General features: G+C 64.6%; 51 protein-coding genes and 1 tRNA gene (2 of these 52 cut by a window edge). 19 read left to right on the forward strand and 33 right to left on the reverse strand.

Annotated elements, in window-relative coordinates; translation table 11 throughout:
• The 3 genes in view from clpS to JCM7686_RS05485 are tightly spaced (at most 8 nt apart) and all read left to right on the forward strand, a layout consistent with a single transcriptional unit that may run on beyond the window.
• Positions 1-86, forward strand: partial view of an ATP-dependent Clp protease adapter ClpS gene (gene clpS, locus JCM7686_RS05475; RefSeq protein ID WP_020949864.1) — the end only. It extends 232 nt beyond the left edge of the window; 86 of the gene's 318 nt are visible here — the last part of the coding sequence; the start codon falls outside the window, past its left edge; it ends in the stop codon at positions 84-86.
• Between the two features lie 8 nt (positions 87-94).
• The gene (locus JCM7686_RS05480) at positions 95-1105 is read left to right on the forward strand and encodes a class I SAM-dependent methyltransferase (protein WP_020949865.1); all 1011 of its coding nucleotides are present in this window, start codon (positions 95-97) and stop codon (positions 1103-1105) included.
• Positions 1102-1908 carry an SDR family NAD(P)-dependent oxidoreductase gene (locus JCM7686_RS05485; protein ID WP_020949866.1) on the forward strand — a complete coding sequence of 269 codons (807 nt, stop codon included), beginning with the start codon at positions 1102-1104 and terminating at the stop codon, positions 1906-1908. Before JCM7686_RS05480 ends, JCM7686_RS05485 begins: the two co-directional genes overlap by 4 nt.
• Positions 1909-1966: 58 nt before the next feature.
• Here the strand turns inward: JCM7686_RS05485 and JCM7686_RS05490 are convergent, their stop codons facing one another.
• Positions 1967-2380, reverse strand: a complete 414-nt coding sequence (locus JCM7686_RS05490) for a hypothetical protein (protein ID WP_020949868.1) — start codon at positions 2378-2380, stop codon at positions 1967-1969.
• 79 nt (positions 2381-2459) lie between these two features.
• On the opposite strand from JCM7686_RS05490, the gene hemF reads away from it, so the two are divergent.
• The 6 genes from hemF to JCM7686_RS05520 all read left to right on the forward strand — a co-directional run bounded on the left by hemF (position 2460) and on the right by JCM7686_RS05520 (position 13296).
• Positions 2460-3320: an oxygen-dependent coproporphyrinogen oxidase gene (gene hemF, locus JCM7686_RS05495; protein ID WP_041527149.1), complete on the forward strand. Its 861-nt coding sequence runs from the start codon at positions 2460-2462 to the stop codon at positions 3318-3320.
• A 195-nt stretch (positions 3321-3515) separates the two neighbouring features.
• On the forward strand, positions 3516-4409 hold the full coding sequence (locus JCM7686_RS05500) for an alpha/beta hydrolase (protein WP_051201518.1): 894 nt from the start codon (positions 3516-3518) through the stop codon (positions 4407-4409).
• 820 nt (positions 4410-5229) lie between these two features.
• Positions 5230-6909 (forward strand): transposase, encoded by a 1680-nt coding sequence (locus JCM7686_RS23335; RefSeq protein ID WP_051201519.1) that lies wholly within the window; start codon positions 5230-5232, stop codon positions 6907-6909.
• A 72-nt stretch (positions 6910-6981) separates the two neighbouring features.
• The gene (locus JCM7686_RS05510) at positions 6982-8694 is read left to right on the forward strand and encodes a type I secretion system permease/ATPase (protein WP_084621030.1); all 1713 of its coding nucleotides are present in this window, start codon (positions 6982-6984) and stop codon (positions 8692-8694) included.
• Positions 8691-10139 carry an HlyD family type I secretion periplasmic adaptor subunit gene (locus JCM7686_RS05515; RefSeq protein ID WP_020949872.1) on the forward strand — a complete coding sequence of 483 codons (1449 nt, stop codon included), beginning with the start codon at positions 8691-8693 and terminating at the stop codon, positions 10137-10139. The genes JCM7686_RS05510 and JCM7686_RS05515 overlap by 4 nt, the downstream gene beginning before the upstream one ends.
• 34 nt (positions 10140-10173) lie before the next feature.
• Positions 10174-13296 carry a CapA family protein gene (locus JCM7686_RS05520; RefSeq protein ID WP_020949873.1) on the forward strand — a complete coding sequence of 1041 codons (3123 nt, stop codon included), beginning with the start codon at positions 10174-10176 and terminating at the stop codon, positions 13294-13296.
• A gap of 184 nt (positions 13297-13480) precedes the next feature.
• Here JCM7686_RS05520 and JCM7686_RS05525 read toward each other — a convergent pair.
• The 8 genes from JCM7686_RS05525 to JCM7686_RS05560 form a co-directional block, all read right to left on the reverse strand.
• Positions 13481-13556, reverse strand: a tRNA-Phe gene (locus tag JCM7686_RS05525).
• Positions 13557-13630: 74 nt separating this feature from the next.
• A complete protein-coding gene (locus tag JCM7686_RS05530) occupies positions 13631-13789 on the reverse strand; it encodes a DNA gyrase inhibitor YacG (protein ID WP_020949874.1) in 159 nt (52 codons plus the stop codon).
• Positions 13786-14841, reverse strand: a complete 1056-nt coding sequence (locus tag JCM7686_RS05535; protein WP_020949875.1) for a ribonuclease E/G — start codon at positions 14839-14841, stop codon at positions 13786-13788. The genes JCM7686_RS05530 and JCM7686_RS05535 overlap by 4 nt, the downstream gene beginning before the upstream one ends.
• Complete coding sequence (locus tag JCM7686_RS05540) at positions 14838-15449, reverse strand: Maf family protein (RefSeq protein WP_020949876.1); 612 nt, start codon at positions 15447-15449, stop codon at positions 14838-14840. Before JCM7686_RS05540 ends, JCM7686_RS05535 begins: the two co-directional genes overlap by 4 nt.
• 22 nt (positions 15450-15471) lie before the next feature.
• Positions 15472-15690: a translation initiation factor IF-1 gene (gene infA / locus JCM7686_RS05545; protein WP_020949877.1), complete on the reverse strand. Its 219-nt coding sequence runs from the start codon at positions 15688-15690 to the stop codon at positions 15472-15474.
• A 174-nt stretch (positions 15691-15864) separates the two neighbouring features.
• Positions 15865-17145, reverse strand: a complete 1281-nt coding sequence (locus JCM7686_RS23340; protein ID WP_051201520.1) for a flagellar motor switch protein FliM — start codon at positions 17143-17145, stop codon at positions 15865-15867.
• A 166-nt stretch (positions 17146-17311) separates the two neighbouring features.
• On the reverse strand, positions 17312-17977 hold the full coding sequence (locus JCM7686_RS05555) for a response regulator transcription factor (RefSeq protein WP_020949879.1): 666 nt from the start codon (positions 17975-17977) through the stop codon (positions 17312-17314).
• Positions 17974-19407, reverse strand: a complete 1434-nt coding sequence (locus JCM7686_RS05560) for a sensor histidine kinase (RefSeq protein ID WP_020949880.1) — start codon at positions 19405-19407, stop codon at positions 17974-17976. The genes JCM7686_RS05555 and JCM7686_RS05560 overlap by 4 nt, the downstream gene beginning before the upstream one ends.
• 201 nt (positions 19408-19608) lie before the next feature.
• Between JCM7686_RS05560 and JCM7686_RS05565 the strand changes: the two genes are divergently transcribed.
• Positions 19609-20475: an MBL fold metallo-hydrolase gene (locus JCM7686_RS05565; RefSeq protein ID WP_236635871.1), complete on the forward strand. Its 867-nt coding sequence runs from the start codon at positions 19609-19611 to the stop codon at positions 20473-20475.
• Positions 20476-20612: 137 nt separating this feature from the next.
• On the opposite strand, the gene JCM7686_RS05570 is transcribed toward JCM7686_RS05565, so the two are convergent.
• From JCM7686_RS05570 to paaN, 7 genes are all read right to left on the reverse strand, one after another.
• A complete protein-coding gene (locus tag JCM7686_RS05570) occupies positions 20613-22583 on the reverse strand; it encodes a 3-hydroxyacyl-CoA dehydrogenase NAD-binding domain-containing protein (protein WP_020949882.1) in 1971 nt (656 codons plus the stop codon).
• Positions 22584-22600: 17 nt separating this feature from the next.
• Positions 22601-23302 carry an ABC transporter ATP-binding protein gene (locus tag JCM7686_RS05575; protein WP_020949883.1) on the reverse strand — a complete coding sequence of 234 codons (702 nt, stop codon included), beginning with the start codon at positions 23300-23302 and terminating at the stop codon, positions 22601-22603.
• Positions 23289-24077 carry an ABC transporter ATP-binding protein gene (locus JCM7686_RS05580; protein WP_020949884.1) on the reverse strand — a complete coding sequence of 263 codons (789 nt, stop codon included), beginning with the start codon at positions 24075-24077 and terminating at the stop codon, positions 23289-23291. The genes JCM7686_RS05575 and JCM7686_RS05580 overlap by 14 nt, the downstream gene beginning before the upstream one ends.
• Positions 24074-25033 carry a branched-chain amino acid ABC transporter permease gene (locus JCM7686_RS05585; RefSeq protein ID WP_020949885.1) on the reverse strand — a complete coding sequence of 320 codons (960 nt, stop codon included), beginning with the start codon at positions 25031-25033 and terminating at the stop codon, positions 24074-24076. Before JCM7686_RS05585 ends, JCM7686_RS05580 begins: the two co-directional genes overlap by 4 nt.
• Positions 25034-25035: 2 nt before the next feature.
• Positions 25036-25908, reverse strand: coding sequence for a branched-chain amino acid ABC transporter permease (locus JCM7686_RS05590; RefSeq protein WP_020949886.1), 873 nt, complete (start codon positions 25906-25908; stop codon positions 25036-25038).
• An 85-nt stretch (positions 25909-25993) separates the two neighbouring features.
• On the reverse strand, positions 25994-27133 hold the full coding sequence (locus JCM7686_RS05595) for an ABC transporter substrate-binding protein (RefSeq protein ID WP_020949887.1): 1140 nt from the start codon (positions 27131-27133) through the stop codon (positions 25994-25996).
• A gap of 26 nt (positions 27134-27159) precedes the next feature.
• Positions 27160-28836 carry a phenylacetic acid degradation protein PaaN gene (gene paaN, locus JCM7686_RS05600; protein ID WP_020949888.1) on the reverse strand — a complete coding sequence of 559 codons (1677 nt, stop codon included), beginning with the start codon at positions 28834-28836 and terminating at the stop codon, positions 27160-27162.
• 101 nt (positions 28837-28937) lie between these two features.
• Here paaN and paaG point away from each other — a divergent pair, with 101 nt between their 5' ends.
• From paaG to JCM7686_RS05625, 5 genes are all read left to right on the forward strand, one after another.
• Positions 28938-29732: a 2-(1,2-epoxy-1,2-dihydrophenyl)acetyl-CoA isomerase PaaG gene (gene paaG / locus JCM7686_RS05605; RefSeq protein ID WP_020949889.1), complete on the forward strand. Its 795-nt coding sequence runs from the start codon at positions 28938-28940 to the stop codon at positions 29730-29732.
• A 5-nt stretch (positions 29733-29737) separates the two neighbouring features.
• Positions 29738-30169 (forward strand): hydroxyphenylacetyl-CoA thioesterase PaaI, encoded by a 432-nt coding sequence (gene paaI, locus JCM7686_RS05610; RefSeq protein WP_020949890.1) that lies wholly within the window; start codon positions 29738-29740, stop codon positions 30167-30169.
• Positions 30170-30196: 27 nt separating this feature from the next.
• A complete protein-coding gene (paaK, locus tag JCM7686_RS05615) occupies positions 30197-31507 on the forward strand; it encodes a phenylacetate--CoA ligase PaaK (RefSeq protein ID WP_020949891.1) in 1311 nt (436 codons plus the stop codon).
• A 150-nt stretch (positions 31508-31657) separates the two neighbouring features.
• On the forward strand, positions 31658-32257 hold the full coding sequence (locus JCM7686_RS05620) for a TetR/AcrR family transcriptional regulator (protein ID WP_020949892.1): 600 nt from the start codon (positions 31658-31660) through the stop codon (positions 32255-32257).
• Positions 32258-32347: 90 nt separating this feature from the next.
• Positions 32348-33424, forward strand: a complete 1077-nt coding sequence (locus tag JCM7686_RS05625; RefSeq protein WP_020949893.1) for an AI-2E family transporter — start codon at positions 32348-32350, stop codon at positions 33422-33424.
• A 48-nt stretch (positions 33425-33472) separates the two neighbouring features.
• Here JCM7686_RS05625 and paaZ read toward each other — a convergent pair whose 3' ends face one another.
• From paaZ to JCM7686_RS05680, 11 genes are all read right to left on the reverse strand, one after another.
• Positions 33473-35536, reverse strand: a complete 2064-nt coding sequence (paaZ, locus tag JCM7686_RS05630) for a phenylacetic acid degradation bifunctional protein PaaZ (protein ID WP_020949894.1) — start codon at positions 35534-35536, stop codon at positions 33473-33475.
• A gap of 11 nt (positions 35537-35547) precedes the next feature.
• A complete protein-coding gene (locus JCM7686_RS05635) occupies positions 35548-36303 on the reverse strand; it encodes a Phenylacetic acid catabolic protein (protein WP_020949895.1) in 756 nt (251 codons plus the stop codon).
• 12 nt (positions 36304-36315) lie between these two features.
• Entirely contained in the window at positions 36316-37392 is a 1077-nt protein-coding gene (gene paaE / locus JCM7686_RS05640; RefSeq protein ID WP_020949896.1) for a 1,2-phenylacetyl-CoA epoxidase subunit PaaE, read from the reverse strand.
• 33 nt (positions 37393-37425) lie between these two features.
• Positions 37426-37950, reverse strand: coding sequence for a 1,2-phenylacetyl-CoA epoxidase subunit PaaD (gene paaD / locus JCM7686_RS05645; protein ID WP_020949897.1), 525 nt, complete (start codon positions 37948-37950; stop codon positions 37426-37428).
• A 5-nt stretch (positions 37951-37955) separates the two neighbouring features.
• The gene (gene paaC / locus JCM7686_RS05650) at positions 37956-38732 is read right to left on the reverse strand and encodes a 1,2-phenylacetyl-CoA epoxidase subunit PaaC (RefSeq protein WP_020949898.1); all 777 of its coding nucleotides are present in this window, start codon (positions 38730-38732) and stop codon (positions 37956-37958) included.
• Positions 38732-39016, reverse strand: coding sequence for a 1,2-phenylacetyl-CoA epoxidase subunit PaaB (gene paaB, locus JCM7686_RS05655; RefSeq protein ID WP_020949899.1), 285 nt, complete (start codon positions 39014-39016; stop codon positions 38732-38734). Before paaB ends, paaC begins: the two co-directional genes overlap by 1 nt.
• Positions 39017-39107: 91 nt before the next feature.
• Positions 39108-40100, reverse strand: a complete 993-nt coding sequence (paaA, locus tag JCM7686_RS05660) for a 1,2-phenylacetyl-CoA epoxidase subunit PaaA (RefSeq protein WP_020949900.1) — start codon at positions 40098-40100, stop codon at positions 39108-39110.
• Positions 40101-40119: 19 nt separating this feature from the next.
• Positions 40120-41325, reverse strand: coding sequence for a 3-oxoadipyl-CoA thiolase (pcaF, locus tag JCM7686_RS05665; protein WP_020949901.1), 1206 nt, complete (start codon positions 41323-41325; stop codon positions 40120-40122).
• Between the two features lie 189 nt (positions 41326-41514).
• Complete coding sequence (locus JCM7686_RS05670; RefSeq protein ID WP_020949902.1) at positions 41515-42351, reverse strand: PaaX family transcriptional regulator C-terminal domain-containing protein; 837 nt, start codon at positions 42349-42351, stop codon at positions 41515-41517.
• Positions 42352-42468: 117 nt separating this feature from the next.
• Complete coding sequence (locus JCM7686_RS23345; RefSeq protein WP_158442339.1) at positions 42469-43371, reverse strand: ABC transporter substrate-binding protein; 903 nt, start codon at positions 43369-43371, stop codon at positions 42469-42471.
• A gap of 15 nt (positions 43372-43386) precedes the next feature.
• Positions 43387-45552, reverse strand: coding sequence for a TonB-dependent siderophore receptor (locus JCM7686_RS05680; protein WP_020949904.1), 2166 nt, complete (start codon positions 45550-45552; stop codon positions 43387-43389).
• Positions 45553-45917: 365 nt separating this feature from the next.
• Here JCM7686_RS05680 and JCM7686_RS05685 point away from each other — a divergent pair, with 365 nt between their 5' ends.
• Genes JCM7686_RS05685 through fhuF form a run of 4 tightly spaced genes read left to right on the forward strand, consistent with a single transcriptional unit; the run spans position 45918 to position 50214 of the window.
• The gene (locus tag JCM7686_RS05685; protein ID WP_020949905.1) at positions 45918-46700 is read left to right on the forward strand and encodes an AraC family transcriptional regulator; all 783 of its coding nucleotides are present in this window, start codon (positions 45918-45920) and stop codon (positions 46698-46700) included.
• Positions 46697-47500, forward strand: coding sequence for an ABC transporter ATP-binding protein (locus tag JCM7686_RS05690; RefSeq protein ID WP_020949906.1), 804 nt, complete (start codon positions 46697-46699; stop codon positions 47498-47500). The genes JCM7686_RS05685 and JCM7686_RS05690 overlap by 4 nt, the downstream gene beginning before the upstream one ends.
• On the forward strand, positions 47497-49440 hold the full coding sequence (locus JCM7686_RS05695; protein ID WP_020949907.1) for an iron chelate uptake ABC transporter family permease subunit: 1944 nt from the start codon (positions 47497-47499) through the stop codon (positions 49438-49440). The genes JCM7686_RS05690 and JCM7686_RS05695 overlap by 4 nt, the downstream gene beginning before the upstream one ends.
• Positions 49441-50214: a siderophore-iron reductase FhuF gene (gene fhuF, locus JCM7686_RS05700; protein ID WP_020949908.1), complete on the forward strand. Its 774-nt coding sequence runs from the start codon at positions 49441-49443 to the stop codon at positions 50212-50214.
• On the opposite strand, the gene JCM7686_RS05705 is transcribed toward fhuF, so the two are convergent.
• The 6 genes from JCM7686_RS05705 to JCM7686_RS05730 all read right to left on the reverse strand — a co-directional run.
• Positions 50211-51137: a LysR substrate-binding domain-containing protein gene (locus JCM7686_RS05705; RefSeq protein ID WP_020949909.1), complete on the reverse strand. Its 927-nt coding sequence runs from the start codon at positions 51135-51137 to the stop codon at positions 50211-50213. The genes fhuF and JCM7686_RS05705 overlap by 4 nt on opposite strands.
• 4 nt (positions 51138-51141) lie before the next feature.
• A complete protein-coding gene (gene ahpF / locus JCM7686_RS05710; protein WP_041527153.1) occupies positions 51142-52710 on the reverse strand; it encodes an alkyl hydroperoxide reductase subunit F in 1569 nt (522 codons plus the stop codon).
• Between the two features lie 91 nt (positions 52711-52801).
• Positions 52802-53365, reverse strand: a complete 564-nt coding sequence (ahpC, locus tag JCM7686_RS05715) for an alkyl hydroperoxide reductase subunit C (protein ID WP_020949911.1) — start codon at positions 53363-53365, stop codon at positions 52802-52804.
• Positions 53366-53861: 496 nt separating this feature from the next.
• Complete coding sequence (locus JCM7686_RS05720; protein ID WP_020949912.1) at positions 53862-55232, reverse strand: F390 synthetase-related protein; 1371 nt, start codon at positions 55230-55232, stop codon at positions 53862-53864.
• Between the two features lie 11 nt (positions 55233-55243).
• Entirely contained in the window at positions 55244-56095 is an 852-nt protein-coding gene (locus JCM7686_RS05725) for an MBL fold metallo-hydrolase (RefSeq protein WP_020949913.1), read from the reverse strand.
• Positions 56088-56352 carry the 3' portion of an NAD-dependent epimerase/dehydratase family protein gene (locus tag JCM7686_RS05730; RefSeq protein WP_020949914.1) on the reverse strand. Its footprint extends 722 nt past the window's final position, so 265 of the gene's 987 nt are visible here — the last part of the coding sequence; its start codon lies beyond the right edge, outside the window; its stop codon occupies positions 56088-56090. The genes JCM7686_RS05725 and JCM7686_RS05730 overlap by 8 nt, the downstream gene beginning before the upstream one ends.

The following is a 56352-nucleotide window of genomic DNA, read 5'->3' on the forward strand; positions in this document are numbered from 1 at the left end:
AGGTCGCAGAGACCAAGGTGGCCCAAGTGATGGAACTTGCGCGCCGCCAGCAGCATCCGCTGCAATGCACCATGGAAAAAGAATAGGGAAATTCGTGTCCGGATCTCGTATCGAGCTTGCCTTCGGCGATCAGGCGCCGCAGGGCAGAATCCTTCTTTTGGGCGCGGGCCGAGAGGTCGATCTTTCACCTTTCGATCCGGCTCAAACCCAGATCGTTCAGGGATTTTTTCCTGATGTCAGGGCGTTGGAGGCGCGCGGCTTTCGCGTCGTGACCGAGGCCGAGGGCGAATTCGCCGAAGCTGTCGTCTTTATCCCGCGCGCACGCGCTTTGGCTCGCGCTCGGATTGCTGACGCGGCTGCGCGTCTGCCTGCGGGCGCGCCTTTGTGGATTGATGGCCAGAAAACCGACGGAATCGACTCGGTTCTGCGCGAGATCCGCAGCCTCGTGCCGGTCGATGAGGTCCATTCCCGCGCGCATGGCAAGATCTTCCGCCTGACCCAGCCCGAGGCGCAGTGGTGGCCCGAGGATTGGCACGCGCGTGAGACCGTGGCCGCCCCCGGCATGATCACTGTTCCGGGCGTCTTTTCTGCCGATGCGCCCGATCCGGCCTCTGCCGCGCTGGCCGCGCATCTGCCCGAGAAACTACCGACCCGAATCGTCGATCTCGGTGCAGGATGGGGCTGGCTTTCGGCGCAGATCCTGACCCATCCGGGCGTCGAGGTCCTGCATCTGGTCGAGGCCGATGCCGCCGCTCTGGCCTGCGCACAGCGCAATGTCACCGATCCGCGCGCGCGGTTCCATTGGGCCGATGCACTGCATTTCAGCCTGCCCGAACCGGTCAATGCGGTGATCATGAACCCGCCCTTCCACGACGGGCGCGCGGCTGATCCCGCGCTTGGCGTCGGCTTCATTCAGGCGGCGGCGCGCCTTCTGACCGGGGCGGGACGGCTTTGGATGGTCGCGAACCGCCATCTGCCCTATGAAACCGCGCTGCGCGCCTCTTTCGCCGATGTCTCGGAGCTGGGTGGCGATAACCGCTTCAAGATCCTGACCGCGACCGGGGCTGGGCGCGGCACCGATCAGGCACGAGGACGGCGCCGATGAGCTCTTCGATCCAGGGCAAGACCGCGATTGTCACTGGCGCGGGCAAAGGCATCGGGCTGGCGATTGCGCGCCATTTCCGTCAGGCTGGCGCCAATGTCGTCTTTGCCGATAATGACGAACGCGCGCTGGAGGATGAGCTCGGCGCCGAGATGAACGGGCAGGGCAGCGTGCGCGGCTTTGCCGGAGATCTTGGCCAGAAGCTGACCCAAGCCAATCTTGTTTCTGCGACGATCGACGCTTTCGAGCGGGTCGATATTCTGGTGAATGCCCATCGCGCGGTGCAGGCCTGCGATCCGATGTCCACCGATGAGGATCTTCTGAGCGAGATGATGCGCCAGAACATGACCTCGGCGCTGAAGCTTTCGCAGCTCGTCGCCAAGCGCATGACGACGCAGGCACGCGAGGAAGAGCCCGAGATTCAGGCGGGCTCGATCATCAATGTGATTTCGCTTGCGGCGGATCGGCCCCAGCCTTTGATGCTGGCCTATTCGATCGCGAGCGCGGCGCAGGCGCAGGCCTCGCGCTCGATGGCGATGGCCTTGGCCGGGCAGAAGATCCGGGTGAACGGCATCGCCTTTGCCAGCATCATGTCGAATGTGATGCAATCGAGCCTCAAATCCGACCCGGCGCTGCGCGAGCGGCTGGTTGCGGCGACGCCGCTTGCCCGGATTGCGGGCGCCGAAGAGTTGGGCCCGGTCGCGGAATTTCTGGCAAGCGAGGCCTCGGGCTTTATCACCGGCCAGATTCTGCGGGTCGATGGCGGGCGCAGCCTCGCCGATTCTCTGACGCCGCCGGTCTTCTGACGCCACCGGCGCTCGAATTGGGCTGGATGCGAAAGGGCGGCCGCTTGGGCCGCCCGTCTTATTTCTTGGTCTCGGGATAGGCGGTTTTGCACGCGGCAATCGCGGCATTGGCCGTCGGCGCCAAAGCGGCGCGGCGCGCGATTAGATTGTCGCGTTTGCGCGCCTCGGCCGCCGGATCGATCGGCACGCGGTAACGCTGGGTGTCGGCGACATTGCGCAGGCAGGGCCGCGACACCATCACCGGCTCGCCCTTGCGATTGCGCACCACGGCGCGGCAATCGTCCCATTCGGTCCGGGTCACCTCGCGCTCTTCCCAAGCATAGCCGCGCGCGAGATTGCCCTCGACCTCGGCCAGCAGGTTCGAGACGACGCGATATTCGCTGGTATTGCGCGAAATGCATTGTTCCTGCGGGGTTCCGCAGGCTGCCAGCGCCAGAACCGGCAGAAGGGCAAGGGTGATGTTGCGGGGCATGGCAGGGGCCTGTAGTGGTGAACTCGCTTCTAATTTCGAGCAGACCGACCAGCAATTCAAGAGACAGGAGAGCGCAACCATGCAGATGACCGAGGAACGCACAGAGGCGGCCGCATGGTTCCATCTTCTGCGCGACCGCATCGTCGCCGCATTCGAGGCGCTCGAGGACCGCGCGGGGGGCGATCATGCGCCGGGTCGTTTCACCGTGACGCCGACGGTCCGGCCGAATAATGGCGGCGGCGGGCTCATGTCGGTGATGCGTGGCGGTCGGGTCTTTGAAAAGGTCGGCGTCAACTGGTCCGAGGTCCACGGCGAGCTTGCTCCGGCGGCGCAGGCGGCGATGACCGCGCGCGGTGTGCCGGGCGTGGCTGACGATCCGCGCTTCTGGGCCAGCGGCATCAGCCTTGTCGCCCATATGCAAAACCCCCATGCCCCGGCGGTCCATATGAACACGCGCATGTTCTGGACGCCGTCGGTCTGGTGGTTCGGCGGCGGCAGCGACCTCAATCCCTGCCTCGAATATCCCGAGGATACCGCGCATTTCCACGAGACGATGAAATCCGCCTGCGATCCTTTCGATGCGGGCTATTACCCGCGCTTCAAGGCCTGGGCGGATGAGTATTTCTTCATTCCCCATCGCGGTCGTGCCCGCGGCGTTGGCGGGATTTTCTATGACGATCTGAACACGGGCGACTGGGCGCGCGATTTCGCTTTCACGAAATCGGTGGGCGAGGCCTTTCTGCCCGCCTTCCTGCCGCTCGCCGAAAAGCGCCATCCCCAACCTTGGGGCGATGCCGAGAAAGACGCCCAGCTCGTGCATCGTGGGCTCTATGCCGAATATAATCTGGTCTATGACCGGGGCACGAAATTCGGGCTCGCCACCGGCCATGATGCCGATGCGGTCTTGATGAGCCTGCCGCCGATCGCCAAGTGGGTCTGAGCGCAAGCTGATCTGAGCAAAAACACGAGGGCGGCCCGCTGTTGAGCCGCGCCTTCGGGCCTTAGGCTTCGGGGCTCAGCTTTGGGCCTCGCAAAGATGTTCCCGGCGGTGATGGCACCATTCGCCCGCTGCCGCATTATCCGGGCAAGGCACGCGCCCGAAGACCAAGCCGCGCCTGTGTCTGTGACGAGTGGGATGAACATGCGTTTCTCGTGGAAGTCGGTTTCCTCCAATCTGCATCATCTGGCCGCTTTGGCCGGGCTGGCGCTTCTGCCGATCCCGGCGACGGCGCGAGATAGCAGTGATGAGGGCATTACCCATCAGATCGCGCGGATCGACGCGCAAAACCTTGAAATCTTTAGTTTCCATCCGCAGAACTGTCCGTCTCCGGCGATTCTCTTGGTCTTTCACGGCGATGGGCGCGCGGCGAAGTCCTATCTGAAATCGGCGCGTCAGCTGGCCGAGCGCGGCTGTTTCAGCGTCTATGCGCCGCTTTTCGATTCGGCGCGCTTCCCGGGTTGGTCCTATCATCGCGGCGGTCTGGTCGAGGATGGCGCGCTGCGCCCCGAATCCGAATGGACGGTCGAGATGGTGCGCGATCTTCTGGTCTGGGCCCGCGCGCAAGAGGGCCGCCCCGATGCCGATGTCTATCTCTTCGGCCATTCCGCCGGGGCTCAGTTCCTGTCTCGCGTCGCGGCCTATGCTTTGCCCGAAGGCGTCGACCGCATCGTGATTGCCAATCCCTCGACCTATGTCCTGCCGACCGAAGGCGAGGCGGTGCCCTATGGCTTCGGCGGCCTGCCCAAGAGTGAGGCCGAGCATTGGATGAAGGATTATCTCGCCGCGCCGATCACGATCTTTCTGGGCTCGGAAGACACCGGCTCGAAGGATCTAACAATGACGCCCGAGGCGATCAAACAAGGCAGCAACCGGCTCGATCGCGGGCAGCAGACCTATGAGGAGGCCAAAGAGATTGCCGCCGCGCATGGCTGGCCGTTTAACTGGGAGCTCGTGTATGCCGAGGGGGTCGGTCATAGCGGCAAGGGCATGCTCGAATCCAAGGAAGCGACGCAGGCGCTTGGGTTTTGATCTGAACCTTTTTGTTTGATTTTCCACTCTTCGGCAGTAAGTCAAGCTGATCGATCACATGAAAATATTGCCGTTTTCGAGAGCTGGACGATTGCAGATGAAAAGCGGAATATTAAGAAAAGAGGCCCGTAAGAGCGATGCGCGACTTTAGCGCAGACCTCCGATCCGGTCGCCGCGCAAGAGCCTAACCCGGGTTAAATCACCATCGGCGGCATTGGGCGCAAATCTTTCGGGGCGCTGTGGGCAAGGGCAAAGCGAAGTCTCGCCTGAATCGCGCATATGTTGCAGCAGGAACTGGCCGAGCTCATCTGTTGCGTCATTCTGCGCGTTGCGGGACTGCTGATTTATAGCCAGACTCGCCGGATCGGTTTAAGTGATCCTCTTTGGATGTAACTTACAAAACCAATCGGTTTTGTTTTCTCTTTTATTATTATATATCAGATGGTTTCTTGCGTTACCTGAGCGAGTTTCTTTGCGGATTCCACGCTAAATCCTGCGTGATCTGCGTCATCTCGCAATTTCGTCTCAAGTCAATCTCGATCTGGTTGCCCTAAGGGAATTCTCCTTTTGGCAGAACAACCTTCGCTTGAAAGCTCGTCCCGCAAGAGACGAGGATGATTTTCGATCTCCTTTGGCGTGAGCGAATGCCATTTTCTCAAATTCGGGGAATTTGCGCCAAAAGTGGTGCCGCGTTAGCGTGACGCGAAGCTCGCGAATTTTAGCAAAAGGGGCTGGTTAGATGGCCACGTCTACCATTGGCAAGAAAAGAATATATACGGCCAAAAGAGCATTCAGCACCCGCAGGGTTCCGCGCAATGCCATGAAAACCCTGATTACGGGCGACCATCGTCCCGAGCCGGGCGATCTGGTGCTGGCGCGTATTGATGAAATCGGAAAACAGGCCAAGCTGGAATTAACCGATGGGCGGCGGGCCCATCTTTTCCCCGGCGATGAAATCGTTGTCTGCTATGGCAACCGCTATGCGCCCGACCAATATGAGGCCAAGATCGGCCCGGATTTGGCGCCTTGCGATCTGGTGGCGGCGGGCGGGCTTGCCTCGATCGAGCTGACCCGGCATCTGCGCATCCGCCCGCCGACCCAGATCACGCCGCTTGGTCTGATCGGCGATGCCCACGGGCATCGTCTCAATGTCATGCAATTCTCGCTCAAGGCTTCGGATGCACCGCCGCAGATCCCGGCGATCCTGTCGCTTGGCACCTCGATGAATGCGGGAAAGACGCTGACGGCGACCTCGATGGTGCGCGGCTTCAAGCGGCTGGGCTTCAAGGTCGCGGCGCTGAAGATCACCGGGACCGGCGCGGGCGGCGACATGTGGATCGTCAGTGATGCCGGAGCCGATGTCTCGCTTGATTTCACCGATGCGGGCTATGCGAGCACCTATCTCGTCTCGATCCCGGATATCTTGCTGGCCACAAACCGGCTGATGAACCATGCCGCCGATCTCGGCTGCGACATTGCCGTGATCGAGATCGCTGACGGGTTGCAGCAACTCGAAACCGCGCAGCTGATCCGCCATCCCGCCATTCTCGATATGGCGGTCGGCACAGTTTTTGCTGCCTATGATGCGATGGGGGCGAAATACGGCGTCGATGTGCTGCGCGAGGCCGGGCATAGCGTGCTTGCGCTGAGCGGGCGGCTGGGGCTGTCGCCTCTGGGCGTGCGCGAGGCCGAGGCGGCTTCGGGGCTGCGGGTCTATTCGCCCTTCGAGCTGCAGGAGGGCATGTTGATCCCGGTCATCCGCGATCAGGCCTCGCGCCGGATTGCCGCCCATCCCCGTCACCAGCATTTCCACGAAAGGCTGGCGCAGGCGGTGCTGCCCTCGGATATCGCGCTTGGGAACCTCATTCCCAGCGCCGAGACCGAGGGCGCGCGTCCCGATGCCTTGACCACGGCATTGGCGCGCGATCTGCTGAGCCGCGCGGCCGAGCATCTGATGGGGCGCGAGGCGGATGCTTTGTGCGGCGTGCCCTATGGCGAGCGGCGGCGCAATCGCAAGGACTGGCGCAACGGCTTTGCTGCGACGACCTGGACGACGGATCTGGGCGAGATCGAGCTGATGGTGCCGCGCCTCAAGCGCAATGGCTATGCGCCGGGCTTTCTCGCCCGTCCCGAAACGCCCCGGGCCGAGCTGCGCGCGCTTTTGAGCGCCGCGCCGGATGGCTTTGCCGAGGCCGCACGCGCGCTTTTGGTCGCGCTTGGGGCAAACGAGGCCAGTTGCGAAAGCCTGGCTGGGCTTTGTGACGCGCTCAAGCAGCTCCTTCAGCCGGCCTTGCCGCAAAGAGCTGCCTTGCGCGCCATGCCTTTGCCCGGCGCCGAGCGGTTCGTCGGCCAAAGCGACGGCGACCCGCAGGAAGAAGAGGCCGAACAACTGGCTGCGGCTCTGGCCTTCTCGCGGCGCAGCGAGGCCTTTTTCGAGGTCGATGCCGAGCTCTATGGCTATGGCCCGCGGGGCGTGCTGCCCGCGACCGCTGCAGAGTAACGCAGCTTCTGCTGGCGCGGCGCCCTGCGGGGGGCCGCGTCCGCGCGCAGGATCATAAGGCGATTGAACGACATGGCGAGACGCAGAAAAGCGGGCAGGGTGACTGCTCTGGAAATGGCGTGGCGGGCTTCGCGACCGGGGCTGGTGACCGTGATGGTGTTCACCACGATCTTCAACCTGTTGAAATTCGCGATGCCGCTTTATCTGGTGCAGGTGCTGGACCGGGTCCCGGCGAGCCGAAGCATCGAGACGCTGGTGATGCTGACCGTGCTGGTGGTCATCGCGATCCTGTGCGGGCTCGCGCTTGATGTCGTGCGCCGCCGCCTGCTCGTCAATTGGGGCATGTGGGTCGAGCGCCAGTTCGGCCCCCGGATGCTGCATCGCGGCCTCTCCGAGACCCGCGCCGCGCGCCAAGCCAGCGAGATTTCCCGCGCGCTGACCGATGTCACACGGCTACGCAGCTTCATCTGCGGGCCGATGGCCTCATGGCTCGATGTCATCTTCGCGCCTTTGTTCTTTCTGGGCGTCTGGATGGTCCATCCGGTGCTTGGGCTGATCGGCCTGATCGCACTGGCGCTTTTGATTGCGGTCGGCGTCGCCTCGGATCTGCTGACCCGAGAGCCGCGCCGGGTTTCAGGCGATGCACAGCGCGAGGCAAGCTCGCTTGTGACCGCCGCAGAGCAGAACAAGGAAAGCGTCGGCGCGCTTGCCATGGCGCCGATCCTGACCGAGCGCTGGCGGCGCACCGCCTCGTCGCGACTTGACGAACGCGAGCGCATCGAGGGCCGCCAGATCCTCTTTCGCACGATGATCCGCGGGCTCAACCAGTTTTTGCGCATTGCCATGATCGCCGCCGGTGTCTGGCTGGTCGTGCATGGCGCGATGACGCTTGGCGGGATCTTCGCGGCGCGGATCATGGCGGGCTTTGGCTTCTCGCTGGCCGAAAAGGCGCTGCGCAACTACCGCAATCTGCGCGAGGCGATGACCTCTTATGGCGCGCTAAAAGAGCGGCTGACCGATGAGGATGTCGCGCGCACCTCGGTTTTGCCGGGCACCGAAAGTGCGCCGGTGGTGATCGACAAGCTGACCTTTCGCCATGCGGGGGCGCGCGATGATCTGTTCCGCCGCCTCTCGGTCACCTTGGCCTGCGGCGAGGTCCTGATCATCAGCGGCACGGCGGGCATGGGCAAAACCTCGCTTTCGCGCCTGCTGGTTGGCATTCTGGAGCCGCGCCACGGCCAGATCCGGCTGGGCGATGTCGAACTCGCGCGACTGCCCTCGGATCTGCGCGCGACGCTGGTCGGCTACATGCCCCAGCATACCGAGCTTTTCGCAGGCACGGTACGCGAAAACATTGCCCGGATGGGCGAGGGCAGCTTCGCCGATGTCGTCGCGGCGGCCAAGCTTGTCGGCATCCATGAGCTGATCGTCGGCCTTGTCGATGGCTATGACACCGAAATCACTGGCGACACCTTTGGGCTCTCGGGCAGCGAGCGCAAACGGATCGCTTTGGCCCGCGCCTTCTATCAGATGCCGCGCCTGATCGTGCTTGATGAGCCGACGGCCAATCTCGATGCGCCCTCGCGGCGCATCGTCGAGGGCGCGATCCGGGCGGCGACGGCGGCGGGCTCGTCGATCATCATCACCCAGTCGATCCATTCGGCGCGGCTGGCGCGGCTGGCCGACCGCTTCCTGATCCTTGGCGCGAAATCGCCCGAGATCGCCGAGAACAGCGACCGGCAGGCCGAAGAACGCGCCCGCAATGGTCTGAGGAGTGTGCAATGACCGAGATCGACCGCGATCCGCAGGCGCAAAACGTCGCCGCCGCTAGCACGCCCGATACCCCTTCGGCCCAAACGCCCGCGCCGACCGACGAGCGCGCCGAGCGCCGGTTTGGCGATCCGCGCCGCGAAACTCCGGTCTGGGCGCAGGCCGAGACCAGTGGCGACCGCCCCTTCAGCCGCGGGCTGATCGCGGCCGGTTTCGCCATTATCGCGGTCTTTGGCGGCACTTTTTATGTCTGGGCTGCCAGCGCGCCGATCGAGGGCGCGGTGATTGCCCAGGGCGTCGTCAGCGTCGACAGCAATGTCCGCACGATCCAGCATCTCGAGGGCGGGATCATTGACGCCATTCTGGTGCGCGACGGCGACCGCGTGGCGACCGGGCAGGTGCTGATCCGGTTGCAGAACACGCTGTCCTCCTCGACCCGAAACGAGTTACAGGCGCAATATTTCGAGATGCGTGCGACCGAGGCGCGCCTTGTCGCCGAACAAGAGGGCAAGGCCGAGATCGCCTTTCCCGCCGAGCTGACCGACAAGATCGGCGACGGGGCCGCGCGTGCCTCGATCTCGGGGCAGGAGAGCCTCTTCCAAAGCCGTCGCAAGCTTTTGGCCGACCGTTTGACCATTCTCGACCGCACAAAGGCCGGGCTTGAAAGCGAAATCACCGGGCTCGAGGGCCAGATCGCCTCGTCCGACAAGCGTTTGGGGCTGATCGCCGAAGAGCTGCGCGATGTCGAAGAGCTTTACGCCAAGAACCTGACCAACAAGCCCCGGCTCTTGCAATTGCAGCGCCAACAGGCCGAGTTGCAGGGCGAGGTCTCCAGCTATCAGGCGGGCATTGGCACGGCGCGGCAAAAGATCGACGAATCCGATCTGCGCATGGTCGAGATGCAGGCCGCGCAAGCCGCCGAGGTCGCCGATGGGCTGCGCGATACCCGCGCGAAGCTTTACGAGCTGCACCAGCGTTTGACCGCCGCCGAAGATATCGTCGGGCGCACCGAGATCCGCTCTCCGGTCGACGGGATCGTCAAAGGGCTCACTGTCCATACGATCGGCGGCGTGATCGCGGCGGGCCAGCCGCTGATGGATGTGGTCCCGGTCAGCGACAAGCTGGTCATTCAGGCGACGCTCGATCCCCTCGACATCGATCAGGTGGCCGAGGGGCAGCCCGCGCAGGTCTGGCTTTCGGCGGTCAACCGGCGCAGCCAGACGCCGCTTGATGGGATCGTGACCACCGTTTCGGCGGATCGCATGACCGATGCGGCCAGCGGCGCGCCCTATTATCAGGCGCGGGTCGAACTGGACCGCGCCGAGGTCGCGCGCAGCTCTGTGCCGATGCAGCCCGGCATGAGCGCCGAGGTGATGATCCGCACCGGCGCCCGCACCACTTGGGACTATTTGTCCTCGCCAATTTCTCAATTCCTCTCGCGCGCGATGCGGGAGGGCTGATTTTCCATTGATCTCTTTGAGTGAGGATTTGCCCATGAAAATGACGACCTCAGCCGTATATCTTCCCGGAAATATCTATACCCGCAGGCTTGCGCTGGAGTTGAGCCTTGAGGGCGCGGCCGGGGTCGAGCTGCCCCCGCAGCGCCTGCGCGATGTGGCCAAGGCCTTTGGCTTCATCCGCCATTCGGTTCTCGATTTCCCGGCGTGGCGCCGGGTGACGCGCGCGAAAGAGCCGGTGCCGGTCGCGGCATTGGTCGAATTGCTGGCGGTGCTCGTCCAGCGCTATGCCTATTGGCCGGTGAAGTTTTGCGGCTGGCGGGCACAGCCCGAGGATCTGAGCGCGCCGACCGCTGCCGCGAAAGGGGCGCAGGCCAAGGGCTATGCGATCTTTGAAATCAGCAGCGAGGGGCCGGGCCGCGAGGCGGCGCGGGTCGCGCTGACGCTGGCCGAGGCGGTTGTCGAAGGGCGTGACGGCGCGGCTCTGGAAGAGCTGTTCCTGTCGGAAATGGCGGGCTTCCTGAAGAAGACCCTGCGCGAGACGCCCTCGGCCGATGCGTTGCTGATTGCGCGGGCGGCGCAGGCGCGCGGGATTCCGTGGTCCGTGCTGTCACGCTCGCAATATCTGCGGCTCGGCATCGGGCGCGATTCCCATACGCTTTATGGCACGGAATCGACCAATACGACCTCGATCGCCCGGGCGATTTCGCGCGACAAGGCTTTGTCGAACGATCTGCTGCGCCGCGCCGGTCTGCCAGCCGCGCGCCAACGCACCGCGCGGACCGAGGATGAGGCCGTGGCCCATGCCCGCACCCTTGGCTTCCCGCTGGTGGTCAAGCCGCTGACCGGCAATATGGGGCAGGGCGTGACGGTTGGCGCGAGCGATGAGGCGCAGATCCTGCGCGCCTTCCACCGCGCACGCGAGGTCTCGCGCGATGTCGTTCTGGAAACCATGATCGAGGGCGACGAGACTCGGCTTTTGGTGGTCAATGGCCGGATGATCTCGGCGGTGCGCCGCCATCCGGCGCAGGTGCGCGGCGATGGCACCAGCACGGTGCGCGCGCTGGTCGAGGCCTCGAACCGGCAGCCCGAACGTGAGCAGGTCCTGACCGGGCGCATGGCGGTGATGAAGCCGATCCAGCTAGACGGTGAGGCGCTCGAACTGCTCGCGGCGCAGAAGCTGACGCTCGAGGCCGTCCCGCAAGGGGGGCAGGTGGTGCTCTTGCGCCAGGAATCGAATATTTCGCGCGGGGGGCATCCCGAGGATGTGACCCGGCTTGTCCATCCCTCGATCCGCCGTGTTGCCGAACGCGCGGCGGCGGCGGTGGGGCTTGATGTCTGCGGCGTCGATTTCATCACTACCGATCTCTCGGCGCATTGGAACACGACCGGCGGCGCGATCTGCGAGGTCAACAGCCGGCCCGGCATCAATATGCATCTCTTTGTTTCGGGCAAGGGCGCGGGCCGGATCACCGATGCCTTCCTCGATATGCTTTTCCCCGACGACAGCCGCCCGCGTCTGCCGGTGGTCGCGCTTCTGGGCGAGCCCGAGGAAACCCTGCCGCTGCGCCGCGCGATCGAGGCCACGGCGGCGCGCGCCAATCGTCCGCTCGCGGTGGTGACCACCGAAGAGCGGCGCACGACCGTGCTCAGCTCGTCGCGGTGGGCGGCCACTGCGGCGGGGCTCATCTGGGACGATCTGGCCGAGGCGGCGGTGATCGAGATCACGCCAAAGCAGCTCGTGCGCGACGGCTTGGGCTTTGACCGCGTCGATCTGGCGGTTCTCCCGCCCAAATCGGTCACCGCGACGCAAGAGCTCGCGGCGCAGGTCCTGCGCCATCTCGCCGGGCCGCGCGTCGTGATCCGGGGCGAGGCCGAGGCGCCCGCGCAGGCGCTCGCGGCGCTTGGCCTGCCGGTGACCGCCCTTGACGACCAGCTTGTCCAAGGCCCGTCGGCCAATCCGGCTGCCGCCCCTCGGCACGAGACCAGCGCCGACGAATTCACCGCGCTTTTTGTCGGAGATGTCGGCTTTGGCGAATCCTATATGCACCACCCGCGCGTCGCGGGTCTGCAGCAGCTTCTGTCCACGCAGGGGCATGGCTATTCGCTGGCCGGGCTTCAGGGCCTTCTGGGCGGCGCCGATCTGACGGTGGCCAATCTTGAGGTGCCGCTGGCGGGCCGGCCCGATCTCGCGCTGCAAGGCCGCAAGAAATACCTCGGCTGGAGCGATCCGAGCCGCAGCCTTGCCGCCTTGCGCGACGCCGGGATCGACGCGGTGACGCTGGCCAACAACCATGCGCTCGATTGCGGCACGGAGGGGCTGTCCGAAACGCTTTTGCGGCTGCGTGAGGGCGGGATTGCGAGCTTTGGTGCCGGGGCGGATGCCGAGGCCGCCGGTCTGCCCTTCATCCACCGCTTCACCGTGGGCGGGGTCGAGCGCTCGCTGGTCGTCTATGGCGGCTTCGAGACGCGCGCCCGCTATGAAGAGCGCTATCGCTGGTATGCCGATCGCGGCTTTGCCGGGGTCTCGAAGATCGATCCCGACCGCATCGCCCGCTCGGTTGCGGCGCTGCGTCAGGTTCTGCCCAATCCGCTCTTCATCGCTTTCCCGCATTGGGGCACCGACTACGAGCCGATCACGGCGGGCCAGCGCGAGACTGCGGCGGCTTTGGCGAAGGCCGGGCTTGATCTGGTGATCGGCCATGGCGCGCATTTCTCGCAAGGGGCCGAGATCGTCGAGGCCTGCCCGGTGCTCTTCAATATCGGGAATTTCGTCTGGAACACCCCGGGACGGTTCAACAAGCGTGATGTCGCGCCCTATGGCACGGCGGTGGCGCTGATCTTCCGGCGCGGACAGCGCGGCGGGCCGACCCTGCGGCTCTATCCGCTGATGGTCGACAATGCGCAGACGAACTTCCAGAACCGCCCCGTCACGCCAGAGGAGTTCCCGGCAGCGGCACAGGTGATCACCGCGGGCTGGCCCGGTCGTCCGCGCCGTCTGCGCAATGCTGATGCGCCTTATCTTGAGATGAAACTGCCGCTGCGTGAGGGGGCACAGCCCGCCGCCGCGACGGCTTCTGCGCGGGCGCGTCCGACGAAACGCAAGACGGCAACCTCGGTCGCGCCCCGGCCGAATGGCGGTGAGCAGCCCCATCTGTAACGGGGAAGCGCAACGCCGGGTCACCGCAACAAGACCAACCGCGCCGCCCTGTCAAAGGGGCGGCGTCGGCATCTCGAAGGGTTCGAGATATCGGCGCGAGCTCTTTGGAATGAAACGGTTTTCAGAAATGGAAACGCGACCACAGGGTCGGGTGTTTCGGGTTCAAATCTGAAGGGGGGGGAGATGGTGCCCGGAGACGGATTTGAACCGCCGACACGCGGATTTTCAATCCGCTGCTCTACCAACTGAGCTATCCGGGCCAGCAGTCTCTGCTGTCGTGAGGCGGTTACTAAGGCAGGTTCGTGACGCTGTCCAGACCCGAAAAGAAGAAAAATCACTCCTCGCTGTCGAAATCTGAAACCGGCTCTGCCGGGATGCGATAGTCGCCGCGCAACCAGCGCGCCAGATCGACATCTGCACAGCGTTTCGAACAGAAAGGCGTATATTCCTCGACGGCAGGTTTGCCGCAGATCGGGCAGGCGGCGCTGCTCACGCAGCACCCCCGGCCAGCCGCGACAGCAGCACGCGGTCGCGTTTGCGGTTGATCTCGAAAAGACCCATCGCGGTCCAACCGATCAGCACGGTTTCCGAAGATTCCGATTTGAAGGCCGCGCGCAACACCTGTTCCAGCGTGCCGCGATCACGTTTCGGGATCGGCGCAAAATCGATCACGATCTGGCCGCCGATGCCGCGCAAGCGCAGCTGACGCGGCAGATCGCGCGCCAGCGCGATATTGGCCTTGAGCCCGGCGGCGGGCGAGGTGTCCGCGCCGGTGTTCACATCGACCGCGCTCAGCGCGCGCAGGGATTCAACCGAAGCCCAGGCGCCATTGCCCAGATCGACCCGCGGCGAGAGGAGCGCGAGCACGGCATCCTCGGCCCCGGTATCGGCAAAAGCCTCTTCGCCTTCCTCGATCGCATCGGGCTCGGGGAAACCCCAATCGCGCCAGGCGGATTCGGCAGGCGTCGGCGCATCCAGCAGCAGCTCGGGCGCGCCGCTCAGATCTTCGCCAATCTCGCGCGCCAAGGCTGCAAGCTGGGCAATCTCGTCGCGGATGTCCTCGTCATCGGCCAGCACTGCGGCGCTGCGGATGATCAGCCCCGGCGCATCTTCCGCCGGGCCAAGCACCTCGGCGGCGATCGCGGTCAGGCCCTCACGCTCATCACTGTCGCGGATCTGGCGCGAGACATTCACGCCGGGCGCGCCGGGGGTGACGATGACATGACGCCCGCGCAACAGCAGCCGGCTCGACACCGGGATGGCCTTGCCCTCTTCGGCGACGCCAGTGATCTGGACGATCAGGTTCTGTCCTTCGCCCAGACCATTGCGGTCGCGCAGATAGCCGCGCGCGCCGTCGGGCAGGCGCAGGAAAACCCCGCCCTGCCCCTTGACCAGCCGATCGACCTTGGCGCGGCAAATCGCGCCGGGGGCAAGAGGGGTGATGTCGCTGGGATCGATCAGCAGATCCTCAAGCTGACCGTCGTGCATAAGCGCCGCGGCCTCTTGCCCGAGGACGCGGCCGATGATGACCTGACGGCCTTTCATGGATGATCTCCGTAAATTCCAATGCTGGCGAGCAGCGTCGCCGTCTCGGCGAGCGGCAGGCCGACAACGGCTGTGAATGAGCCCTGAAGCCAGGGCGCGAAGGCGGCGGCGCGACCCTGAATGGCATAGCCGCCCGCTTTGCCTTGCCATTCGCCCGAAGCGACATAGGCCGCGATATCCGCCGCCGTGAGCGGCCGAAAGCGAACGGTGGTTTCCACCATCCGCTCGCGCAAACGCCCGTCGTGCAGAAGCGCGACCGCGGTCATGACGGCATGACGACGCCCCGACATCAGGCGCAGGAAGGCGCCCGCCTCGGCAGCATTTTCAGGTTTTCCCAGAATGCGCGGACCGACCGCGACCACCGTATCGGCGGACAGGATCGCGCCCTCGGCCGTGCCCTGCAGGGCCTCGGCCTTTTCACGAGCCATGCGGCGGACATAGATCCGCGGCAACTCGCCCTTTGCAGGGGTCTCGTCGATATCGGCGGGCAGAACGAGGTCGGGACGGATGCCGAGCTGGCCAAGCAGCTCCAGCCGGCGCGGGCTCGCGGATCCGAGCGTCAGTTTGGGACGCGGCGCGATGTCACGCGCCAGAGCGGGCGTGGCCATGGCAGCCGCGCGCAGCCCCGTATCACTTGAAGCGGTAATTGATCCGCCCCTTGGTCAGGTCGTAGGTGTTCATTTCGACTTGAACGCGGTCGCCAGCAAGAACCCGGATGCGGTTCTTACGCATCTTGCCTGCCATATGCGCGATGATCTCATGGCCGTTTTCCAGCTCGACCTTGAACGTCGCATTCGGCAAGAGTTCCTTCACGACGCCGGGGAATTCGAGCAGTTCTTCCTTGGCCATGATCTCTCCTGATTAAATAACCCGCATTTCGCGCGGGCGCGAGCTACATGCGACCACCCGGCCCATATTACAAGCGGAATTTGCCCTTCTTCCCGTCAAAGCGCCTGAAAAGACACATTTGCCGGGAATGACGCGGCGATTCCGGCAAAGCCGGAGAGGTCGGTCATGCCTCGCTCAGCTGTATGTAGGGCGGGGCGAGAGATCAGACAAGCCCGGAGTGAAGCTATCGTCTTCGTCGATCGAGAAAGCGTCGCTTTGCGCATTATCCTGTTCTTGATCATTGCTTCGGAAGCTGTCGGGCTCGTCGAAATCGATGGTCGGAAGCGCCTCTGGATCCGCGTCAGGACGCGCGAATTCCTCGCCGCCAAAGGCCGCAGCCGCGCCGTCCGAAAGCTGGGGCGGCGCGAAGGCCGGCACTGTCGTATGGGCAGCGCCGTGAAGGCGGATGGCGTGAAACCCCTCCGCCTCGCCCAACCGTCCGGTGGCCAGAACCTGCCCGCTCTCGGTTTCCAACTGCGCGGTGTCGAGGCTGCCGTTCGTCAGCGGGATGACATCGCCCGGCCCCAATCCCCGCAACGCCTTGAGTGACATCTTGCGCCGACAGAGCACCCCGACAAGCGAGACCGGCGCATTGCGCATCTGAGCGGCCAGATCCTCGGGGTCGGAGAAAATCGGCTCATCTGTGCCGATCTCCGCATGGGACAGCAGATCGGGCTCGGGAAGCGCAAGCGAGCCGCTCTCCCAGACCGGCGCCGCCGGAGTTTGCGGCAGGGCGATCAGAATGGTGCCGTCACGCTGGCCGCCTTGACCGATCCGGAACCGCAAGGTCAGCCGCGTGAATGGCACCTCTTCCAGCATCAGCATCAGCGGGCGCGGATCGTCGAGATAGCTCGCATAGGAAAAGCCACCATAATCGGGCCCCTCCACCCCCCTGATCTCCTTGCCCAGCTCGGCCAGCAAAGCGGTCACGAAATCGGCCGAAATCGAGGCATCGGTGCGGGTCGGACGACGCGGGCGCAGCTGGCGAGAGGACACGCGCCCGATTGCCTGCACTTCGATCAGCGAGGCGATCAGCGAGGGGCAAAGCGCCACAACCCCCAAACTGTCCGAGCCACCATGAACCACGGCAAGCAGCGAGCGGTCGGGGAACAGCTCGGCAAGTTCGGGAACGCTCGTGCTATCCTCTTCGACGCTTTCGACAAAGATCGCGAGCCCGTAAAGCTTGTCGGCCACCCGCCCCAAAGCCACCGCCGCCCCGCGCGCCGGAGAGACCGGCTCGATCGGCAGATCCATCAGCGGCGCAGGCGCGTCAGCGAAAAACGTCTCGCTTGGCCGCTCGACCAGCAAACGGCGCAGGATCTCGGCATGGCTCGGCCCCCGAGAGGGTTGGATCGCATCCGCCCCGGTTTCCTCGGTCCCGCTCTCGGTCGTGGCATCTGCATCAGTCATGGTCATCTGGCCGGCATTCTCTGGTTCGTCTGTCCGACCGTCGCAGCAATTGATTGCGAAACCATTGACCCGGCCACGCCTGCCGGGTCTTTCATGCAAAAATATCCCGGGGGAGGCCCGTCAGGGCCGGGGGCAGCGCCCCCAACCAAGGCTCTCCCGGGGCCAGAGACCGCTAAAGCTCGTCGAAGTAACGAATCGCTTTCCCGACCATATCGGCAAAGGTCGTGGCGCCCAGCTTGTCCTTGAGCGTCATCGAGACATTCGAGACGGTCTTGTAGCTGATCCCCGCGCGCTCGGCGATCTCGCGATAGGACAATCCTTCGGCGACGCCGCGCAGGATATGCTCCTCGCGCGGGGTCAGCCGCGGGCGTGCGGAAAAGGTCCCGGGCTGGTTCATCAAGGCAATCTTGCGGGCCATCTCGGTCGAGACATAGCTGCCGCCACGCACGACCTCGATAAAGGCATCGGCAATTTCCGAGGACGGAGAATCCTTATTGATCAATCCATTACATCCAGCCTGCAAGGCGCGGCGTGCGATGATCGGGCTGCGGTGCATGGTAAAGACAAGGATCGGCAGCCTTGCCCCCACCTGGCGCAGACGCGCGATCAGACGGATCCCCGCGATCTTCTGCTCGCCGATGGTCAGATCGACGACCATGGCATCGGGCGCCTCATGCCGCCAGGCGCGAAAGGCGGCCAGCGGGCTTGCGACCGGGATGACCTCGCAGTCCATCCGGTCGCGGATGATGCGCCCCCAGCCTTCAGCGACCACCGGATGATCGTCCAGCACGACGACGCGGCAGGGGCTGGGCGCGGGGATCGAGGCAGGCAGGGTCATAGAGGCATCCGCAATTCGGTCAGAGTCAGGTCATTTCGGCGATAGGGCGCAGTATAGACCGCGCCGAGGATCAAGGCACGATCTTCCATGCCCGATCTGCCAAGCCCCGCGCGATTGCCCTTGGGGCCGCTGCCATTGTCGCTGACCACGGTCACAATCTCGCCGGGCGCCAGCTCCATGCGGACATGGATCCGGCTTGGATTGGCGTGGCGGATCGCATTGAGCACGCTTTCGCGCACGAAACGGAAGATCGCGATCTCGGCGGCCTCACCGGCGGCAGCTCGGGGATCGGCATCGAGCGTGATCTCGATGTCGGGCGCCATTTCCGAGAAATTGAAGGCGAGTTCGTGCAGTAATTCCTCGAGATTGGCGTCATCGAGCGTCATCGGCCGCAGGTCCTCGATTGCCGCGCGCGCGGTCTTCTGGACTTCGCCGGCATGGCGGGCAATCGCGGCGAGCGCCTCGGCAAGCTGCGCCGACTCGGCGGGCGGCAGCTTGCCCGCCGCCGCCTCGGCTTGGCCGACCGCCGCGCGCAAGGCGAAAAGCTGCGGGCCCATTTCGTCATGGAGATCGCTTGCGATCAAAGCGCGCTCGGATTCGGCCAAGGTCAGCATCCGCTCTTGCAGGTGCCGGTTCTCGGCCCGGCCCGCGACCAGATGGCTGGCCAGCGCATTGACCCCTTCGGACAGCGCGGCCAGCTCGCGCAGACCGGAATCGGGCGCGCGCACCGCAAGGTCATTGTCGCGCATCCGCGCCATCGCGCCCTCGACCAGCCGAAGCCTGCGGCTGATGAACAGCGAGACCATCATCGTCACCGCGACCATGACCGTGATCGCAAGCGCCAGCAATGGCAGCGCGATGCGCAGGGTTTCCCAGGTCTTGGCGATCTCATCCGACGGATCGGTGGTGATCGTCAGAATACCGATGACGTTAGGGTATTTGCGGATCGGAAAGATGTCACTTTGCGGCGGCGGCGTCAAAAGCGCGGTCAGCCAAGCGGGCGGGCTTGGTCCGTCGGGCTTGGCGGTATCCTCGGGCGCGATCCGGCGCCCACGGGTGTCATCGACCCAGGCCGAGACATGGCGCAGCGCGTCGATTTCGGTGGCGAGGCGGCTGGCTTGGGCCAGCATATCCTCGCGCTGAAAGGCGGTCGGCAGGCGGAAGGTCGCGGCGGCGGTGGCCAGATGAAAGGCCGAATCCGTCTCGGTCCGCACCGAGCTTCTCGCATTCACGATCACGATCGCGCCGACGATGGCGCAGACGATCATCCCGGCCAGAAGCGAGCCGAGAAAGGCAATGAGGGTCAGCGAGGCCTTGTGATTGGCCGCCGGACGCGGCGCATGGTCGGCCGTGGTGCCGGGCTTTTGCCACGGCGCGGGCGCGCGCGCCGCTTCTGCGCCGGTTGCTGTCTCTGCCGCGCCGCTTTGCATGGGGTGTCGAAGACCTCCGTCCTGTCGCCGCAGACTATGAGGAGATCGCCCGCGTCCGGCAAGAGCGCGCGCAAACGCGGGGGCAAGATGCGTGGCCAGACAAAAGATGCTAGAGTTCTTGCGATTTGACAGAGGAGGGAGAGGATGAAAAACACGCATATCACGAGGCGCAGCGCGCTTCTGACAGGAGCAGGCCTTTCCATGACAACGATGCTTCCCGCCGCAGCGCCCGCTCAGACGGCCCGCCCGGCGACCCCGGGCCCGGCTGTGACCGAGAGCCTGGCCTTGGGCGATTTCGCCGTTACGCCCTTGCTCGCGGGCAAGGTGATTTCAGACAATCCGATTGCGACCTATGCACTCAATGTCGATCCGGCCGAATTTGCCCGGGTCTGCACCGATAACTTTCTGCCAAGCGCCAAATCCGGCAATTCCTTCACGCCGAGCCTTGTGAAAGCAGGCGATGCGCTGGTGCTGTTCGACACCGGGCTCAACCCCGAGGGCATTCTGGCCGCTTTGGCGCAGGCCGGTGTCGCGCCCGAGGCGATCACCCATGTCGTCCTGACCCATATGCACGGCGATCACATCGGCGGGCTGATGGGCGAGGGGCCGACCTTCCCGAATGCCGAGCTGATCGTGCCGCGCGCCGAGAATGATTATTGGGCCGCGCAGGACAATGACGCCTATAAGGCCAAGGTCCTTCCCCTGATCGGCAAGGCGCGCCAGATCGGCGATAGCGACGAGATCCTGCCCGGCATCCGCGCCGAGGCGGCGCATGGCCATACGCCGGGACATACGACCTATCTGCTCACCTCGGGCGAGAAGCAGCTTTTGCTCAGCGGCGACAGTTTCAACCATTACGTTTTCTCGGTCGCCCATCCCGAATGGCAGGTCCGTTTCGATGCCGACAAGGAGGCCGCGATCCAGACCCGCAAGAAGGTGCTCGAGCGGCTTGCAGTGGATCGCATCCCCTTTATCGGCTATCATATGCCCTATCCCGCCGTGGGCTTTATTTCGCGTCGGGGGGAGGGCTACCGTTTCGTGCCCGCGACCTATCAATTCGCGGTCTGAGGATCGCCGATTGAGGGCCAAAATTTGAAGGCCGAAGTCCGACCGGGGAGGCACCGCCGGGAACAGGCGGTTGATCGGACCAGAATGAAGCGGGCGGCGGGATCATCCGCCGCCCGTTTTCGTCCATGAAATCCGTCTCAGACCTTGCCAAGTTTGCGATCGCGCGCATGCATCGGCCCGCCGCGCCAGCGCGGGAAGCCGTAGCCGTGGATTTCCACCAGATCGATGTCCGAGGCCTGATGGGCGATGCCTTCGGCGAGGATCTGATCGCCCTCTGCCGCCATTTCTCCGACCAGCGTTTCGGCAATCGCCTCCCGGCTGAGGGGTGTGCTTAGGGCGGGCGTCCGCGCGGCGGTGATCTCTGCGGCGAGCAGGCGCGCGACCTCCTCTGAGGCTTGGGGTTTGCGCTCGCCGGGGATGTAGTCATACCAGCCCCCGCCGGTTTTCTGGCCCTTGCGCCCGGCGCGCACCAAAATGTCGCCAAGCGTCTCGGCGACCGCCTGACCCGAGGCCCGCGCCCCTTCGCGCTGCAGATAGGCGATATCAAGCCCGCCCATATCCTGCGCCTCGAACGGCCCCATGGCGAAACCATAGCCCCGCATCGCGGCATCAACCTCGGCAATCGCCACGCCCTGACGCAGAAGCGCCTCGGCGGCGGCGCGGTAGCGCTTGAGGATGCGGTTGCCGATGAAGCCCTCGCAGATCCCGGCGGCGACCGGCACCTTGCCCAGCTGTTTCGCCAGAGCGAACGCCGTGGCCAAGGTCGCGGGCGAGGTCGCGGGCGTCGGCACGATTTCCAAGAGCTTCATCACATTCGCCGGGCTGAAGAAATGCAACCCGATGAAGCGCGCGGGATTGGGGATCTCGGCCTCAAGCGCGCGCGGATCGAGATAGGAGGTGTTGGTCGCGAGCACCGCATCGGCGCGGCAGGCCACGCCCAGTTGGGCAAAGACCGCGCGCTTGACCTCGATATCTTCAAAGACCGCCTCGATGACCAGATCGGTCTTGGCAAGGCTTGCGTAATCGGTCGAGCCGGTGACGCCCGCCAGCCGGTCGGCGAACTGCGCCTCGCTCAGCTTGCCGCGTTTGACGCCGCCTTCGAAGATCGCGCGGATATTGGCGATGCCGCGCGCCAGAGCCTCGGCGTCGCGCTCGATCAGCGTGACCGGCAGGCCCGCGTCGCGCAGCGCCGCCGCAATTCCCGCGCCCATCGTGCCGCCGCCAATCACCGCCATGCGCGCAATCGCCACCGGCTTGGCCTCGCCCAGATGGGCGGGGCGGGTCGCGCCGCGTTCGGCGAAAAAGACCGCGCGCAAGGCCGCCGCCTGATCCGAGCCGCGCAGGTCGAGGAAGGTCTGGCGCTCGAAGGCCATCGCCTCGTCAAAGCTGCTTTCGGTGGCCTTGCGGATCGCCTCCAGCGCGCGCAAAGGCCCGTGATTGCCCTTGGCGGCTTTGGTGACGGCGGCGGTCTGGCTTTCCCAGAACGCGTCAGGCTCGGGCGGCAGGGGGCGGGTCGAGAGCGGCTCGGGCAGGGGATTGGCCAGCGCGGCCGTGGCGAAGGCCACGGCACCGGCGGTCAGATCGCCCGCGATCACCGCATCGATCAGGCCAAGCGTCAGGGCCTTTTCGGCGCGGAGGGGCTTGCCCGAGGTGATCAGATCGACCGCCGCCGGAACGCCGATCAGGCGCGGCGTGCGCACCGTGCCGCTGGCGCCGGGGATGATGCCAAGCGTGACCTCGGGCAGGCCGAGGCTCGCCGAGGCGACCGCGACGCGGAAGCGGCAGCCAAGCGCGACTTCCAGCCCACCGCCAAGCGCCGAACCGTGGATCGCGGCGATCCAAGGCGCGCGCGCGGCCTCGATCCGGGCGACGAGGTCGGGCAGATGCGGTGGCTCGGGCGTGCGGCCAAACTCGCGCACATCCGCGCCCGCGATGAAGGTCCGCCCGGCGCAGGTCAGCACCACCGCCGAGACCTCGGGATCGGCGTCAAGCGCCTCGACCGCGTCCCACAGCCCCTGACGCAAAGCCTGCGACAACGCGTTCACCGGAGGATTGTCCACGGTGACGATGGCGATCTGGCCCTCGCGGGCGATGGTGACAATGGACATGTCTTGCTCCTGACTTCTCAAATCCCGAGATAGGCTTCGCGGATGCGGGGATCGGCGATCAGCTCGGCGGCGGGGCCCTCGATGGTGACGCGCCCGGTTTCCATGACATAGCCCCGATCCGCGATCTTGAGCGCGCCGAAGGCGTTTTGCTCGACCAGCAGCACGGTGACATTGAGCGCCTTGAGCCCTTTGACCACATCGAAGATCTGTTGAACGATGATCGGCGCCAGCCCCATCGAGGGCTCGTCGAGCAAGAGGCAGCTCGGCCGCCCCATCAGCGCGCGCGCCATGGCCAGCATCTGCTGCTGACCACCCGAGAGGCCTCCTGCGGCGAGATTGCGCTTTTCCTTGAGGATCGGGAACATCTGGAAAGCGTCTTCCATGTCCTTCTCGACACGGTCGTCGCTGTAAAGAAATGCCCCAAGCCTCAGGTTTTCCTCGACCGAGAGATTGGTGAAAATCTGGCGCCCCTCGGGCGATTGGGCAAGGCCCCGCCCGATCCGCTTATAGGCGGGCACCGCCGTCAGCGGCTCGCCCCGGAAGGTGATCGTGCCGCCAGAGACCGGCTGGACGCCCGAGAGACAGCGCAAGAGCGTCGTCTTGCCCGCGCCATTCGCGCCAACCACGGTGACGATCTCGCCCGAATCGACGCGCAGGTCGATGCCGTGCAGCACTTCGATGCGCCCATAACGCGAGCGCAGCCCTTCAACCGTCAGCATGTGCCGCCTCCGCTTCTGCTTCCGTGCCGAGATAGGCGGCAATCACCGCCGGATCGCGGCTGACCGTGGCCGGATCGTCCTCGGCGATCTTTTCGCCGTGATCGAGCACGACGATATGGTTCGAGATGCGCATGACCATCTTCATGTCATGCTCCACGAGCAGGATCGCCACGCCCGAGGCCGCGACTTCGGCGATCAGATGGTCGATTTCCTCGGTCTCGACAGCATTGCAGCCGGCGGCGGGCTCGTCGAGCAAAAGCACGGTCGGATCAAGCGCCAGCGCGCGGGCGATCTCGAGCCGTTTCAGCGCGCCATAGGACAGGTTCCCGGCCTCGCGCTCGGCCGCGCGGTCCAGACCGACGCGCTCGAGAAGCCGCATCGCGCCCTCATGCGCCGCCCGGACGCGCTTGCGCGACGAGGGCAGGCCAAGCAGATCGGCGAGAACCGGGCCGCGCTCTTTGAGGTGAAACCCCGAGGCCGCATTTTCGAGAACCGTCATGTTCTGAAAGATCTGGAGGTTCTGGAAGGTGCGCGACATGCCGCGTTCGGCCAGACGGTTCGGCTCCATCCCGGTCACATCGGTGCCGTTCAAGATGACCTGACCCGCGCCGGGCTGATAGACCCCCGAGATCATGTTGAAAAGCGTGGTCTTGCCCGCGCCATTCGGCCCGATCACCGAAACGATCTGGCCGGGTTCGACCGAGAAGCTCACGTCATGGACCGCGCGCAGACCGCCGAAGGTGATGCCAAGGCCCTTGATGTCGAGAAGGCTCATTCGCGTTTTCCTCCCCGGAATTTACGCAGGATCGAGGGCAAAAGCCCCTGCGGCATGAAGATCATCACAAGGATCATCACAAGGCCGAGCATGAGCTGCTCATATTCGGCAAAGACGGTCAGGGCTTGGGGCAGCAGCGTCAGGATCCCCGCGCCGAAGATCGCGCCAAGGACAGAGCCCGCGCCGCCCAGAACCGCCATGGTGACCATCTCGATCGAATGCATATAGCCCGCGATATCGGGGCTGACGAATTTGTTCTGGAGCGCCAGCAGCGAACCCGAGACCGAGGCGAAGACCGCCGAGATCACGAAAGCCTGCAGCTTCGCACGGGCGACGTCGATGCCGACGGTGCGCGCCGCGATCTCCGAGCCATGGAGCGCGCGCAAGGCCCGCCCGGTCGGGCTGGTGTAGAGGTTCAGCGCCAGCCAAGCCGCGATGATCAGGCAGATCCCGCTGAAGGCATACCAGAACTCGCCATTGGTGAGGTTGAGGCCCATGTCCTTCAACAGAGCGCGCAGGCCAAGCTCGGGGACCTCGATCCCGTCCGGGCCCTTGGTCAGCCAGCGCTCATTGGTCAGGACCATCGAAATCAGGATGCCCATGCCAAGGCTCGCGACGCCAAGATAATAGCCCTTGAGCCGCAGGATCGGGCGCCCGACCAGATAGGCCAAAAGCGCCGAGATCGCCGCGCCCAGAAAGATCGCGAGGCCCGGATGGATGCCCCAATGGACCGGGGCGAGCGCGCAGGCATAGCCGCCGATCCCGGCGAAACCGGCATGGCCGAGGCTGATCTGACCGGCATAGCCGGTCAGGATGACAATGCCGGTTACTGCGATCCCGTTGACGAAGATCAGCGCGCCGATGCGGTAGTAATAGCCCGAGGGAAAAAAGAAGGGCGACAGCGCGATCAGCACGGTCAGGATCAGGAGGGTGATCTGTTTGGAGCTGAGTTTCATGGTCACACCCGCTCTGTCGATTTCTTGCCGAAGAGACCCTGCGGCATGAAGAAGAGCACCGCGAGGATCACGATGAAGGCGGTCGCATCCTTGTATTGCGAGCTCAGATAGCCCGCGGTCAGCGCCTCGAGAAGGCCAAGGATCAGCCCGCCAAAGAGCGCGCCCTTGGGATTGCCCATGCCGCCGAGCATCGCCGCGGCAAAGCCCTTGAGCGCCAGCGCGATGCCGACATCATAGGAAACCAGCGTGATCGGCGTGACCAAAACGCCCGCGAGCGCGCCGATGGCGGCGGAAAGCGCGAACGAGAAGGTCATCACGAGGTTGGTGTTGATGCCGACAAGCTGCGCCGCGATGCGGTTGTTCGAGGTCGCAAGGATCGCCTTGCCCATCAGCGTCTTCGAGAAGAAGATCCACAGCGCAATAAAGACCAGAAGCGCGCCCGCGATCACCCAGAGGCTCTGCGGCAGGATGGTCGCGCCCAGCACATGGATCGGATCATCGCCCGAAAAGGCGGGATAGCTGTGGATCTGCTTGTCGAAAACCAATTGCGTCACGCCCCGGATCAGGATCGAGGCGCCGATGGTGATGATGATCAGCGACACGACCGGGGCACCGCGCGCGGGCTCGATCGCGAGCTTATTGAGCGCGATCCCGACCAGTGAGGTGACCGCAATCGCAATCAGTGCCGCCAGCGGCAGCGGCAGCCCGGCCTGATGCGCGAAGAAAGTGATCATGCCGCCCAGCATGACGAATTCGCCTTGCGCGAAATTCACCACATCCGAGGCGTTGTAAATGATCGTGAAACCAAGGGCGACCAGCGCATAGACCGCGCCGACCGTGACCCCGGACAGAAGAAATTGCATGAGTTCCGACATGGGAGGCGCCCTTGGTGGGCCGTGCCGGATCGGGTGCGAGGCGGCTTGCGCAGGCGCCCCGCACCTTCGGCGCGGCCGGTTCAGATCAGTCGATCAAGGTCCATTTGCCGTCCTTGATCTCCAGCATCTTGAAGGCGCTGAGATCGAGGCCGAGGTGATCTTCCGGGGTCATGGTGACAATGCCGGTGGTGCCGACGAGGCCCGAAGTCTTCTCGATCGCGTCGCGGATCGCCTTGGGCTCGGCGCTGCCAGCACGGGTGATCGAATCGCTCAGGATGTTAAAAGCGTCATGGGCATAGCCGCCGAAGGTGCCGACCGGGGTCTTGGTCTTGGCTTCAAAGGCGGTCTTGTAGGCGGTGACGACCGGCTTTTGCGGATCGCTGTCGGGCAGGATATCGGCGACCAGAAGCGCCGTGCCCGGGATGCGCACGCCCTCGGCCGCCTCTTTGCCCGCAAGCGTGATGAACCCGTCCGAGGCAACGCCATGGGATTGGTAAAGCGGCACGGTGATCGCAAGCTGCTTATAGTTGCGCGTCACGATCGCCGGGCCCTGACCAAAGCCCGGGTTCAGCACGGCTTGCAGCCCGGCCTTGCCCTTGATGTTCGTCAGCTGCGGCGTCATGTCGGCGTCTTGCGGGCCGTAGGTCTCATCCGCGACGATCTCGATGCCGTAAGTGCCGATCACGTCCTTGCATTGTGCATGCATCGAGGCGCCGAAGCCGTCGGTGCCCGAGATCATGCCGATCTTGGTGATGCCCTGCGCCTTCATATCCTCGAAGATCTTTTCGCAGGCCATGCGGTCGGTGTGCGGCGTCTTGAACGTATAGGGGCGGACCGGCTTGATGATCTCGATCGCGCCCGCCAGCGAGATGAAGGGCACCTCATTGTCCTCGGCCACGGCGGCGATGGATTGCGAAGTGCCGGTGGTCGAGCCGCCGATGATCGCGACAACCTCGTCATCCTCGATCAGGCGGGTCGCGAAGGTGCGCGCCTTATTCGGGTCCGAGCCGTCGTCGTAAAGCACCAGCTTGACCTGCTCGCCATTGATGCCGCCCTTGGCATTGGCCTCTTCGACCATCATCTCCAGCGTCTTCGCCTCGGGATCGCCCAGAAACGAGGCCGGGCCGGTCGAGGACACCGAGGCGCCGATCTTGATCTCGGCTTGCGCGATGGTGGCGAAACCAAGGGCGACCATGGTCGCCAGAAGGCTTGTCGTCATTTTCATTGTCATTCCTCCCTGGAAGTAACGGATCAGCAGCCGCCGGGCGATTGGCCGCGGTCGGAGATCGGACGGCGCCACATCACGCGGGTGAAGCGCGGCGCGACAAAGGCGGTGTCGGTCAGGCTGGCCGAGCCGGCGGGATTGGCGCCGGTCACATGGAAATCGCTGAAGGCCGCCGACTGGTTCACGAAGATATTGCCGGTCAGGTTGATCGAGAGGTTGACCCCGGCCTGCGCGAAACGGGCGATGGCGCGGGAAATCCGCTCTTCCTTTGTATCATAGATCGCCGCTGTGATCGCGCCCTTGCGACGGGCGAGATCGGCGGCGCGCGCGATACCCTCATCGGCATCCGCCACGCGGATCAGGAAGGCGACCGGGCCAAAGACCTCATCCTCATGGGCGGTCGAGCTTGCTGCATCGACCACCAGCAAAAGCGGGGTCGCGCTGCGTCCGAAGGGCAGGGCGGTGCTCTCGCGCAGGACCGTGCCGAGATCGCGGGCCGCCGCCGCGCGTGCGAGCGTCGCCGGATTGGCAATCGTTCCCGCCACCGCCGCGCCCTGCGCCGGATCGGTCAGCAATGCGCCGATGGCCTCTTTCAGCCCAGCCGCCACCTCGTCGAAGCTTTTATGCCCCTCGTCGGTCTCGATCCCTTGCGCGGGGATATAGATATTCTGCGGCGCGGTGCACATCTGGCCGGAATAGAGCGTCAGCGAAAACGCCAGATTGGCGCACATCCCCTTGAAATCACGGGTTCCCGCCAGAGTGACGGTGTTGACGCCGGTCTCCTCGGTAAAAAGATGCGCCTGACCCGCATGGGCGCGCAGCCAATCGCCGAACTGCGCCGAACCGGTGTAATCAATCAGCGCAACCGCGGCGTCGCTCGCCAGATCCTTGGTGATCTCGGCCCCGGGCTGATCGACCGCGAGCAGGATGACATCGGCCGGAAGCCCGGCCTCGACCAGCACCTCGCGCGCGATTTTGACCGTCAGCGCCAAGGGCAGGATCGCCGCCGGATGGGGCTTCACGATCACCGGATTGCCAGTGACGAGGCTTGCGAAAATCCCGGAATAGGAATTCCAGGTCGGGAAGGTATTGCAGCCGATCGCCAGAGAAATCCCGCGCGGCACGATGGTCCAATGCTTCTCGATCTCAAGCGCAGCGGCCTTGCCCTGCGGCTTGATCCAGTCGGCGCGCGGTGCGAAACGGGTCATCTCGGCATGGGCCAGCGCCACGGCTTCAAGACCGCGATCCTGCGCATGGGGGCCGCCCGCCTGAAAGGCCATGGCGAAAGCCTGCCCGGTCGTGTGCATGGTGGCGTGACCGAGCAGGAAACTCTGGGCGTTCAGCCGCGTCAGGATTTCAAGGCAGATCCCGGTCCGGGTCTCAACCGAGCTTGCCGCCCATGCACCCGCCGCTGCCGCACTGGCCGCGATCAGCGCCTCGGCGGAAGCCGCCGGATAGGTGATGCCAAGCGCGGGGCCCCAGGGCGAGACCTCTGCGCCAAGGCGCGTGGTCTCGGGATGGCCGGGCAGGTCGAAGGGTTTTCCTTGCAAGGCTGCAAAGGCCGCCTCAGCATCGGCTTTGGCGGTTTCGCCATAGATCTTGCCGCTCGGAATCTCGGGGAAGGGTGTCCAGAAGCCACGGTCGCTCAGCGCGGTTTGCGCAGACACGAGCATCGGCCGGTGACGGTCGAACAGGGCTGACATGGTGGTCTCCTCCGGGAACACGCTTAATCATTGACCGTCCGGTCGGTTTATGCAACACCTAATTCGAGGCCCGGCCGATTTGCCGGGAACGGGAGACCATCATGAGCCAGTCCGAGACTGTTCTTGCGACGCTGCAGGCGGGTGTTTTGCATCTGACCCTGAACCGGCCCGACAAGCTGAATTCCTTCAACGAAGAGATGCATCTCGCGCTGCGCGAGCAGATCGAGCGCGCCCATCATGCGCGCGATGTGCGCGCGGTTTTGCTGACGGGGGCAGGGCGCGGCTTTTGCGCCGGGCAGGATCTGGGCGACCGCGATCCGCGCAAGGGCGGCCCGAAGCCCGATCTCGGCCGCACGCTTGAGGCCTTCTACAACCCGACCCTGCGGTTGATTCGAAACCTCGAAAAGCCGGTGATCTGCGCGGTGAACGGGGTTGCGGCCGGTGCGGGCGCGAATATCGCCTTTGCCTGCGACATCGTTCTGGCGGCGAAATCGGCGAAGTTCATTCAGGCTTTCTCGAAGATCGGCCTTGTTCCGGATGCGGGCGGCAGCTGGTCTCTGGCCCGCATTCTCGGCGAGCCGCGCGCCAAGGCGCTTGCGCTGACGGCTGAACCCTTGATGGCCGAAAAGGCCGCCGATTGGGGGCTGATCTGGAAAGCGGTCGAGGATGAGGCGCTGATGGCCGAGGCCGAGGCGCTGGCCGCGCGTTTGGCCAATGGGCCGACGCTTGGCCTTGGCCTGACCAAACGGCTGATCCAGAGTGCGGCAACGAACACGCTTGACGAGCAATTGGATCTGGAACGCGACTGCCAGCAGATTGCGGGTCACAGCGACGATTACGCCGAGGGCGTCACGGCCTTTCTCGAAAAGCGCCAGCCGGTTTTCAAGGGAGAGTAAGCGCGATGACCGATCAGGAAATTGCCGAAGCCTGCGCGAAAGCGATGTGGAACGACGACAGCGCCAGCCAGCGGCTTGGCATGAGCCTCGACCATATCGCGCCGGGCGAGGCGACGCTCTCGATGGAGATCACCGGCGATATGTCGAACGGCCATGGCAATTGCCACGGCGGCTATATCTTCACGCTCGCCGACAGTGCCTTTGCCTTTGCCTGCAACAGCCGCAACCATCTGGCCGTCGCCCAGCAGAACTCGATCACCTATATCAACCCGGGCCGAATCGGGGATCGCCTGACCGCCGCCGCGCGCGAGGTCTCGCTGCGCGGGCGCTCGGGGATCTATGACGTGCAGATCACCAATCAGCACGGCGCCCATATTGCCGAATTCCGTGGCCATTCACGCACCGTGAAGGGGCTGCATCTGCCTGAGCTTGCCTGACGCCTTGCCGTCATCTGGGAGGAACGCATGGAAAATCTGACACCGAACCCGAAAGACCTCGACCCGATCGAGCTTGCCTCGCGCGATGAGATCGAGGCGCTGCAATTCCACCGCATGAAGCGCTCGCTGAAACATGCCTATGAGAATTCGCCCTTCTTCCGCAAACGCTTCATCGAGGCCGATGTCCATCCTGAGGAGCTGAAAACGCTCAAGGATATCGCGAAATTCCCCTTCACCTATAAGCAGGATCTGCGCGACACCTATCCTTTCGGAATGTTCGCCGTGCCGCAGAACCAGCTCTCGCGCATCCATGGCTCGTCGGGCACGACCGGCAAGCCGACGGTGGTGGGCTATACGAAAAACGACATCGACACTTGGGCCAATCTGATCGCGCGCTCGATCCGGGCAGGCGGCGGGCGTCCGGGCGACATTCTGCACAATGCTTACGGCTACGGGCTCTTCACCGGCGGTCTTGGCGCGCATTACGGCGCGGAACGTCTGGGCTGCACCGTCGTGCCGATCTCGGGCGGCGGCACCGAGCGTCAGGTGACGCTGATCAACGATTTCAAGCCGCGCGTCATCATGGTGACGCCGTCCTACATGCTCTCGATCCTCGACGAGTTCCGCCGTCAGGGTCTCGACCCGCGCAAATCCTCGCTCGCCGTCGGCATTTTCGGGGCCGAGCCCTGGACCAATGCGATGCGCGAGGAGATCGAGGACGCCTTCGACATGCATGCCGTCGATATCTATGGCCTCTCGGAAATCATGGGGCCGGGCGTTGCGATGGAATGCGTCGAGACCAAGGACGGGCTGCATTTCTGGGAGGACCATTTCTACCCCGAGATCATCGACCCGGCGACCGGCGAGGTTCTGCCCGATGGCGAGATGGGCGAGCTGGTGATCACCACGCTGACCAAGGAAGCCCTGCCGATGGTGCGCTACCGCACCCGCGACCTGACCCGGCTTTTGCCCGGCACGGCGCGCTCGATGCGCCGGATCGAGAAGATCACCGGGCGCTCGGATGACATGATCATCCTGCGCGGCGTGAACGTCTTCCCGACCCAGATCGAGGAACAGATCCTGAAATGCGAATTCCTCGCGCCGCATTTCCATATCGAACTGTGCCGAGAAGGCCGCATGGATGGGATGATCGTCCATGTCGAATGCGCGCCCGAAGGCACCGATCAGGATGCGCGGGCGAAATCGGCCAAGGATCTGGCCCATCGCATCAAGGGCGTGGTCGGCGTCTCGAGCAAGGTCGTCGTGCATGACCCCCATGCGCTTCAGCGTTCGGAAGGCAAGGCCAAACGGGTCGTGGACAACCGCCCCAAGGAATGAAGCGCGGCGCTGAGCGGGACAGCGATTGAGGCTAGCCATCCGCCCCGGCGCTGACCTAAACGAAGACGGGCGCGGCGCGCCCGTCTTCGCGCGCCCCCTTTGAGCGCCCCCTGTTAAGCGGCCAAGGCGCCGAGATGAAAGTGAGTAAAGATGGCTCGGACCAGAGCAGCGGATTTCGAGGAAAAGCAGCGCGGTCTCTTGAATGACGCGGCTGCCGTCTTTGCCGAACAGGGCATGGAAAAGGCGTCGATGAGCCAGATTGCGGCGCAGGCCAAGGTCTCTAAGGCGCTGCTTTACCATTACTATCCCAGCAAGGACGCGCTGATCTTTGCCATCATCATGACCCATCTCGAAGAGCTCGATGCGGCCATCGAGGCGGCCTATGATCCCGCGCTGCCGCCGCCGGAACTGCTGCGCAAGCTGGTCGGGACGGTGCTGGAAAGCTATCGCGGCGCGGATGACCAGCATAAGGTCCAGCTCAATGCGACCTTGGCGCTCAATGACGCGCAAAAGGCCGAGATCACCACGCTCGAACGCAAGATCGTGCGGCGCTTTTCCTGCGTGCTGAACGAGATCAACCCCGATCTGGCAAAGCCCGAGCGCCCGCTGCTGATGCCCGTGACCATGTCGCTCTTTGCGATGCTGAACTGGGTCTATATGTGGTTTCGCGACGGCGGCCGGATTTCGCGCGACGATTATGCCGATGTCGCGACCACGCTGATCCTCGAAGGGATCAAGGCGGTCCGTTAGGCGCAGGGTTGCCAGTTGCGACGCTTCGCCTGCTGACAGCGCCGCCGGGGCGGGTTAACCTCGCCCGTCCAAGCGATCAGGGGAAGATTCATGACAAGGTCCAGAACGTCGGCTGCCTTCGTGACCACGATGGTGGCGATCTCGGCGCTGTTTGTGGCGCTGATCTGGCCCTATTACGGTGCCGTGCTCTGGGCGGCGATCCTCGCCTTGCTCTTCAACCCTTTGTATCAATGGCTTTATCAGCGCACCGGCGCGCGCGGCAGCTTGTCGGCGTTGATCGCCGTGCTCTTTTGCATCTGTCTGGTCGTGTTGCCGCTTCTGGCGCTGATCGGTCTGCTCGCCGGAGAGGCTGCGCGCGCCTATCAGCTTTTGACAAGCCAGCCGCCGAATATCGCCGCGATCCTCGGCAAAGCCCGCGAGCTCATCCCTGAGCGGCTTCAGCATCTCCTCGACCGGATCGACGCCCCGAGCGTCTCTGAACTGGCCCAACGCGCCAGCACTTTCATGGAGCAGGTGCTGCAGGTCATGGCCAAGGGGGTCTATGCCTTCGGTCAAGGCGCCATCGGCTTCACCATCGCTTTCGGCGTCGCGCTTTACCTGCTGTTCTTCCTCTTTCGCGATGGCGAGAAACTGGCGGCCAAATTGCGTCAGGCAAGCCCGCTTGAGCCGGAACAGACCGACCGCATCCTGCGCACCTTCGTCGCCGTGGTCAAAGCGACCGTCAAAGGCAATGTCATTATCGCAGCGATCCAAGGCACGATCGGCGGCGTGACGCTTTGGGCGCTTGGCGTCGGCGGCGCGCTTTTGTGGGGCGTGGTCATGGCGGTTCTGTCGCTCGTCCCTGCGGTCGGCGCGGGGCTCGTCTGGGCACCGATCGGGATCTATCTGATCCTGTCGGGCAGCGTGGCCTCGGGCGTCATCCTGCTGGTGATCGGTATCGGCGTCATCAGCATGATCGACAACCTGCTGCGCCCGACCTTGGTCGGCGGTCAGATCAATATGCCGGATTATCTCGTGCTGGTCTCGACGCTTGGCGGGCTTTCGCTTCTGGGGATCAACGGCTTCGTTCTCGGCCCGCTGATCGCCGCGCTCTTCATGACGGTCTGGCAGCTCTATATCGAGCAAAAGGAAAACCGCCCGCAGCTCATCAAAACGCCGGATCTCTAAGGGACCCGGCGTCTGGTTGCTGCATCAAGGACGGCCTGCGCGGAGGGCTCAGCCCTTGGCGGGCCATTCCTTCGCGACCATGGTCAGCACGTCATATTGCGCGACGACCTCGCCCTTCTGATTGGTGACCTGACAATCCCAACGCACCTCGCCATGATCGGCATTGGCGCGCGGGTTGATCTCTTTGCAGGTCAGCCGCACTTGCAGGCTGTCGCCGAAATAGACCGGGGTCAGGAAGCGCAGATTGTCGACGCCGTAATTCGCCAGAACCGGGCCGGGGTTCGGCTCGACGAAAAGCCCCGCCGCGAAACTCGCGATCAGATAGCCATGGGCCACGCGGTCGTCGAAGAACGGATTGGCCTTGGCGGCCGCGCTGTCCATATGGGCGTAGAAGGTGTCGCCGGTGAACTCGGCGAAATGCTCGACATCCTCCTTGGTCACGACCCGGCTTGCGGTCACCAGCTGATCGCCGATGCGCAGTTCGGCCAGCGATTTGCGGAAGGGATGGGTGCCTTGATGGCCATCCGCGCCCTCGACCCAACGGCCCGTCACGGCCGAGAGCATGTTCGGCGCGCCTTGAACCGCGGTGCGCTGCATGTAATGGGTGACGCCGCGGATGCCGCCCATTTCCTCGCCGCCGCCCGCGCGACCCGGACCGCCATGGACCAGCCCCGCCAAGGGCGAGCCATGCCCGGTCGAGGTCTTGGCCGAGACGCGGTTTCCGATCAGCACGCGGCCATGATAGGGCGCGATGCCCAGCACGACCTCTTCGGCGACATGGGCGTCATTGGTAAAGACCGAGGCCGCGAGCGAGCCCTTGCCCTTGTTCGCAAGTTCCACCGCTTCCTCAAGGCTGTCATAAGGCATGACCGTCGAGACCGGGCCGAAGGCCTCGACCTCATGGACCGCGCCTGCCGCAAAGGGTTTGTCGCAGTAAAGCAGGACCGGGTTCATGAAGGCGCCGCTTTGCGCATCGCCCGAGGTCAGGCGCACGTCATCGGGATCGCCCGCGACGATTTCGGCATCCGCCTGCAGATCCTTGATCCGCGCGCGAACCTCGTCGCGCTGATCGTAGGAGGCGAGCGCGCCCATGCGCGTGCCTTCCGCGTCCGGCAGGCCGACGGCGGTCTTGGCCAGACGCTCGCCCAGAGCCGCAATCAGCGCCTCGGTCAAGGCGCGCGGCGCGATGACGCGGCGGATCGCGGTGCATTTCTGCCCGGCTTTCGCGGTCATCTCGCGCGCGACTTCCTTGACGAAGAGCTCGAACTCGGGCGTTCCCGGAACCGCATCCGCGCCAAGGATCGAGGCGTTGAGGCTGTCGGCCTCCATATTGAAACGCACCGAATTGTTGACGATCGCGGGCAGGGTCTTGAGCTTCCGCCCTGTCGTCGCCGAGCCTGTGAAGGTCACGACATCCTGGCCCTCGACATGGGAAAGCATATCGCCGACCGAGCCCGAGATCAGCTGCAGCGCGCCCTCGGGCAGAATGCCGGTCTCGATGATGCGCTTCACCATCAGCTCGGTCAGATAGGCGGTCTGGCTCGCCGGTTTGACGATGCAGGGCACACCGGCCAGAAGCGTCGGCGCGATCTTTTCCAGCATCCCCCAGATCGGGAAGTTATAGGCATTGATATGGATCGCGACGCCTTGCAGGGGCGTCAGGATATGCTGCGCGGAGAAGCTGTTGTCGCGCGAGAGGCCCTCGACCGGGCCTTCGGTCAGCACGCGGGTGTTCGGCAGTTCGCGGCGGCCTTTCGAGGCGAAGGTCAACATCGTGCCGATGCCGCCTTCGATATCGACCCAGCCGTCAGGGCGCGTCGCGCCGGTGCGGAAGCTTTCGGCGTAGAACTCTTCCTTCTGCTCCATCAGCTTCAGGCCAAGCGCCTTGAGCATCCCGGCGCGGTCATGAAACGAGAGTTTGCGCAAAGCAGGCCCGGCGACCGAGCGGCCATAGTTCAGCACCTCGGCGAAATCGATGCCTGAGCTGTCGATGGTCGCGACCGGCTGGCCGGTGCCGGCATCAAGGATGGTCTGGCCGTCCTTCGCGCCCGGTGTCCACTGACCCAGCACATAGCTTTCCAAGCGGCGCGGCGCCTTCAAGGGAGCGTTCATCGTCATTCCTTTCAGTTCAGGTCCAGCGCGCCAAGTTTCGCGGCGGTCAGCTGGTCCCATTGAGCCAGCAGCGCCTCATTCGGGCTGTGGCGCAGCCCGAACCGGGCCAGAGTGTCATAGCGGGCAGAGCCTGCGGCCCCGAAGCTTGCGGCGACGCGGGGGCGCCAATAGGCAATCGCGGTCTTGGCGGCGGCGCGACCGTCTGCGGTAGCGGCAATGCGTTCGAGCCCCTCAAGGCCGAGTTCCGAATGGCGCGCCTCGCGCGGGGCGATCTCGCGGAAGGTTTCGGCCAAGGGCGCGTAAGAGACGCGGACGAATTCTCGCAGCTGCACGCCGGTCGCGAGCCCCATCAGCACGTTCATCACCACCGCATCGGTCCAGCTTTCCAGCGGATAGTGAAAGACCGAGAGCCGCATATCCGCGCCTTGACGCTCGGCGCTGTGCTCGGCCTCGCGGGGCAGGCGGGCGGCCCAGTCATGGGCGGCCTGATAGCGCTGGGTATCGGTGCCGAAATCGCCCATGATGTTCAGCACGCGCTCGGCATGATCGGCCTTTTCCAGCGTGATCCGGCTGGCGGCGATGCGCTCCTTGATGCCCGGGGCGAAATTGATCGCATCGGCAAAACCGGCCGAGCCTGCCAGCTCGCTGTCCACGAAAGACGACATCAGCCGCAATAGCTCGCCCCGGTAGCGCGCGGGCACATTGTCGGGCGAGGTCAGCACGCCGCCTTGGGCGAGGTAGTCTTCGATATTCATCGTATCGCTCATTCGTCCTCTCCCTTATTCGTCGTAGGTCACGACGACCTTGCTCGACAGCGGCACCGCCTGACAGCTGAGCACATAGCCCGCGCGGACCTCGTAATCTTCGAGCGCATGGTTCACGGCCATCTCGACCTCGCCCTCGATCACCTTGCAGCGGCAGGTCGAGCAGACGCCCGCCTTGCAGGAATAGGGCGCGTCGATGTTGTTCGCGATGGCGGCCTCAAGGATGGTCTCGCCGTTTTTCGGCATCGAGAAGGTCCGCGTCGAGCCATCGAGCGTCACCGTAGCCTCGGTCGCCTCGCCGCTTTGCGCGGCATCATGAGAGACCGCGCGGGCTTTCGCACGGCCGGGCTGGCTCGAGGCGAAAAGCTCGAATTTGATCTGTTCGTCCTTCAACCCGTGATCACGCAAGGATTGCGCAATCGCCAGCATCATCGGCTCGGGGCCGCAGATGAAGCTCGTCGTGATCGTGGTCGGGTCGATCCAGTTCTTGAAGAGCGCGGCCATTTTCGCGGCGTCGATGCGGCCGGTGAAAAGGTCGATGTCCTGCGCCTCGCTGTCGAGGATATGGATGACCGAGAAACGCCCGAGATAGGTGTTCTTCAGATCCTCGAGATCCTCGCGGAACATGATCGTATTGATCTGGCGGTTGGCATAGACCAGCGTGAAGGTCGCATTCGGCTCGCGCGCGAGCACCGTCTTGATGATCGAGAGGACCGGCGTGATCCCCGAGCCACCGGCAAAGCCGAGATAGGTCTTCTGCGCCTCGGGATCGAGCGGGGTGAAGAATTTCCCCATTGGCGGCATCGCCTCGATCTCGTCGCCGGGTTTCAGGTTCTCATTGGCCCAGGTCGAGAAAGCGCCGCCATCGACCCGCTTGATCCCGACTTGCAGGATGCCCTCATCCTTGCCCGCGCAGATCGAATAGGAACGGCGCAGCTCTTCGCCGTCAAAGGCGCGGCGGAGCGTCAGATATTGGCCTTGGGTGAAGTCGAAAAGCGCGCGGTCTTCGTCGCGCGGCGCCAGCGTCACGACCACGGCATCGCGGGTCTCGCGGCGGATCTCGGTGACTTTCAGGGGGTGGAAGCGTGCCATTTGGGTATCGTTCCTGTCAGAGCGGGCGCATCCTCAGATGCATTTGAAATAGTCGAAGGGCTCGAGGCAGTCCTTGCAGCGATAGCTCGCCTTGCAGGGCGTCGAGCCGAACTGGCTGAGCTTTTCGGTCTGGTTTGATCCGCAATGCGGGCAGGCGATCACCAGATTGCCTGTGCCGGTCAGCCGCGCGATGCGGCCCGCGATCTGGCCATCCGCCGCCGTCCCGTCCACGGGCGGCGCGATGCCGTAAGCGCGCAGCTTGTCGCGACCGGCCTCGGTCAGCCAATCCGTCGTCCAAGGCGGCGACAGGCGGCGCTCAAGGCGCAGCTTGTCGATGCCGTGACCCAGAAGCGCGGTCTCGATATCGAGGTTGATGATCGAGGTCGCAGGGCAGCCCGAATAGGTCGGCGTGACCGTCACCACCAGCGTCTCATCCTCGTAATGGACATCGCGGATGATGCCGAGATCGGTCAAGCTGATGACCGGGATCTCGGGGTCCGGGACCTCGGCCAGCCAGTGCCAGACCTGATCCACGCCGGGAAGGGTCGCGCCGCCCATCGCGCTCACCAGGTCGCGCCGGGATAGGCGCGCTGGAGGAACTGCATCTCGGCCAGCAGGAAGCCCAGATGTTCGGTGTGAACCCCGGTCTTGCCGCCCTTATGCTGCCAGCTTGCCTCGGGGATGGTCAGCGTCGCCTCGGCCATGACATGACGCAGCACCTTGTCCCAACCGGCTTTGAGGCTCGACGGCAAAGGCGCGATGCCCGCATCGGCCACGGCCTGATCGGTGGCATCATCGGCGAAGAGCTCGCCCGTATAGGGCCAGAGCTCGGTCAGCGCCTGCTGCATCCGGTCATGGCTTTCCGCCGTCCCATCGCCCAGACGCACGATCAGATCGGCCGAGCGCTCAAGGTGATAGGCGACTTCCTTGGCGGCTTTCGCGGCAATCTCTGCCACGCGCGGATCAGAGGATCCTTGCAGCGCGCGCAAAAGCTCCATGTGATAGGCGTCAAAGAGGAATTGGCGCATCAAGGTGCGGCCGAAATCGCCATTGGGACGCTCGACCAGCAGCACGTTGCGGAACGCGCCCGCATCGCGCAGGAAGGCGAGATTGTCGGCGCTGCGGCCCTTGCCCTCGACCTCGGCCGCCAAGCCCAGCCAAAGCTGGGTCTGGCCGATCAGGTCGAGCGCGGTGTTCGAGATCGCGATATCCTCTTCGAGCGCGGGCGCATGGCCGCACCATTCCGAGACGCGATGGCCAAGGATCAGCGCATTATCGCCAACCCGTTGCAACCATTCGAAAAAGGCGGCCTGATCGACCGCAGTTGCGGCGGTGCTCATCACATATGCCCCACTTCGTCGGGGATCGTGAAGAAGGTCGGGTGACGATAGACCTTGGAGTTCGAGGGCTCGAAGAGCGGCCCTTTATCCGAGGGCGACGAGGCGGTGATGTCGTTCGATTTCACCACCCAGATCGAAACGCCTTCATTGCGGCGGGTGTAGACGTCGCGGGCATTGCGGATCGCCATTTCCGCGTCGGGCGCGTGAAGGCTGCCGACATGGCGGTGGTTGAGGCCGTGCTGGCCGCGGATGAAGACTTCCCAAAGGGGCCATTCGCTGGACATATTAATTCCTCCCTGAAGCTTGGGGGTTATCTGGCGGGGAACGGGGCGGGCAGGTTTGCCCGCCGGGTCGATTGGCGGATCGCTCTGCCCTTTACTCTGCGGCGAGGGCGCCTTGGCGGGCGGCGGATTTCTCGGCATGGGCCATCAGCCCGTCGCGGAACCAGGCGCCGTCTTCCCAGGCCTTGACGCGGGCGCCAAGACGCTCGGCATTGCAGGGGCCGTTGCCCGCGATGACGGCGAAGAACTCGTTCCAATCGGGCTCGGAGAAATCATGCCCGCCCTTTTCCTCGTTCCAGACGAGCTTGTCGTCCGGCACGGTCAGGCCAAGATATTTCGCCTGCGGCACGGTCTGATCGACGAACTTCTGACGCAGCTCGTCATTGGTGTTCATCTTGATGCGCCAAGCCATCGACTGGGTCGAATGGACCGAATCCTTGTCCGAGGGACCGAACATCATCAGCGAAGGATACCAGAAGCGATTGAGCGCATCCTGCGCCATCGCCTTTTGCTCGGGCGTGCCTGCGGCCATCTTCATCATGATGTCGTAGCCTTGGCGCTGGTGGAAACTTTCTTCCTTGCAGATCCGGATCATCGCGCGGCTATAGGGGCCGTAAGAGGTCCGTTGCAGTGGCACCTGGTTCATGATCGCCGCGCCATCGACCAGCCAGCCGACCGCGCCGATATCGGCCCAGGTCAGGGTCGGATAGTTGAAGATCGACGAATATTTCATCGAGCCATTGTGCAGCTTTTCAAGCAGCTCATCGCGCGACACACCAAGGGTCTCGGCGGCGGAATAAAGATAAAGCCCGTGGCCCGCCTCGTCCTGCACCTTGGCGAGAAGAATCGCCTTGCGCTCAAGCGTGGGCGCACGGGTGATCCAATTGCCCTCGGGAAGCTGGCCGACGATCTCGGAATGGGCGTGCTGGCCCATCTGGCGGATCAGCGTCTTGCGGTAGCCGTCCGGCATCCACTCCTTGGGCTCGATCTTTTCATTGCGGTCGATGCGCTCCTGAAAGGCGCGCTCTTGCGGCGTCATGTCCTCGGCGGCTTTCAGGCCTTCGGTTTTGACGAGCTGTGCATACATGGCGTCCGTCTCCCTTAACTCAAACGCGTTCGATGATCATGGCGATGCCTTGGCCGACGCCGATGCACATGGTGCACAAAGCGTAACGACCGCCCCGGCGGTGCAATTCATACATGGCCGTCGTGACCAGACGCGCGCCCGACATGCCAAGCGGGTGGCCGATGGCGATCGCGCCGCCATTCGGGTTCACCTGAGGCGCATCATCGGGCAGGCCCAGATCGCGCAGCACGGCCAAAGCCTGCGAGGCAAAGGCTTCGTTCAATTCTATCACATCCATCTGCGCGAGCGTGAGGCCGGTTTTCGCCAGAACCTTGCGCACGGCAGGGGCGGGGCCAAAGCCCATGATGCGCGGCTCAAGCCCTGCCGCCGCCATGCCGATGATGCGCGCTTTCGGCGTCAGCCCCTGGGCTTTCGCAGCCTCACCCGAGAGGATCGCCAGCGCCGCCGCGCCATCGTTCACGCCCGAGGCATTGCCAGCGGTGACCGACAGATCCGGACCGTTCACGCCCTTGAGTTTCGCGAGCTGCTCGGCGGTGGTGCCGGGGCGGGGATGCTCATCCGTGTCGATGATGAGCGGGTCCTGCTTTTTGCGCGGCACCGCAACCGGCACGATTTCGTCAGCGAAAACGCCCGCCTCTTGCGCGGCGGCCCAACGTGCCTGACTGCGCGCGGCAAACGCGTCCTGATCTTCGCGCGAGATGTTGAAATCGGCGGCGACGTTATCCGCGGTCTGCGGCATGGTATCGACACCATATTCCGCTTTCAGCTTCGGGTTCACGAAGCGCCAGCCGATGGTCGTGTCATAGATTGCATTGCTGCGCGAGAAGGCGGATTCGGCTTTCGGCATGACGAAAGGCGCGCGCGACATCGACTCGACGCCGCCCGCGAGGACGAACTCGCAATCGCCCGCCTTGATCGCCCGCGCGGCCATGCCGATCGCATCCATGCCCGAACCACAGAGCCGGTTGACCGTCGTGCCCGGCACGCCAACCGGCATCCCCGCGAGCAGAACCGCCATGCGCCCAACGTTGCGGTTGTCTTCACCGGCTTGGTTGGCGCAGCCGAAGATCAGGTCATCGACCGCCGACCAATCGACGCCCGGATTGCGCTCCATCAGGGCTTTCAGCGGCAAAGCGGCGAGATCATCGGCGCGGATCGAGGACAAAGCGCCGCCGTAGCGTCCGATCGGTGTGCGTACCGCGTCGCAGATAAAGGCATCCTTCACGCCCGGTCTCCCTCATGTCTGTGGCAGAGGCTGACGACTCTCCTATTCGTCAACCGATTGGTCGATTTATAGCAGGAAAGCATCACAGATAAAAGAAAAATCTCAATATTGCTGTAATGTTTGAGAAGCCGTTTGAAATTCCGGCATTTTCGCCGGTCGCTCAGAACCCGTTGGAGGGCCGTTCAGGGATCAGTCGAGATCGGTCAGCCGCGCGTTCGAGATCGCGCTGGTCGCGGGCAGAAAACCGCTTTCGCCTTCGAGATTCTGGCCGATATAGCGTTCCGCCGGTCCCGAAAGCTGGCGGTAAAGCTGGGCAAACAGGCGGTGCGCGTCATGCCCGCTCCACGTGCTGGGCAGGGCAGTCGCGGGCAGGCGCGGGTCGCGCAGCAAGGGCTTGCGGTAGCATTCGACCAGCAAAAGCCGCGCGATCAGCGCCTCTTCCGCGCTGATCTGCTCGCCTGTGGTCAGCGCCTTGGCCAAAGGGGCAAAGCGCGCGATCATCTCTGCATAGGCGGCCTGAAGCGGGGGCAGATCCCAACACGCCGCAAGGCTCGGGTCGCTCGCGCCAAGCGCCGCGTGCAAGGCCAGCGCCGCTTTGGGCGGGGTCTGGCCGTGATCGGGGGCGATCAGGACATTGCCCTCGAGCCGCCCCAGCCGCAGGCGGCGCAGAAGCTCGTCGGGCAGATCGGGCGCTTGCAGGATCAGCCAGCCCTTCGCCTCGGGCAGCGGCCGGTAAAGGAGCTTCGCCACCTGCGAGAACTCGGCCCGCGCGGTCGGGGCAAGGCGGTAATAGCTGCGCCGTCCGACCCGCTCGCCCGCGAGCTGACCGGCCTGCACCAGCCGCGAGACCGCCGTGCGCACCAGCGATTCACTGATCCCGACCCGCGCGCAGATCTCGATCAGATTGCCCATCCACAAGACCTCGCCGCGCGGCACCACGACATCGCCGTAGACCGTGACGATGAACGAGGTCGCCCGCAGCGAAAGCGTGTCAAGCAGGGCCGGAAGATGCGCGGAAGGGGTCATGGAGCCGTTTCTGAAGCGATTGGGCTGAATCCCTAGGCAGAGCGTGCGGGCTTGTCAAATCTTGCAGCGCCGCATCAGGGGCCGCAGGGGTGGGGCGATGCGAAAGGCGCGCCTGCCTCAGCCGCGCCCGCCCGCGATCAGCGCGTTTACCGCATGTTCGCTGAGATCGGCCAGCACCTGCAGCCCGCCAAAGCTCCAGACCCGCCCGGTCAGGATCAGCCCGCCCGCCTTCACCACGGGCAAGAGCGGCCAGATCGCACTGTCGCCAAGCTCGGCGGGCAAGGCATCGGCGAGCAGAAGCAATCGGGTCTCGGGCGAAAGGGCGGCGAGCCCCTCGATCCCCATCGTGGCAAAGCCGAAGGCTTCGCCATTGGCCGGAACGGCGGGGGTGACCCCGGTCAGCGCCAAGGCCCGCATCGCGGCGGCATCGGCATTGAAGACGCGCAGGCGCGGCGTGCCCTCAAGCGGCTGGGCCAGAACCACCGGCGCGCCGCTCAGACCCCGCGCCACGACCGTTTCGGCCAGCGCGGCAAGGGTCGCGTCAAAGTGGCTTTGCGCCGGAGCGGCGTCGGCGCCGATCGCCGCCGCGCAGGCGTCATAGGCTGCGCGGATCAGGTGCAGCTGATCGCCCGGGCCCTTGTCGGGCAAAAGCGCGACCGGGGCGATCCGGGCCAGCTCTGCCTCAAGCGAGGCGTGGCGATAGGCCGAACCGAGGATCAGATCGGGCTTGAGCCGCGCCAAGGTTTCGAGCCCCGGTTGCTGGCGGCTGCCGAGATCGGCGGCCTGCGCCAGATCCGCCGCACCAAAGCCCACCCATTGCAGATAGCCGGGCAGGTCGGCCACGCCCACGGGGGCAAGTCCCGCCGTCAGGCAGAACTCGGTCCCGAGCCAGTCAAGCGTCGCGACCCGCAAAGGCTGTGCCGCGCGCAGGGGTGAGGGCAGGCTTGCGGCAAGCAGAGCCGTCGCGCCGCCCGCCGCCAAAGCGGCCAGAACCTCGCGCCGCGCCGGTCTCGCCGTCAATCCTGCCATCCGCTCTTACCACTTCATGCTGAGGGTTGCCGTCACCGTGCGCTCTGCGCCGAAATAGCACTGCACCATCGAGTTGCAGCCCGCGACATAGCGTTTGTTGGCCAGATTGTAACCATTGACCTGGAAGCGGTATTTGTCGTTCTCATAGGAGAAGAACGCATCTGCCACGGTGTAAGAGGGCACCATGAAGCTGTTGGTGGTATCGCCTGCGGTCTCGCCGACATAGCGCACGCCCGCCCCGATGCTCGCTTTGCCGTCATGCTCGCCCAGATCGAGATCATAGGACATCAGCAGCGAGGCCTGTTTCTTCGGCACCGTATAGGGCATCTTGCCGATCTGCTCGGCGGTCTGGGATTTCGTGACCTTCGGCGATTGATGGGACAGGGCCGCATTCAGGTGCCAGCGGTCGGTCAGGCTGGCTTGAACCTCAAGCTCGGTGCCTTTCACCTCGATCTCATCGGTCTGGTAATAGACGCCGCTGATGCGGTTCACCACATTGGTCTGGGTCGCCTCGAAATACGAGAGCGTGCCGCTGATCGGGCGGTTCTCGGGCATGTATTTGACGCCGACTTCCTTCAGCTCGCCCTTGGTCGGCTTCAGCGGCGTATCCGCCAGCGTCAGCGTCGGCAGGAACGAGGTCGAGTAAAGCGCATAGGGCGCGATCCCGTTGTCGAAGCGATAGGTCATGCCAAGCCGGCCGGTCACTTCCTTGCCATCCATGTGATAGCCAAGCGCCGCGCCGGTCGCCAAAGTCGTATCGGTCGAGCGGGTTTTGTAATCGTCATAGCGCAGGCCCGCGACGGCGTGGAAGCGGTCAAAGCTCAGCTCGTCTTGCACATAAAGCCCAAGCTGATAGCTGGTCTGATCCAGCCGCTTGCTGGGCTCGATCATGGTGAAGGGCTGGTCATAGCGCGGATCAAAGAGGTTCTGCGACGGCCCGTTGCGATCCGAGCCAGTGAAGTTGCGCAGTTTCTGGCGCTGGTAATCGACGCCCGCGATCACGCGATGGCTAACCGGTCCGGTCGCCAGATCGGCCTGCACATGCAGATCGGCCACCAAAGCATTGAGCCGGGGCTGGGCGAGATAGCTCATCCGGGTGATGCTCTGCTCATCGGCCGAGAGGCCGGTGGTGAAGAGGCTGCGGTAATCGGTGTCCATATAGGTATAGCGCAGGCTGTTGCTGACCACGACCGTCTCGCTCAGCCGGTGCTCGAGCCGGTAGCCGATGCTGGCGATTTCCTTGTCATAGACCGCGAGGCGGCCATCGCCATCCGAGAAATCGACCGGGATGAACTGGCCATGCGCATTGGCCCAGATCGAGCCGGTCGCGGGCACGATCACATTGGGCTGGCCGAGCTTGTCCTTGAGATAGCTCACATCGACCGTCAGCGTGGTCGCGTCGCTTGGCCGCCAAGTCAGGCTTGGGGCCAGCGCCACGCGGTCATTCTTGCCAAAGCGGAACGAGTTGTCGGATTTGCGCAAAACGCCGACGAAGCGATAGCTGAGGTTCGAGCCCTCGGCCAAGGGGCCGGTGACATCAATCCCGGTCTCGCGCAGACCAAAGCTGCCCGCGCGCAGATAGGCCTCACCCGCCGCGGTCTCTTGCGGGGTCTTGCTGTTCATATTGACGATGCCGCCGACATTGCTCTGCCCGAAGAGCGCCGAGGCCGGGCCGCGCAGAACCTCGATGCTTTCGAGCGTATAGGGCTCGACCCGGATCCCGGCATAGCCGCCGGTCTGGTTCGCGATCTGCGGCACGCGCAGGCCGTTGAGGAACAGATCCGCCGAAAAGCCGCGAATGGTGAAGTAATCCGAGCGCGTGTCATTGCCGTAGCGCTGGCCATTGGTGTTGGCGCTATAGGTCAGCGCCTGACCCACCGATTGCGGGGCGAGCTCTTGCAGGGTCTTGCGGGTGACGACGCTGACCGATTGCGGCGTATCGACGAGCGCCGCCTCGCTTTTCAGCGCGCCTTTCGCGGTCGTGGCAATGCGCGGACCGGGCACACCGGGGCGACCCTCGGTCTCGGCCGTGATGACCACCGTGTCGAGCACGACCGGCGCCTCTTGCGCGGCGAGGGCCTGCGTGAAGCCCAGCATGGCGGCGCTGCTCAACAGCAGCCGGCGCGCCAGTTTCGAGGGGCTGGCCACGGCGGGTCTTGCATCACGCGACATTCGAATTCTCCGTTCTTCTTGCATCGGCCTTGGGCCGCTTGGCCACGTAAAGGGGCCGTTCCGAGTTCTGATCTGGACCGCTGACGCCGGGATCACAGGCGGGCGTTTGCGCTCTCGCCTATGACGGGACCTGTGACGACGCGGTCTGGGTCAGTGCCGAATAAAGAAGTTGACGATATTTGTCGGGTCAGTCATTGACGCGATCGGGTCAAAAATTGACCCATTTTGTCGGAATTGCTGAAATCCCGGATTTCAGGCCAGTGCCGGCTTTTGCTTTTCCGGTGGATCTGGCGCATAGCGCCGCCGCCGGGCGTCGGATGCTGACTGACTGTCAGGGATGGATTGGAAAGGGTCAAGAGAGCGCGATGACCACCACCGCAGCACAACTGGCCGCGCGACCGCGCCATGCGATCGACTATCAGGATCTGCGCCAGACCGTCGCAGCCATGTCGCGGGTCTATGAGGACGGGGTCGAGACCGGCTGGCACAGCCACCGGCGCGGCCAGCTTTTGTGCTGCGAAAGCGGCTTCATGACCGCGCAGACCATGACCGGCACCTTCCTGCTGCCCCGCGCCCATGGCCTGCTGATCGAGCCCGGCATCCCCCATATCGTGCGCGCCCATGGCCGCGTCGATATGCGCACGCTCTACATCGAGCCCGATGAGCGGCTCGACATCGACTGGACGCCGACGCGGGTGATCCGGGTCTCGCGGCTCTTGGGCGCTCTGGTCGAGGCGCTTCTGCACGAGCCGGTCGATTACGAGATCGAGGCGCGCGGCGGCCATCTTGCCGCGCTGGCGCTGGACGAGATCGCCAGCGCCGAGAATTCGCCCTTCGCGCTGCCGATGCCCAGTGACAAGCGGCTGATGCGGCTCTGCTCGATGCTGAGCGCCGATCCCGCGATTGCCGATGACATCGACGACTGGGCACTGACGCTGGGGATGAGCCGGCGGACACTGACCCGCCATTTCCGGCAGGAGACCCAGATGAGCTTTGTCGAATGGCGCCGCCGCCTGCGCCTCGGCCATGTCCTGCGCGCGACCGCTGAGGGCAAGCGCATGGACCGTGCTGCCGCCGAGGTCGGCTATCACAGCGTCGCCGCGATGAAACACGCTTTGCGCGACGGTCTGGACGGGGTCCATCTATGAACGACTTTCTGAAGCTCACGGGGGTTTCGCTCAGCCACGGGCCGCGTCGCGTTCTGGGGCCGCTCGATCTGACGCTGCGCGAGGGCCGGATCACCGCGATTTGTGGCGCGAATGGCAGCGGGAAATCGACGCTGCTCCGGCTTTTGTCGGGCGGCGCGCCCAGTGCGGGCCGGGTGCTGCTCGACGGCCAGCCGCTCTCGGCTCTGCGCGGCAAGGCTTTAGGGCGCGAGATCGCCATGCTGGGTCAGCATCAGGAAAAGCTCGCCGGGATCAGCGTGCGCGAGCTGGTGGGCTTTGGCCGCTTCCCGCATCGGCGCTGGCTGCGCCCTGCGACGGCTGAAGACGCCGAGGCCGTCGCGCGCGCCCTGCGGCTCACCTTGCTCGAGCCCTTGGCCGAGCGCGATATTTCGGCGCTGTCGGGGGGCGAGCGGCAGCGCGCCTGGCTCGCCTTGGCCTTGGCGCAAGAGCCGCGCCTGCTTTTGCTCGACGAGCCGACCTCTTATCTCGACATCCGCTATCAGGTCGAATTGCTGCGCCTGCTGAAGCAGCTCAATCGCGAGACCGGGCTGACCATTATCGCGGTGCTTCACGACCTCAATCAGGTGATCGAGCTTGCCGATGAGGCGATCCTCTTGCGTGAAGGGCAGGTGATCGCGCAGGGCGAGCCCGCCCGGATTTTCACGGCCGACACGCTTCAGACCGCCTTTGGCCTGCGCCTCGATATGGTGCAGGAAGCGGGGCGGGCGCTGCCCTATTGCCGCACCGATTGGTTGGGCGAACCGGGTTTGGCCGAGGCATGATCCGGCTTCGCGACCCCGGCGCACTTTGGCTTTTGGCCGGGCTTGGGCTGGTCCTGCTTGCGGCTTTAGAGCTGCGCGCGGGCAGTGGCGGGCTCATCGGCTGGTCCGATCTTCTGGCCCTGCCGCAGCGGCCAGAGACCTTGGCGCAAAGCTTGATCGAGACCGTGAAACTGCCGCGCCTGATCGCGGCGCTGGCCGTCGGCGCCGCGCTGGGCATGGCGGGCGCGGTCATGCAGACGCTTTTGCGCAACCCCTTGGCCGCGCCGGATATTCTCGCGGTCTCGAACGGCGCGCTTTTGATGCTCGCGGCAAATACGCTGCTCTGGCACGGGCTCTTTCCGCCGCTTTTAGCCACTGTGCTGGGCGGGCTTGCCGGGGGCGGGATCAGCCTGCTTGCAGGCGGCGGATTGCGCGGCGGCCCGTTGCGGCTGGCGCTGGCCGGGGTCGCGGTCTCGCTGTCGCTTTCGGCGCTGAGCACGCTTTTGATCCTGCTCGCGGATGACCGCGCCTCGGGGCTGATCGCCTGGTCGGCGGGGTTTCTCGACCAGACCGGCTGGGGACGGCTCGAAGCCACGCTGCCCGCGCTTGTGCTGGCGGGCGCGGTGATCCTTGCGATGGCGCGCACGCTTGATCTTTATTCGCTCGGCGCCGAGGTCGCGCGCAACCTTGGCCTCTCGCTGCTCACCGTCGGCGTGGGGCTGCTGGCGGCCATCGTGCTGGTCGGCGCGAGCGTCGTTCTTGCCGGGCCGATTGGTTTTGTCGGGCTGGCCGTGCCGAATATCGCGCGGCTCTTGGGCGTGACCCGCCATGCCCGGCTTTTGCCCTTCAGCGCGCTTGGCGGTGCGGTTTTGGTGGTGCTCGCTGACCTTTTGGCGCAGAGCCTTGGCCGCCACGGCGCGGCGCTGCCGACCGGCGCGCTGATCGGCTGCCTTGGCGCGCCGATCCTCTTGCTCGCGCTGCGCAATCTGCGCCTGCCTGACCGCGAAAGCCCGGCCGAGCCCTCGGGCAGCGGCCTCCACGCGGCACCGCTGGCGCTTTGGCTTGCCCTCGCGGCCGGGGCGAGCGCTTTGGCCGGGCTGATGCTCGGCGACGGGTTAGCGATCAGCCTGCCTGCGCTGGCCGAGGTCGTGCCCTTCCGCGCGCCGCGCATCGGCGTGGCCTTTCTCGCGGGCGGTTTTCTCGCGCTCGCCGGGGTCTTGTTGCAAACGCTCAGCCGCAATGCCTTGGCCGCGCCCGAGACGCTGGGGCTGGCGCAGGCCGCGGCGCTTGGCGCGCTGGCGGCGCTCTTCTGGGGGATCGCGCCGGGCAGCCCCGCTTTCCTGCCGCTGGTCATGGCCGCGACTTTAGCCGCGCAGGGGCTGGCTTTGGTCTTTGCGGGCCGGACCGCTGCGCGGATGACGCTGGTCGGTTTGGCGCTGGCCACGAGCTTTGGCTCGCTTTCGGTGCTGATCGTGCTCTCGGCGCAATTGCAGGCGAGCGAGGCGCTGCATTGGCTTGCGGGCACCGTTCACGGCCGCAGTTGGAGCCATCTGCAGGCCATGCTGCCCTGGCTCGGGCTGGGCGTGGCCGCGCTTTGCCTTGCGCCGATGCTTGACCTTCTGCTTCTGGGCGACGCCAAGGCGCGCGCGCTTGGCCTGCGCCTCGGCGCGCTGCGGGCCGGGGCCGCGCTGATCGCCGCGCTCGCGGTGGCGGTGGCGGTCTCGACCGTCGGCGCCATCGGCTTCGTCGGCATCCTTGGCCCTCATGCCGCGCGGCGGCTGGCCGGGCCGCGCCATTTGCGGCTGATCCCCGCCGCCTTCGTGCTGGGTGGGATTTTCACGCTCTGGGGCGACACAATCGGGCGCGCGATCATGCCGCCCTATGACCTGCCCGCAGGCGCGGTGACGGCTCTCGCGGGCGGCCTTGCCTTCCTGTTCATCGTCCGCAAGAGGATCGGTTGAATGTCTCTGCCGAACACAGCCCCCGCGACGCCGCGCGCGCTCGATCTTCAGATCCGCACGAGGCTTGCCGGGCAGCCCGACTGGCTCGCCGAGATGCTGGTGGGCGGGGAGGATCCGCGAAACGGGCATCTCTGCGCGGATCTGATGGCCCCGGGGGGGCTCGATGCGGTGCTGCGCCTCTTTGGCGAGAACCACGAGGGCGCGGCGCGTCCGGCGGTCAGCTCGCTCTGGTCGCAGCATTATTTCGCGCTGCTGTGCCTGCCCTTGATCGCGGCCGCTTTGCCCCATGACGAACCTGTCGCGGGCGCGCCCGAGCAGATCGAGATGATTTGCGACGAGATCGGGCGGCCGGTCGCACTGCGCCTTTGCGCAGGTTCGCCGCAAGCGACGAGCTGGGACGAGACCCCGCTCGATCCGTTGCTGCAAGGCCATCTTCTGCCGATGGTGGCGGCGATAGCGCGGGCGGGCGGGATCTCGGCGCGGGTGCTCTGGGGCAATGCCGCGCATTATATCGAATGGCTGATCGGCGCGCTGAAAGAGCAGGGACGGCTCTCCGAGACAGGCCAGCGCGGGGCAGAACTGTTTTTGCATCGCCTCAGCCTGCCCGATGGCCAGCCCAATCCCCTGCGCGACGCGATCCATTATCAGGGCTTGCCGCCCGCGCCGGAATGCCGCTCGCGCAAGACCTGCTGCCTGCGCTATCTGCTGCCCAATGTGCCGACCTGCGGCACGCTCTGCCCGCGCCCCGAGATCCGCGCGCGGGCGCTGGGTTAAGGCGCGCTGCGAGGGGGCGGCGGGGCCAAGAGCTCGCCCCCGATCTCGGCGATCAGATCCGAAACCTCGTTGAGCAGCCGCGAGAGCGACGAGGTCTTGCGCCAGAAAAGACCGATCCGACGGCGCAGCTGTTCATCCGAGAAGGAGAGCAGATGGATCTCTTGCCCGCTGTCCTGCCCGCGCCGCCGCGTCGCAAGCTGCGGCAAAAGCGTGCTGCCGACCCCGGCCACGACCATCTGGCGCAGGGTCTCCAGACTGGTGCCGCGAAAGCCATTGCGCTCATGCGCGCCGGACAGGCGGCAAACATCCAGCGCCTGTTCGCGCAGGCAATGGCCCTCTTCGAGCAGCATGAGCTCCTCGTGCAAAAGCGCCTCGGGCCCGATCCGGTCCTGCGTGGCCAGCGGGTGATCTCCGGGCACCGCGAGCAGGAAGGGCTCGGAAAAGAGCACCCGCCCGACCAGATGCGGATCGGCGAGGGGCAAGGCCAGCAAGGCCGCATCGATCTGCCCGCCTAGCAATTGGCGCAGCAGCAGATCGCTCTTTTCCTCGGTCAGAAGCAGCTCGACCGAGGGGAAGCGCGCGACGAAAGCCGGCACGATCTCGGGCAGAAGATAGGGCCCGAGCGTCGGAAACACCCCGAGCCGCAGCCGGGTCGAGCCGGTCTTGCGATGGCTCGCCGTCTCGGCCCGGATCTGGGCGATTTCGTCGAGCACGCGGCGCGCCCGCGCCACCACCGCTTCGCCCGCCGCTGTCAGCACAGCCTTGCGTGGCATGCGCTCGACCAGCGTGACGCCGAGCTCGTCTTCCATCTTGCGCAGCTGCGTCGACAGCGTCGGCTGGCTGACATGGCAAATCTCGGCGGCGCGGCGGAAATTCTGCTGATCCGCCAGCGCCACCAGATATTCGAGCTCGCGCAGGTTCACGGTCTCAGGCCGCCTTTTCCTCCGGAGCCGAGGCCCGGATGAGATGATCGAAGGCCGCCAGCGAGGCTTTTGCCCCGTCGCCCGCCGCGATCACGATCTGCTTGTAAGGCGTGGTCGTGCAATCGCCCGCCGCGAAAACGCCGCGCAGCGAGGTCGCGCCATGGGCGTCGACGATGATCTCGCCGCGCGGGCTCAGATCAACCGTGCCCTTGAGCCAATCGGTGTTCGGCACCAGCCCGATCTGCACGAAAATCCCCTCGAGGCCCAACTCGCGGCTCTCCCCGCTCGCCCGGTCTTCATAGACGAGCCCGGTGACGCGGCGGCCATCGCCCTTGACCTCGGTGGTCTTGGCCGAGGTCAGGATCGTGACATTCTTCAGACTGCGCAGCTTGCGCTGCAGGACATCATCGGCGCGCAGCTGCTGGTCATATTCGATCAAGGTGACATGAGCGACCAGACCGGCGAGATCAATCGCCGCCTCGACGCCCGAATTGCCGCCGCCGATCACCGCAATCGCCTTGCCTTTGAAGAGCGGCCCGTCGCAATGGGGGCAGAAGGCCACGCCCTTGTTCAGATAGGTCTCTTCGCCGGGCACACCCATCTTGCGCCAGCGCGCGCCGGTCGAGAGGATCACCGAGGCCGCCTCAAGTTGAGCGCCCGAAGCAAGGGTCAGCTGAAACCCGCCCGCCACGGTCTCAAGCCGGGTCGCGGCCTGGGCATTCATGATCTCGACCTCGTAATCGCGCACATGGGCCTCAAGCGCGCCCGCGAGTTTCGGCCCTTCGGTATGGCGCACCGAGATGAAGTTCTCGATCGCCATCGTATCGAGCACCTGCCCGCCAAAACGCTCGGCCACGACACCAGTGCGAATGCCCTTACGCGCGGCATAAACCGCCGCCGCCGCCCCGGCAGGGCCGCCGCCAACGATCAGCACCTCGAACGGCGCCTGCGCATTGATCGCATCCGCAGCGCGGTTGGCCGCGCCGGTGTCGATCTTGGCCAAAATCTCCTCGGCGCTCATGCGACCCGAAGCGAAGGGCTGGCCGTTGAGAAACACCGTCGGCACCGACATGATCTCGCGCGCCTCGACCTCGGGCTGGAAAAGCGCCCCGTCGATCGCGACATGTTCGATGCCGGGATTGAGCACCGCCATCAGATTGAGCGCCTGCACCACATCCGGGCAGTTCTGGCACGACAGCGAGAAATAGGTCTCGAATTTGAAGCTGCCCTCGAGGCCGCGGATCTGATCGAGAAGCGCCTGCTCCAGCTTCGGCGGATGGCCCCCGACCTGCAACAGTGCCAGAACCAGCGAGGTGAACTCATGGCCCATCGGCAGACCGGCGAAGGTCAGGCTGATCTCCTCGCCCGGGCTCGACAGCGCGAAAGACGGCACCCGCGCCGCATCTTCGCCGCGCACCAGGGTGATCTTGTCGGACAATGCGTCGATATCCGCCAACAGCCCGAGCATCTCCTGCGATTTCGCCCCGTCATCGGCAAAAGCGGTGATCTCCACCGGCCGGGTCACGCGCTCCAGATAGGCTTTGAGTTGGGTCTTCAGATTGGCGTCGAGCATGGCAGTCCTCACGGAAAATCGGTCCAATGGCTCCCCGACCGCTGCCGGAGAGCCTTTCTTCATCAGTCAAATACCCAAAAGTCGCGACAGATCAGATCTTGCCGACGAGATCGAGCGAAGGCGCGAGGGTCTCTTCGCCTTCTTTCCATTTGGCCGGGCAAACCTCACCCGGATGGCTGCGGACATATTGCGCGGCCTTGATCTTGCGCACGAGATCGCTCGCGTCGCGGCCAATGCCCTCGGCAGTGATTTCCATCGCCTGAATGATGCCATCGGGATCGACGATGAAGGTGGCGCGATCGGCCAGACCCTGCTCTTCACGCATCGCATCGAAGTTGCGGGTGATGATGCCGACCGGGTCGCCGATCATCGCATATTGGATCTTGCCGATGGTTTCCGAGCTGTCATGCCAGGCTTTGTGGGTGAAATGGGTGTCGGTCGACACCGAGAAGATTTCGACGCCCAGCTTTTGCAGCTCAGGGTAGTGATCGGCGACATCGCCGAGCTCGGTCGGGCAGACGAAGGTGAAGTCGGCGGGGTAGAAGAAGAACACAGCCCATTTGCCGGCAATGTCGGCATCCGACACTTCGATGAACTTGCCCTGCTTGAAGGCCTGCGCCTTGAACGGGCGGATTTTGGTGTTGATCAGAGCCATGATCGGGATCCTTTCTGGTTGGTTAAGGCCGATCTAGGGGGCCGATTTACGAATGTAAAATAGATTGAAATGCTCATTTCAATAGATAAAGACTATCAATATTTCTGCAACTGCGAAAGGGCCAGCATTTGCTCGGATTCAGGGTGAAACCGGCGCGTCCGCTCTGGGCAACTTGTGATCCGGGGCGGCAATTTCTTTTCTGGTGGGGGAGGTTTCCCCGTCAGGGCGCGGAAATATTTGTGAAAAATTCCCAGATGCGGTCGAAAATCAAGCCGGTCGAGGCTGGCGCGTGACCGACTTGCTCGCATCTTGCGCGAACGGCGTGATCGCGATTCGGAGCAACGCAGGATTACTTTCTGCGGCGCAGGGTCTGACAGGATGCGGAAAGGGGCAGGGTGCAGAAAGGAGGGAGCAAACGCGCCCCTCAACTGCGATTGAAAACAGGCATTCGAGCCGCCGCTAAAGCTGCGACCCGCCTTTCGGCCGTGTTCCGGGGCTAGGCGATCAGCGCGCGGTGAACCGCACCGGGGAAACGCAGGATCTCGCTATCGGTGGTCGCGGCAGCCGATGCGTCATGCGACAACGCATTTTCAGGCAGCGCGCGGATGCGGCGGCGTTTGGGGCCGAGATCGGGCGGCAGGCCCTCGCGGAAGGTCAGCATCGGCAGCAGGCAATCGAGCCGGGTGGCGAGAGCTTCGAGGCGGCTGTGCAGCTCTTTCGCGGCGCGCTCTGAGGCGATGCTGTCGAGCGCGATCACCAGCTCGCTCTGTCCATATTGAACGATGCGGTAATCGCGCACCGGCACGGACAGCAAAGCGATTTCCTGACGGATCATATCCGAGAAAATCAGGCGGCGCCCGCCATCCGCTTTCGGCCAGTAAAGCATGTCATCGGCACGCCCCTCGATCCGGGCGATGCGTTGGCTGGCGCAGCCACAGGGGCAGGGCGCGGCCTCGGGGATCAGCACATCATCCAGCCGGTAGCGCAGGATCGGCAGGGTTTCATGGGTGAAATCGGTGATGACGGGGCAGAAGGCGCCGGTCTCGGGATCGATGACATCGCGCTCGACCACCAGATAGCGCTCATTCAGATGCAGATGGCCCGCCTTGCAGGTGAAGCCCAAAACACCCTCGGTTGCCTGATAGACCTGATCGGGTTGATGGCCGAAGGCGCTTTGGATTTTCGCGGCATCTTCGGGGGACAGCACTTCCGCCACCGAGATGATGCGCTGCGGCGCCAGATAGATCTCGCCCGCGGCCTGACGGCGCGCCAGTTCGATCAGGGCCTGTGCAGGCGCGACCAGAACGGTCGGATTCTGTGCCTGCAGGCGCGCGACATGGCTGTCGAAATCCTTGAGCAGATCGTAATAGCGAAACTCGATCAGGCGATTGCCGAGCTCTTGATAGAGCGCATTGTTGGCGCGCAGGAAAAAGGCGATGCGCTGGCGTTTCCACAAAGGTTTGGGCAGAAAACGCGCGAGCATCACCGCCGTCCACAGCCGCCGTTCGCGCGCATCAGTCAGGAAAAGGCCGCGCTGGCCCGAGGTGCCGGTCGAAAGCCCGACCGCGACATCCCCAAACATCGGCGAGAAATTGCGGCTGCGCTCGGCGTGAAGTGCGGTTTCAAGCGCCTTTTCTCGGGGCAGGTTGCGCGTGTTGATTTCGGTAAAATGCTCCATCAACAGCGTCTTGTTCATCACCGGCCAATCCGCCATCGGCCGGTCCGCGAGTGAGGCATAAAATGGGGATTGCGGCATGATCTTGCGCCGAAGCCGCGCGAGCCCAGCCTTCTGGTGCCGGTCGATCGCAGCCCTGTCGCGGAAGCCGCCAAAGAACCGGTTTCGCAGGAAGGTGAAAAGAGCAGGCATGACGGACCTCATCAGCAGAGGGTCGGGGAGAAAGTCTCGGCGCAGTGGGACGGCAACAACCGGATATCAGAGCGGACGCAGGATAGCATGCGCAAATTCAAAAAAGTTTTCAGATAGTTGCCCTTATTCCCCAATGACATAACGGACATATTCGGGGGCGGGGCGTTTTCGCGCAGGGCGCGCAGGCTCCAGGCCGCATCGGCAATCAGGAACTGCGGCCCCGTGCTGGTCTCGGGCAGAAAGAGGCCGAATTGGCCGATCCCGTGACCCGGCAAGGGCACGGCGAGGACCGAGCCGTCGCCGAAAATATCGCGAAGTCCAGCGAAGTCCGCGAAGCCTTCCGGGATGAGATCGGGGGGTGCGCAGTTTTCGATGAAGCTGGGGCGCAAAGCCTTCAGACGTTGACGCAAAGGCTCGGGGCAGCCCGCTTTCAGCGTGGCGAGCCTGCCGCCGCGATCCAGCGCCTCGAAGGCCTCGCGCGAGGTCAGGACAGTCGGCGCGGTCGTCAGGTCGAAATAGCCCGCGACGTGATCGGCATGAAGGTGGGACAGGATGACCAGATCGGGCGTGTCGATGCCAAACCGTGCCAATTGCTGGGGAAGACGCGCCGCCTCGGGCAAGGTGGCCGGGGTCATCCAGCGGTAAAGCCTTTCGGGAAAACCGGCCGTCGCCTCGAAAAACGCGCGGCCATAGCCGGTGTCAAACAGGATCGCCCCGTGGCGCGGATGCAGGATCAGCGCGGCGCCTGCGGGAAAATCCACCGGCCGCAGCCTGCCCTTGCGCCGACTGAGGATCTCTGGCGCCCGGCAATGCCCGATCTGGAGCAGGAAGAGCTCGGGCAAGGCATTGGCAAGATCACGCATAATCCTTGATCCCTTCGTCCAGCGAGACCTGCGGCCGATAGGACAGCACATCGCGCGCAGCAGAAATGTCGAGCGTCAGGCTGCGGCCAAGCGAGGCCACGGCCTGACGCGTCAGAACCGGCTCGACCTTGGGGCGGAAAAGCCGGTGCATGGCCTCAAGCGTCGCCGCCAGGGCCAAAGCCGCGCCATAGGGCACGGGGCGCAGGCGCGGGGTCGTCTTGGTCAGATCGCACGCGGCGCCCAAAAGCTCGCGAAAG

This window comes from Paracoccus aminophilus JCM 7686, from assembly GCF_000444995.1.
Lineage (GTDB): Bacteria > Pseudomonadota > Alphaproteobacteria > Rhodobacterales > Rhodobacteraceae > Paracoccus > Paracoccus aminophilus.

Bases quoted from the DNA above. Each gene is read 5' to 3' on its own strand.
- JCM7686_RS05485 (WP_020949866.1), top strand. From the start codon at position 1,102: ATGAGCTCTTCGATCCAGGGCAAGACCGCGATTGTCACTGGCGCGGGC.
- JCM7686_RS05490 (WP_020949868.1), bottom strand. From the start codon at position 2,380: ATGCCCCGCAACATCACCCTTGCCCTTCTGCCGGTTCTGGCGCTGGCA.
- hemF (WP_041527149.1), top strand. From the start codon at position 2,460: ATGCAGATGACCGAGGAACGCACAGAGGCGGCCGCATGGTTCCATCTT.
- JCM7686_RS05500 (WP_051201518.1), top strand. From the start codon at position 3,516: ATGAACATGCGTTTCTCGTGGAAGTCGGTTTCCTCCAATCTGCATCAT.
- JCM7686_RS23335 (WP_051201519.1), top strand. From the start codon at position 5,230: ATGAAAACCCTGATTACGGGCGACCATCGTCCCGAGCCGGGCGATCTG.
- JCM7686_RS05510 (WP_084621030.1), top strand. From the start codon at position 6,982: ATGGCGAGACGCAGAAAAGCGGGCAGGGTGACTGCTCTGGAAATGGCG.
- JCM7686_RS05515 (WP_020949872.1), top strand. From the start codon at position 8,691: ATGACCGAGATCGACCGCGATCCGCAGGCGCAAAACGTCGCCGCCGCT.
- JCM7686_RS05520 (WP_020949873.1), top strand. From the start codon at position 10,174: ATGAAAATGACGACCTCAGCCGTATATCTTCCCGGAAATATCTATACC.
- JCM7686_RS05535 (WP_020949875.1), bottom strand. From the start codon at position 14,841: ATGAAAGGCCGTCAGGTCATCATCGGCCGCGTCCTCGGGCAAGAGGCC.
- JCM7686_RS05540 (WP_020949876.1), bottom strand. From the start codon at position 15,449: ATGGCCACGCCCGCTCTGGCGCGTGACATCGCGCCGCGTCCCAAACTG.
- infA (WP_020949877.1), bottom strand. From the start codon at position 15,690: ATGGCCAAGGAAGAACTGCTCGAATTCCCCGGCGTCGTGAAGGAACTC.
- JCM7686_RS23340 (WP_051201520.1), bottom strand. From the start codon at position 17,145: ATGACCATGACTGATGCAGATGCCACGACCGAGAGCGGGACCGAGGAA.
- JCM7686_RS05555 (WP_020949879.1), bottom strand. From the start codon at position 17,977: ATGACCCTGCCTGCCTCGATCCCCGCGCCCAGCCCCTGCCGCGTCGTC.
- JCM7686_RS05560 (WP_020949880.1), bottom strand. From the start codon at position 19,407: ATGCAAAGCGGCGCGGCAGAGACAGCAACCGGCGCAGAAGCGGCGCGC.
- JCM7686_RS05565 (WP_236635871.1), top strand. From the start codon at position 19,609: ATGACAACGATGCTTCCCGCCGCAGCGCCCGCTCAGACGGCCCGCCCG.
- JCM7686_RS05570 (WP_020949882.1), bottom strand. From the start codon at position 22,583: ATGTCCATTGTCACCATCGCCCGCGAGGGCCAGATCGCCATCGTCACC.
- JCM7686_RS05575 (WP_020949883.1), bottom strand. From the start codon at position 23,302: ATGCTGACGGTTGAAGGGCTGCGCTCGCGTTATGGGCGCATCGAAGTG.
- JCM7686_RS05580 (WP_020949884.1), bottom strand. From the start codon at position 24,077: ATGAGCCTTCTCGACATCAAGGGCCTTGGCATCACCTTCGGCGGTCTG.
- JCM7686_RS05585 (WP_020949885.1), bottom strand. From the start codon at position 25,033: ATGAAACTCAGCTCCAAACAGATCACCCTCCTGATCCTGACCGTGCTG.
- JCM7686_RS05590 (WP_020949886.1), bottom strand. From the start codon at position 25,908: ATGTCGGAACTCATGCAATTTCTTCTGTCCGGGGTCACGGTCGGCGCG.
- JCM7686_RS05595 (WP_020949887.1), bottom strand. From the start codon at position 27,133: ATGAAAATGACGACAAGCCTTCTGGCGACCATGGTCGCCCTTGGTTTC.
- paaN (WP_020949888.1), bottom strand. From the start codon at position 28,836: ATGTCAGCCCTGTTCGACCGTCACCGGCCGATGCTCGTGTCTGCGCAA.
- paaG (WP_020949889.1), top strand. From the start codon at position 28,938: ATGAGCCAGTCCGAGACTGTTCTTGCGACGCTGCAGGCGGGTGTTTTG.
- paaI (WP_020949890.1), top strand. From the start codon at position 29,738: ATGACCGATCAGGAAATTGCCGAAGCCTGCGCGAAAGCGATGTGGAAC.
- paaK (WP_020949891.1), top strand. From the start codon at position 30,197: ATGGAAAATCTGACACCGAACCCGAAAGACCTCGACCCGATCGAGCTT.
- JCM7686_RS05620 (WP_020949892.1), top strand. From the start codon at position 31,658: ATGGCTCGGACCAGAGCAGCGGATTTCGAGGAAAAGCAGCGCGGTCTC.
- JCM7686_RS05625 (WP_020949893.1), top strand. From the start codon at position 32,348: ATGACAAGGTCCAGAACGTCGGCTGCCTTCGTGACCACGATGGTGGCG.
- paaZ (WP_020949894.1), bottom strand. From the start codon at position 35,536: ATGAACGCTCCCTTGAAGGCGCCGCGCCGCTTGGAAAGCTATGTGCTG.
- JCM7686_RS05635 (WP_020949895.1), bottom strand. From the start codon at position 36,303: ATGAGCGATACGATGAATATCGAAGACTACCTCGCCCAAGGCGGCGTG.
- paaE (WP_020949896.1), bottom strand. From the start codon at position 37,392: ATGGCACGCTTCCACCCCCTGAAAGTCACCGAGATCCGCCGCGAGACC.
- paaD (WP_020949897.1), bottom strand. From the start codon at position 37,950: ATGGGCGGCGCGACCCTTCCCGGCGTGGATCAGGTCTGGCACTGGCTG.
- paaC (WP_020949898.1), bottom strand. From the start codon at position 38,732: ATGAGCACCGCCGCAACTGCGGTCGATCAGGCCGCCTTTTTCGAATGG.
- paaB (WP_020949899.1), bottom strand. From the start codon at position 39,016: ATGTCCAGCGAATGGCCCCTTTGGGAAGTCTTCATCCGCGGCCAGCAC.
- paaA (WP_020949900.1), bottom strand. From the start codon at position 40,100: ATGTATGCACAGCTCGTCAAAACCGAAGGCCTGAAAGCCGCCGAGGAC.
- JCM7686_RS05670 (WP_020949902.1), bottom strand. From the start codon at position 42,351: ATGACCCCTTCCGCGCATCTTCCGGCCCTGCTTGACACGCTTTCGCTG.
- JCM7686_RS05680 (WP_020949904.1), bottom strand. From the start codon at position 45,552: ATGTCGCGTGATGCAAGACCCGCCGTGGCCAGCCCCTCGAAACTGGCG.
- JCM7686_RS05685 (WP_020949905.1), top strand. From the start codon at position 45,918: ATGACCACCACCGCAGCACAACTGGCCGCGCGACCGCGCCATGCGATC.
- JCM7686_RS05690 (WP_020949906.1), top strand. From the start codon at position 46,697: ATGAACGACTTTCTGAAGCTCACGGGGGTTTCGCTCAGCCACGGGCCG.
- JCM7686_RS05695 (WP_020949907.1), top strand. From the start codon at position 47,497: ATGATCCGGCTTCGCGACCCCGGCGCACTTTGGCTTTTGGCCGGGCTT.
- fhuF (WP_020949908.1), top strand. From the start codon at position 49,441: ATGTCTCTGCCGAACACAGCCCCCGCGACGCCGCGCGCGCTCGATCTT.
- ahpF (WP_041527153.1), bottom strand. From the start codon at position 52,710: ATGCTCGACGCCAATCTGAAGACCCAACTCAAAGCCTATCTGGAGCGC.
- ahpC (WP_020949911.1), bottom strand. From the start codon at position 53,365: ATGGCTCTGATCAACACCAAAATCCGCCCGTTCAAGGCGCAGGCCTTC.
- JCM7686_RS05720 (WP_020949912.1), bottom strand. From the start codon at position 55,232: ATGCCTGCTCTTTTCACCTTCCTGCGAAACCGGTTCTTTGGCGGCTTC.
- JCM7686_RS05725 (WP_020949913.1), bottom strand. From the start codon at position 56,095: ATGCGTGATCTTGCCAATGCCTTGCCCGAGCTCTTCCTGCTCCAGATC.